Origin of the sequence: Chryseobacterium sp. BGARF1 (genome assembly GCF_001677955.1) — a bacterium.
Taxonomy (GTDB): domain Bacteria; phylum Bacteroidota; class Bacteroidia; order Flavobacteriales; family Weeksellaceae; genus Chryseobacterium.
In genome coordinates, this window is record NZ_LELA01000114.1 from 1 (window position 1) to 44,045 (window position 44,045).

The 44,045-nt window shown below is 33.8% G+C and carries 28 protein-coding genes; 16 read left to right on the forward strand and 12 right to left on the reverse strand.

Features of this window, described 5'->3' with window-relative positions; all coding sequences use genetic code 11:
* Positions 1 to 295: 295 nt before the first annotated feature.
* The 3 genes from AB671_RS19615 to AB671_RS19625 all read right to left on the reverse strand — a co-directional run bounded on the left by AB671_RS19615 (position 296) and on the right by AB671_RS19625 (position 4,069).
* A complete protein-coding gene (locus tag AB671_RS19615; protein WP_066679242.1) occupies positions 296 to 3,067 on the reverse strand; it encodes a TonB-dependent receptor in 2,772 nt (923 codons plus the stop codon).
* An 84-nt stretch (positions 3,068 to 3,151) separates the two neighbouring features.
* On the reverse strand, positions 3,152 to 3,571 hold the full coding sequence (locus AB671_RS19620) for an SH3 domain-containing protein (protein WP_066679244.1): 420 nt from the start codon (positions 3,569 to 3,571) through the stop codon (positions 3,152 to 3,154).
* A gap of 6 nt (positions 3,572 to 3,577) precedes the next feature.
* A complete protein-coding gene (locus AB671_RS19625; protein ID WP_066679245.1) occupies positions 3,578 to 4,069 on the reverse strand; it encodes a BON domain-containing protein in 492 nt (163 codons plus the stop codon).
* A gap of 210 nt (positions 4,070 to 4,279) precedes the next feature.
* Between AB671_RS19625 and AB671_RS19630 the strand changes: the two genes are divergently transcribed.
* The 3 genes from AB671_RS19630 to AB671_RS19640 all read left to right on the forward strand — a co-directional run bounded on the left by AB671_RS19630 (position 4,280) and on the right by AB671_RS19640 (position 7,133).
* Positions 4,280 to 5,530, forward strand: a complete 1,251-nt coding sequence (locus AB671_RS19630) for a dicarboxylate/amino acid:cation symporter (RefSeq protein WP_066679246.1) — start codon at positions 4,280 to 4,282, stop codon at positions 5,528 to 5,530.
* Between the two features lie 403 nt (positions 5,531 to 5,933).
* A complete protein-coding gene (locus tag AB671_RS19635) occupies positions 5,934 to 6,653 on the forward strand; it encodes a phytanoyl-CoA dioxygenase family protein (RefSeq protein ID WP_066679286.1) in 720 nt (239 codons plus the stop codon).
* Positions 6,654 to 6,737: 84 nt separating this feature from the next.
* A complete protein-coding gene (locus AB671_RS19640) occupies positions 6,738 to 7,133 on the forward strand; it encodes a hypothetical protein (protein WP_157444267.1) in 396 nt (131 codons plus the stop codon).
* A gap of 54 nt (positions 7,134 to 7,187) precedes the next feature.
* Here AB671_RS19640 and AB671_RS19645 read toward each other — a convergent pair whose 3' ends face one another.
* Positions 7,188 to 9,989: a GH92 family glycosyl hydrolase gene (locus AB671_RS19645; RefSeq protein WP_066679250.1), complete on the reverse strand. Its 2,802-nt coding sequence runs from the start codon at positions 9,987 to 9,989 to the stop codon at positions 7,188 to 7,190.
* Between the two features lie 126 nt (positions 9,990 to 10,115).
* Here AB671_RS19645 and AB671_RS19650 point away from each other — a divergent pair, with 126 nt between their 5' ends.
* The 3 genes from AB671_RS19650 (at position 10,116) to AB671_RS19660 (ending at position 12,922) form a co-directional block, all read left to right on the forward strand.
* Positions 10,116 to 11,219: an Mrp/NBP35 family ATP-binding protein gene (locus tag AB671_RS19650; protein WP_066679252.1), complete on the forward strand. Its 1,104-nt coding sequence runs from the start codon at positions 10,116 to 10,118 to the stop codon at positions 11,217 to 11,219.
* A 41-nt stretch (positions 11,220 to 11,260) separates the two neighbouring features.
* Positions 11,261 to 11,509 carry a NifU family protein gene (locus AB671_RS19655; protein ID WP_066679253.1) on the forward strand — a complete coding sequence of 83 codons (249 nt, stop codon included), beginning with the start codon at positions 11,261 to 11,263 and terminating at the stop codon, positions 11,507 to 11,509.
* A 126-nt stretch (positions 11,510 to 11,635) separates the two neighbouring features.
* The gene (locus AB671_RS19660) at positions 11,636 to 12,922 is read left to right on the forward strand and encodes a hypothetical protein (protein WP_066679254.1); all 1,287 of its coding nucleotides are present in this window, start codon (positions 11,636 to 11,638) and stop codon (positions 12,920 to 12,922) included.
* A 135-nt stretch (positions 12,923 to 13,057) separates the two neighbouring features.
* On the opposite strand, the gene AB671_RS19665 is transcribed toward AB671_RS19660, so the two are convergent.
* The 4 genes from AB671_RS19665 to ppk1 form a co-directional block, all read right to left on the reverse strand.
* Complete coding sequence (locus AB671_RS19665) at positions 13,058 to 16,114, reverse strand: choice-of-anchor I family protein (RefSeq protein WP_066679255.1); 3,057 nt, start codon at positions 16,112 to 16,114, stop codon at positions 13,058 to 13,060.
* 179 nt (positions 16,115 to 16,293) lie between these two features.
* Positions 16,294 to 17,265 carry a hypothetical protein gene (locus tag AB671_RS19670; protein WP_066679256.1) on the reverse strand — a complete coding sequence of 324 codons (972 nt, stop codon included), beginning with the start codon at positions 17,263 to 17,265 and terminating at the stop codon, positions 16,294 to 16,296.
* A gap of 64 nt (positions 17,266 to 17,329) precedes the next feature.
* Entirely contained in the window at positions 17,330 to 18,229 is a 900-nt protein-coding gene (locus AB671_RS19675) for an exopolyphosphatase (protein ID WP_066679258.1), read from the reverse strand.
* A 109-nt stretch (positions 18,230 to 18,338) separates the two neighbouring features.
* On the reverse strand, positions 18,339 to 20,411 hold the full coding sequence (gene ppk1 / locus AB671_RS19680; protein WP_066679260.1) for a polyphosphate kinase 1: 2,073 nt from the start codon (positions 20,409 to 20,411) through the stop codon (positions 18,339 to 18,341).
* A 349-nt stretch (positions 20,412 to 20,760) separates the two neighbouring features.
* Here ppk1 and AB671_RS23090 point away from each other — a divergent pair, with 349 nt between their 5' ends.
* The 5 genes from AB671_RS23090 (at position 20,761) to AB671_RS19700 (ending at position 25,811) form a co-directional block, all read left to right on the forward strand.
* Positions 20,761 to 20,874 carry a T9SS type A sorting domain-containing protein gene (locus AB671_RS23090; protein ID WP_157444269.1) on the forward strand — a complete coding sequence of 38 codons (114 nt, stop codon included), beginning with the start codon at positions 20,761 to 20,763 and terminating at the stop codon, positions 20,872 to 20,874.
* A 153-nt stretch (positions 20,875 to 21,027) separates the two neighbouring features.
* Positions 21,028 to 22,917, forward strand: coding sequence for a molecular chaperone DnaK (gene dnaK / locus AB671_RS19685; protein WP_066679267.1), 1,890 nt, complete (start codon positions 21,028 to 21,030; stop codon positions 22,915 to 22,917).
* Positions 22,918 to 23,154: 237 nt separating this feature from the next.
* Positions 23,155 to 23,724, forward strand: coding sequence for a helix-turn-helix domain-containing protein (locus AB671_RS19690; protein ID WP_066679269.1), 570 nt, complete (start codon positions 23,155 to 23,157; stop codon positions 23,722 to 23,724).
* Positions 23,721 to 24,962, forward strand: a complete 1,242-nt coding sequence (locus tag AB671_RS19695) for a site-specific integrase (RefSeq protein WP_066679270.1) — start codon at positions 23,721 to 23,723, stop codon at positions 24,960 to 24,962. Before AB671_RS19690 ends, AB671_RS19695 begins: the two co-directional genes overlap by 4 nt.
* Before the next feature lie 501 nt (positions 24,963 to 25,463).
* Positions 25,464 to 25,811, forward strand: a complete 348-nt coding sequence (locus tag AB671_RS19700) for a helix-turn-helix domain-containing protein (RefSeq protein ID WP_066679272.1) — start codon at positions 25,464 to 25,466, stop codon at positions 25,809 to 25,811.
* A gap of 555 nt (positions 25,812 to 26,366) precedes the next feature.
* On the opposite strand, the gene AB671_RS19705 is transcribed toward AB671_RS19700, so the two are convergent.
* Together AB671_RS19705 and AB671_RS19710 are read right to left on the reverse strand one after the other, a co-directional pair.
* Positions 26,367 to 27,929: a T9SS type A sorting domain-containing protein gene (locus AB671_RS19705; protein WP_066679274.1), complete on the reverse strand. Its 1,563-nt coding sequence runs from the start codon at positions 27,927 to 27,929 to the stop codon at positions 26,367 to 26,369.
* Positions 27,930 to 27,951: 22 nt separating this feature from the next.
* Complete coding sequence (locus AB671_RS19710; RefSeq protein ID WP_066679275.1) at positions 27,952 to 30,594, reverse strand: T9SS type B sorting domain-containing protein; 2,643 nt, start codon at positions 30,592 to 30,594, stop codon at positions 27,952 to 27,954.
* 263 nt (positions 30,595 to 30,857) lie between these two features.
* Between AB671_RS19710 and AB671_RS19715 the strand changes: the two genes are divergently transcribed.
* Entirely contained in the window at positions 30,858 to 32,504 is a 1,647-nt protein-coding gene (locus AB671_RS19715) for a helix-turn-helix domain-containing protein (RefSeq protein ID WP_066679276.1), read from the forward strand.
* Positions 32,501 to 33,628 carry a hypothetical protein gene (locus tag AB671_RS19720; protein WP_066679278.1) on the forward strand — a complete coding sequence of 376 codons (1,128 nt, stop codon included), beginning with the start codon at positions 32,501 to 32,503 and terminating at the stop codon, positions 33,626 to 33,628. The genes AB671_RS19715 and AB671_RS19720 overlap by 4 nt, the downstream gene beginning before the upstream one ends.
* A gap of 363 nt (positions 33,629 to 33,991) precedes the next feature.
* Here AB671_RS19720 and AB671_RS19725 read toward each other — a convergent pair whose 3' ends face one another.
* Positions 33,992 to 34,735 (reverse strand): response regulator transcription factor, encoded by a 744-nt coding sequence (locus AB671_RS19725; protein WP_066679279.1) that lies wholly within the window; start codon positions 34,733 to 34,735, stop codon positions 33,992 to 33,994.
* 279 nt (positions 34,736 to 35,014) lie between these two features.
* Between AB671_RS19725 and AB671_RS19730 the strand changes: the two genes are divergently transcribed.
* Both AB671_RS19730 and AB671_RS19735 read left to right on the forward strand, forming a co-directional pair.
* On the forward strand, positions 35,015 to 39,931 hold the full coding sequence (locus tag AB671_RS19730; protein ID WP_066679280.1) for a PKD domain-containing protein: 4,917 nt from the start codon (positions 35,015 to 35,017) through the stop codon (positions 39,929 to 39,931).
* An 89-nt stretch (positions 39,932 to 40,020) separates the two neighbouring features.
* Positions 40,021 to 41,895, forward strand: a complete 1,875-nt coding sequence (locus tag AB671_RS19735; protein WP_082987364.1) for a T9SS type A sorting domain-containing protein — start codon at positions 40,021 to 40,023, stop codon at positions 41,893 to 41,895.
* Positions 41,896 to 42,278: 383 nt separating this feature from the next.
* Here AB671_RS19735 and AB671_RS22380 read toward each other — a convergent pair whose 3' ends face one another.
* Positions 42,279 to 42,614 carry a hypothetical protein gene (locus AB671_RS22380; RefSeq protein WP_157444268.1) on the reverse strand — a complete coding sequence of 112 codons (336 nt, stop codon included), beginning with the start codon at positions 42,612 to 42,614 and terminating at the stop codon, positions 42,279 to 42,281.
* A gap of 683 nt (positions 42,615 to 43,297) precedes the next feature.
* Here AB671_RS22380 and AB671_RS19745 point away from each other — a divergent pair.
* Positions 43,298 to 43,489, forward strand: a complete 192-nt coding sequence (locus AB671_RS19745) for a cold-shock protein (RefSeq protein WP_066679284.1) — start codon at positions 43,298 to 43,300, stop codon at positions 43,487 to 43,489.
* Positions 43,490 to 44,045 lie beyond the last annotated feature (556 nt).

A 44,045-nucleotide genomic window follows, 5' to 3' on the forward strand; every position in this document is an offset into this window, starting at 1 on the left:
GTTACGAAAAAACACTCGAATTGACGATGGAGATGTACCATCAAAATTGATTTATTTTCGTCACTTCGAGTAGATTTTTGAAAAAAATTGTATCGAGAAGTTTTTGATGGAAACAGGTTTTGTGCTTCCGTTCACTGATTCTCGATACATCCCGATCTCATCGGGACATTCGAATTGAAGAATCTATAACCAAAATTTGTCAAAACGTACCATAATGATTGAGTACAATATCAATTTTAAAACAAAAAAATAACCGGAAAATATTTTCCGGTTATTTTTTTATAATGATTGTGTTTTATTTTACGTCAGCTTTCTTTCCAGCGAATTTGTTGAGTTTCATGGTTAAAGAAAACATGACATAACGTTTTAGAATTAAATCTTCTCTGTCTTCAAAGTATGTGTTGGTAATGGTACGTCTTACACTTTGGTTTTGATTAAGAACATCATAGACTTTCACTTTTGCGGTCAACTGTTTGTTGAAAAATGAATATCCCAAACTTGTATTCCAGAAGTAGAAATCTCTTTTGAAGCCGGGAGCAATGTTTGAAGTGGTATTGTATTCAAAATCATTTCCAAAGACAAGTTTAGTTTTAAAAATATAATTGGTCAATTCCATTTTAAGGATCTGATTGCTTGTTTTCACATTTCCAACACTATAATTGCTGTATTCTGAGAAATTATAGCCTAATGAATAAGATGGTTTGATGGTGAATTTTTCTTTCAATTCATACGTCAGATTAAAACCAGGGTTGATGCTGTATGTTTCACTGGTAAACTGCTGTGTGTTGATAAAACCTCTGTTGTAGCCATAATTCATATTAAATCTAGGATTTAAAATAAGTTTATTCTGCTTCCATTTGAATGTTTTAGAAAAGCCACCACCAAGGTTTACATATTTGTTTCCACTTATATTGACGTAGGTAGAAAACTGTTTCCCGGAGTCGTCATAGTAAGAATAGTTGCTCACATCATTATTATAGTAGTTGAAACTTAGGCTCATATAATAGTTCATGTTTTTCAAGATATTATAATTGCTGTAGTAAATATAAGATGAGTTTTGCCACCTGTTTTTCAAATCGGGATTTCCTTTGTAAGTGATCAAAGGATTCATATTATCAGTAAACGGAGTGAGCTGTTCTGCAGTAGGGATTGAAAAATCTGCGCTATTGTAAATACTCAGACTTTTATTGTCTGAAAACTGATATTGAAGATTTAAACTATAGCCAGGTAAAGTAAAGTTGTTTTGAAAATCGTATCGCTGACTGTTGAAAAACGAATTCACATTCATATCTGTAATATCCAAGTTTGCCGATGCCCAAAAATTGATTTTCTTTTTATTGAGTTCATAAGATATTTCAGGCCTGAATTGGTTATTTTTTTGGTTCATCGTATTCGATAAAGCAGTATTATAGTCAGAATATTGCCCGTTACTCAAATCAAAATCATTGACGTCTCTTAAATTTCTGGTTAATTTATTTTCGTAAGTTAGGCTCACAGCTATATTTGATGAATCAGATAAGGGCTCAGAATAGGCTGTTGTAAAACGGTATCTGTTGGTTTGATTTTTTGTCTTGGAAACTTGATTTCTTATATCATTTGGATCTGCGGTTTGGTAGAAAATAGTTTGGGAATTATTGGTGTTTTCCCTTTTAGATTCTGAGATTGTAGTGTTGATATTGGCTGACCAAACACGGCCTTTCTTTTTAAATTTCCTTGAGAAATAAAGGTTAGGCGAGAAATTATTGTTCTCCGTTTTAGAACTTGTAAAAGATTCACTTTCATTCAGAAGTAAATCATTTTTTAGAGTAGATGATTTTGAATTGCTGAAATTAAAACCTTCTGTTCGTGAAAAGTTGGGTGAAAAATAAATGTTGGTAAGAGAGTCTATTTTTATTCTTGCTGAAGCAGCAAAACTATACTGTTGGCTATCATTTTCTCCGTTGCTTTCTGTGTTGGTTTTTAAAGTAAATTCCGGCAATAAAGTGGTTCTGGAAACTCTTGATCTTGTTTCGAGATCATTATCAATGTGCATCAGACTTAAAGATTCCAGGTCTGTTTTTTTGTCGAATTTATCACTGTAATTAAATCCTACGGTCGTACTGCGTTGAATTCCTTTGGTATTGTTCCCACCTTGTGTGTAATAGGTATTTCCGCCGTCACTAATTACAGATCCGCCCTGCATAAGCCATGAATTTCTTCCGTGTCCCATGCTGTCGAAGACCTCATCATTAGAAAAACCCTGAGAATTGATATTATTAGAAGATGCCAAAAGACTGATCTTTGAATCTTTTTTAAAATAACTTAAAAGTAAGCTGCCTTCATAGCGCTCATCAGAACCGTAACCAGCGGTTAAACGCGATAGTAAACCTTTGTTTTTCTTTTCGTCTATAGTAAAATTAATGGTGGTATTCTTCGATTTCGGAGCCTTACCACTCAATTCCTCTTCTTTGGTTTTTGTAGTGGTAAACTGAATATTTTTAATGATATCTGCCGGAAGATTTTGTAATGCTATTTTCCCGTCTTTGTCAAAAAACGGTTTTCCGTTAATCATGATCTGGTCGACTTCTTTCCCGTTAACGGTAATTTTTCCATCGTTGCTTACTTCAACACCTGGAATCTGTTTTAAAAGTTCTTCAATTTTACTGTCAGGTCTTACTTTTATCGCAGAAGCATTAAACTCAATTGTATCTTTTTTAATTTTAACAGGCGAAGCTGAAATGGTTACTTCTTCAATATTTTGAACAGAGTTTTTCTCCAGTTCAATTTCTCCAAGCGAAACCGATTGTTTAATAACATCAAAACTTTTTGAGTACGTTATATATTTTTCAGCATCAATTTTTAGAATAGTTGATTCTGAGAGCTCATTGGTTTTTAGAGAGAATTTTCCTTCACTGTTGGTTGGTGTATAGTTAACAATGGAGGAATCTTTTTGTTTCAATAAATAAACGGTGACATTTTCAATTGGTTTTTTTTCAAAGTTTAAAACTTTTCCTTCTATGCTTAATTTTTGTGCATTTAATAATAAACTGCTGACTGCAAAGAGCAGTAACCAAAATTTTTTCTCCATGTATTGATATTTCAGCCGCAAAAATAAATAAAAAAACATCCCAAATTTGGGATGTTTATAGTTAAAGTGAGTTAATTCTTAAAATTAAGCTTTCAAATATCTTGAATAAGCATAACCTTCCTGTCCATCGGCAGTTTTTACTTTCCACCAATCGTCTGAAGTTTGCTCCACTAAAGTTACAGAAGCTCCTTTAGCCGCTTTTCCTACAACAGCTGCTTCAGTAGAAGGCTCTTGTCTGATGTTCAGATTAGATTCTTCAGTAGCAACCGTAAGATTTGCACCTGCAGCAAGACCTGCAACCTGCACGTCGATATTAATATCTGAAGCAGAGTACGTAGAGTCAATTGCTCCTAAAGCATTCCAAACTGCATCTTTTGCAGCGGTGTTTGATGCATTTCCGGAAACATAAAGAATTCCGTCTTGCTCCTGAACTTGTAAATTTGAAACTCCTGCAGACTGAGCCGCAGAAACTACACTTGAATATTTATCTTGTAATGTGCTCATCTCTAATTATTTTACCACTAAGTTATTGTTATATTTTCCAACTTTTAAAGCATCTACAGATTCTTTAATTTTTCTAGCCTGAGCTGAAGATACATTTCCTGTAAGCGTTAATTCGTTGTTTAAAACTTCTACTTTTACAGAAGGGAAATCTTTCACCGCATCTTTTACTTTTTGCTGAACCATTGGGTCTACTGCTGAAGCAGTTTCTACAGGCGGTGGTGGAGGTGGCGCAACTTCTACAGTTGCCATATCATGCACATCTTTTACACCTTTTATTTCTTTTAGAGATTTTATAGCAGCGTCTTTTTCAGCCTGAGTGGCAAAGGTTCCGCCAAGATGGGCAACTCCTTCTTTTACTTCAATAGTTGCAGTGGGACTTGCCGCTACAACAGTTGTTGCCTGAGTCTGAAGCTCAGCGTCAGAAACTTTCTTTTTACACGAAATAGCTCCAAATGATACTGCCAAAGCTAAGGCAGACATAGTGATTGTTTTTTTCATAATTAAGATAATTTAATGTTTTCGTTAGACTCAAATGTAATAATAAAATCTATACCAATTATCTAAAAAAATTATAATTATCAAAAATATTTTGTTTTAAGTTTTTCATAATCTGATGTTTAATTTTAAGAATAATGAAATTAATAAGCTTATAAACAAACTTTTATCCTAAAATATAAAACTATTATATTTGTGCAATTGATAATAGATATGAAAGGACAAAACAAACTTTTTTTTGCCATCATTATTGCACTTGTTTTGGGTGTAGCAATTGGAGGCTTAGTTCATTTACAGTATCCTGAAAGCGCAGAACCGTTTTCGAAAAATATAAAACTCCTCGGAACAATTTTCATCAGACTGGTTCAGATGATCATCGCGCCTTTGGTTTTCACAACTTTGGTGGTAGGAATTGCCAAGATGAGTGACATTAAAATGATTGGCAGAGTAGGGTCAAAAGCGATGCTTTGGTTTATTTCAGCATCTCTTGTGTCTCTTTTTATAGGTTTAATTTTGGTGAACTGGCTTGAACCGGGACACGTAACTAAACTTCCTATACAAGATGTGGCTTCTGCAGATGAACTTTTAAAATCGAGCAAAGGTTTTTCTATGGAAGATTTTGTGAAGCACGTTGTTCCTAAAAGTATTTTTGAAGCTTTTGCAACCAATGAAGTGCTTCAAATTGTGGTTTTCTCAATCATGTTTGGGGTGGCTTTGGCTAATTTGGGAGACGAATATGCGCAGCCTGTCATCAAATTGTTTGATGTGGTAGCTCATGCCATTCTTAAAATGGTAGGATATATTATGTGGTTTGCTCCGCTTGGTGTATTGGGAGCAATTGCAGCGGTTGTAGCAACGAATGGTTTTGAAATCTTTAAAGTGTACGCCATCTATTTGCGAGACTTTTTCTTTGCTATTGCAGTGCTATGGCTTGTTTTATTGATCGTAGGATATTTGATCTTAGGAAACCGTTTATTTGAATTGTTAAGGAGAATTAAAGCACCTTTACTGATTGCTTTTTCTACGACAAGTTCAGAGGCTGTTTTCCCTAAATTGGTAGAAGAGCTGGAACGATTTGGCTGTAACAATAGAGTAGTATCGTTTATTTTACCATTAGGATATTCATTTAATTTGGATGGAAGTATGATGTACATGACTTTTGCATCTATTTTCATTGCTCAGATCTACGGAATAGAAATGACTATCGGGCAACAAGTTACCATGCTTTTGGTATTGATGTTAACTTCAAAAGGAATTGCGGGTGTTCCGAGAGCATCTTTGGTAATTATCGTGGCAACCTGCTCGATGTTTGGAATTCCACCGGAAGGAATTGCTTTAATTCTTCCTATTGATCACTTCTGCGATATGGCTAGAAGTACAACCAATGTTTTGGGGAACGCTTTAGCAACTTCTGCCGTTTCGAAATGGGAAGGGCAGCTCGAAAATCATGGTGGAGATATGTAGGATGTTAATTTAGATAAAATAAAAAAATGGTCAATAGTGAATTTTAATCTTCATTATTGACCATTTTTTTATTTGAAGCTTTTTCCCTCTTTCCATTATATCTTTTTGGTTACGGGTTCCGCTTCGCTCCACCCGCAACCAAAAAGGATGTCATTCCAATCGGGGCTAGGGTTGCAGTTATTATTTTCAGTATAGAAATAACCACAAAGTTTGTCATTCTGAAAGAATCCAGGTACGAATCTTTTTATTTTTTCTAATACGATGATTAAGATTTCTCCGAAATAATAAATATTGTATTCCTTTGCTGAGTGGAACGCCTTTGCGAACGAAAAATAATTTCAAACATTTTAAAAAAATCTTTGCGAACTTTGCGTTTAAAATAGATTCAAAAAAAACAGATCAAATGAATTTACAAAATCATAAAAATCTTATTCAGGAAAACGGATTCACAATAATCAATAACATTTTTTCAGAGGAAGAAATTGAAAAGATAAGCGACGTCATTCAAAATATTGATACTTCAAAAGAAACATTCAGAAAATCGGAAGACCTTTTTGCAATCAGACAATTTTTAAAAGAAATTCCTGATGTAAAAGAGTTTATTTTTAATGATAATATAAAAGAAATCATCAAAGAAATTTTCGGGGACAAGTATTTTGCTGTAAAAAGCATTTACTTCGATAAGCCTGAAAAATCAAACTGGTATGTTGCCTATCATCAGGATTTAACCATTTCTGTTGATAAAAAGGTTCAACTGGAAAATTTCGGACCATGGACGACAAAGCAAAATCAGTTTGCGGTACAGCCACCATTAGATATTCTAGAAAATATTTTTACCATCAGAATTCATCTTGATGATACCGATGAAAATAACGGCGCTTTAAAAGTAGTTCCTAAATCTCATTCAAAAGGAATTTACAGACCCGAAACCATTGATTGGAATGTAGAAACCGAAAATATCTGCAGCGTAGAAAAAGGAGGAATCATGATTATGAAACCGTTGCTTCTTCATGGTTCCAACAGAACAACAAACGGAAAGAAAAGAAGAGTCATTCATATAGAATTTTCAGATAAAGAATTGCCGAAAGTGTTGAACTGGTCGGAGAAAATTTTGTTAAAGTAAATTCTTACTGTCTGTTTTTAAGAAATTACTTTTTCAATAATTGTATTAAAATATCATAATGACTTATCATAAATTAGCAAATCATTGAGTACAACTTTAAATGAAAATATAATGAGTATAATAACAGATTATCAAATCACTTTTGGAGTAAGGGAAATTCATAATACAAATTTTAAATTTATCTCTTCGAAAAGCTCATCTTTAAATGCTATTCTTTTTGAATTTAGAAGTATAACCAGTTGCGATGATTTATTAAGAGCAATTGATTTTAAACTTTATAATTCTCTACCATCAGAAGATTTTTTCATTCCTACACAAGGATTACAAATGATAAAAATTGGTTATTTTGAGACTAAATTTTATCATGATGAAAATAAATATGATGCAAATCCAAATATTCCGCCAAGTGATACAATACCTACCACAGATTTTATGGAAATTGTAAAGCTTTGGAGAAATTTTGTAAATGATAAAAGCTAAAATAAAAACGACTGCCATTTTCGACAGTCGTTTTAGTAAATCTAAAAGATTAATTTATTTCACAGAAATTTCATCCACAAAAATATAAGCATCACCACCTGCACCTTGATGCCATTCAGGAAGCTTGCCGAAGTGATACGCTTTTACTTTTACATATCTTGCTTCAGTTGGAAGAACCGTTGTTCTGAAATCTTTTACCTGAACATTGGTATCTTTAGGGTCGATATTATTTTCTAAAGTCTTCAGAAGAATGAATGTTTTTCCGTCCATTGAAGCGTAATATTCTACTTTTTTAGGCATTAAAATCCATGCTCTGCTGTCTTGTAAATACGTTGAAGAGATTTCATTGATCTGCTGTGGAGATTTAAAATCAATAATTGCTTCCACAGTTTGCCCTTGGTAACCTTGCCATTCACCTTTTCTCCAGTTGACATCTCCGTTGATTCCGTCAATAATTGCCAATTTTCCACCGGCTGTATATTGTGGATTTACGGTTGCATTAATCGCTACATCCCAATGATTAGGTCTTCTGTTGAAGTTGGCTGTGGTAATTCCGCTTTTCTCACCATTTCTTTCAGCATACGTGGAAACCTGTGTTGTTTTGTTGATGGTGAACGGTTCTTTATACACTTTAAAAGTTTTTCTTACATTTTTATCATCATCATCCAAAGTTATGTAATACACTTTATCTTTCTCATTCAACGGAGTGATTTTTACCTGAGTGGTAAACTCAAAAAGACGGTCTGCACTGATAACAGGCGAAGCAGTCTGCTCTGCATATTTTAGGTCTTTAATAGGCTTTACGTTTTCAAAACCTAGTTTTTTAAGCTCACTTTTCGGAGTGTTTTTAGTGATAATTCTTGTCGTTCCGTCTTCTAAATGTAATTTTACCTCATCAAAATAAGGCGTTACCGTTTCCCATTCAGCTTTCCCTGGAGTTACTGAATAAATTCCCATTGAGCTTAAAATAAACCATGCGCTCATTTGTCCGCAATCTTCATTTCCAATCAATCCATCTGGAGTATTTTTGTAGAAATTATCAAGAATAAATTTGATTTTTTCTTCTGTTTTCTGAGGCTTATCAACGAAATTATAAAGATAAGCGATGTGATGACTCGGCTCGTTTCCTTGTGCATACTGCCCAATCAATCCGGTAATATCTACCTGTTCTCTACCTGTTGTTTTATCGGAAGCTGAGAAAATAGCGTCGATAAACTGTTCAAATTTTTCTTTTCCGCCATGAGCCTGAATCAATCCCGGAATATCCTGCGGAACGAAGTAGGAATAATGCCAAGAATTTCCTTCCGTGTAATTATTGTTGACTTCACTTGGGTCAAAAGGCTCATACCAGTTCCCGTTTTTTCTTGCCTGCATAAAACCGTTCTTTGGATTATAAAGATTTTTCCAGTTCTGAGAACGTTTCATGAAGTATTCGTAATCTTCTTTTTTGTTTAAAATTTTCGCCATTTGAGCGATACACCAATCGTCATAAGCATATTCCAAAGTTTTAGAAACACTTTCATGCTCATCATCAATGCTGATGTAATTTTTCTGTTTGTAAGCATTCAAGCCAAAAATATCCTGCATCGCCGAATTTTTTGAAGCCTCAAAAGCTTTTTCATAATCAAAACCAGTGATTCCTTTTGCCATTGCATCAGCAATTACAGAAACTCCGTGATATCCAATCATACATTCTGTTTCGTTGGAAGCCAGTTCCCAAACCGGAATTCTTCCTCCCTGTTCACGCTGTTTGATGAAAGTATTCACAAAATCTGCGGTTCTTTTTCTGTCGATCAAGGTCATCAAAGGATGCGCTCCTCTGAAAGTATCCCAAAGTGAGAAAACAGAATAATATCCGAAATCATTTGCTGTGTAAAACTTGTTATCTCTTCCACGGTATTTTCCGTCAACATCCATATTGATATTCGGTTGCGTGAAAACGTGATACATTGCAGTGTAGAAAATTGCGAGTTTGTTTTTATCGCTAGATTTAACTTCAATTTTAGAGAGTTCTTTATTCCAGTCTGCAACTGCCTGGTTTTGAATTTCACTAAAATCATTAGACTTACCTTCAGCTAACATGTTTTTTCCAGCACCTTCATAACCAGTTGGAGAAATCGCCACTTTGATACTAATTTTCTCCCCTTTTTTTACTGCTGAGGTAAATGCTAAAGCTAATTTAGTTCCCGAAAAAGTATTGTTTTCGTTTTTACCGTTAAAGCTTTTGCTTGAAACTTTCATCGGTTTTGAAAACTCAATTCTCGCATAAATATATTGATTGGTTGCCCAAGCTTCACTTCTTCTGAAAACCTCAATCGTTTTGCTGTCGATAATTCTTACTTCACCTTCCAGCAGTTTATCTCTGTGGTTTAAGTCTAAAATAATATTGGCGTTTCCTGCTTTATTGAATTTATATTCGTGATAACCGACTCTTGCGGTAGTAGTCAAACGAACATCGATGTTATTTTTATCTAATTTAACAGAATAAAATCCAGCTGTTGCTTTTTCGTTTTTATGAGAGAATTTTGAGGAATATTCTTTTGGAGTTAAACCCGGTTTTCCCATTGTTGGCATCAACATAATGTCTCCGTAATCTGAAACTCCGGTTCCGTTCAAATGGGTATGAGAAAATCCGTAGATGACAGAATCTGAATAATGATAACCGCTGCAGCCATCCCAACTTCCGTCAATTCTTGTGTCCGGAGAAAGTTGTACCATTCCAAAAGGCACAATTGCACCGGGAAAAGTATGTCCGTGACCGCCCGTTCCAATAAAAGGATTTACATATTGCGAATAATTTTGTGAAAACGAATTATGAGCAATTAATCCTAAAAGAACGAATAATATTTTTTTCATGGTTTAAAATTAAAATCGCCCCTAAAATACATAAAAATTAGGTTTGCAAAAGAATTTATCTATCATACTCTTTGTTGATTCTAAATAGCTAAAATTTCCGTAAATTTGTGCTCAATTTATATTTTTATGTTGACTAAAGAAAAGATTCAGGATTTCCTTAAAGAAATTGAAGTTGATGACTTGGTGTCTAATTTTCAAGTAATGGGGAATGACGTTTATATAGATATGACAGCGCATTCGCCGGCAATGCACGAAAAGAAAAAGCTTGAGGCAGCAATGAAACAGGCGTTTGCAAGTGAATTTGGTGAAGAAATTAATTTAAAACTTAAAATAGTTTCTCCTGAACCAAGTGAGGTTCAGCTAAGCCAGATCAAAGGAAAACAAATTCCTGGAATTCAAAATATTATTGCCATCGCATCTGGAAAAGGAGGTGTTGGTAAGTCTACCGTTGCTGCAAATGTTGCGGTAACGTTAGCAAAAATGGGCTTTAAAGTAGGTTTATTAGATGCCGATATTTACGGACCATCTGTTCCTACCATGTTTGATACAGAAGGTCAAAAACCAGTTTCTGTAGACGTAAATGGGAAAAGTTTAATGAAACCGATTGAAAATTACGGTGTGAAAATGCTTTCCATCGGATATTTTTCAGGAGCAAATCAGGCGGTAGTTTGGAGAGGTCCAATGGCTTCAAAAGCTTTGAACCAAATGATCAGAGATGCAGCTTGGGGAGAATTAGATTTCTTATTAATCGACCTTCCTCCAGGGACGGGTGATATTCACTTGTCGATTATTCAGGAAGTTCCGGTAACAGGAGCGGTAATTGTAAGTACACCTCAACATGTTGCTTTAGCGGATGTTAGAAAAGGAATTGCGATGTTTAATATGGAAAGTATTAACATTCCTGTTCTTGGGTTAATAGAAAATATGGCCTATTTTACTCCGGAAGAGTTACCTGACAATAAATATTATATCTTTGGAAACCAAGGAGCACAATATTTAGCGGAAGATTTAAATATTCCTGTTTTAGGAGAAATTCCTTTAATTCAGAGCATCAGAGAAGCAGGTGATGTAGGAAGACCGGCTGCTTTGCAGGAAGGTTCTAAAATTGCTGAAATTTATACTGAGACTGCCAAAAAAATGGTAGAAAGTTTATTAGAAAGAAACAAGTTTCTTCCTCCGACTGAAGCAGTGAAAATTTCTACAATGGCAGGTTGCTCACCCAAAAAATAATTAAAATAATTTCAAATACATTTTTGAAACCAAACCCGAATATGGAGATAAATACAACACACGAAGACACTGTAACCCGAGTAATGGAAGCTCTGGAAAGCATTCGTCCGTTTTTGAATAAAGACGGCGGTGATATTGAGCTTTTGGACGTAAAAGACAATACTGTTTTTGTAAAGCTTTTAGGAAACTGTTCATCTTGCTCTCTTAATTTCTCAACATTGAAATTAGGCGTAGAAAACAGCATCAAACAACATGCTCCTGAAATTGAAAAGGTAGTAAATGTAGAGTAAAAAATACGACAATATATTTTTTGAAGGCAGATCTTGAAGGTCTGCCTTTTTTTGTGGGTTTTTTCTTTGTGTTAAACGAAAATTGATTTAATATTAGAGAATTATTATTCAAATCTTAAAAAATAAATGGAAATTCCCGATAAACCATCAAACAATATTATTGATCTCATTGAGATGTCATACAACAATGATTTTGGAATAGATTTAAAGAAAATTCATCGTTCGAAGAAACCTCAATATGCGAACGAAAAAAGACTTCTTAAGGAGATAAATGAAAATAATAGAATTATATTCCAAGATGGAATTAGTAAAGAATTTAAATTAATAAATTATAATGGGTTAAATTATTTAGTCGGCGATAAAACAGCGTATCCTTGTTCAGATATTATCAGAATTGGGAATGGAATGAATTGGGTTATTTGTTTTGCATTACCAAATAAGCAAAAGATTTATGGAGAAACAGATATAAGAAAATCAGGAATTATTCTTCATTACTTTTCCGAAATTATCACAAAATTTAAAACTGAGGAAGAATTTAAAAAATTTATGCAGGCAGTTGAATTTTCATTTTCAGAAAATGAATGGTTTAATAAAAATAACTTCATTTTAAATCATTATCGTAATGTGAAATTTTGGAGTAAAAAAGAAAAGATAGATAATATTTTAGCTGAAGGTCTTGTTTCACCAAGAAAATATTTGACATATGTTCTTTTTAAAAAAGAGAATTTAAAAACCGAAAAGATTATTCACTCACTTTTACGAAGCTTGTCATTTGGTACGAAAGCAGTGATTAGTAATGACGAATTTCTAACATTTTTGAATCAACTAAACTTAGACGAAATTGAAGAGTTTTTTTGTTTAGATTATTTGCGTAGTCATGCAAGAGTTGATAAAATCTCTTACACTTTGTTAGGCGATATGTTAGTCATTAATTCCGGTTTTACTAGACAATATATAGATTGGGACAAGAAAATATATAGTTCTGATGAGGTTAAAAAGATTTTTTATTCTCGACTGAAGAATAATTATAGGAGTTTAGAAAATCATATTCGGCAAGAAAAAGGATTTAAAGAAGTTGGGAGTTATGTTATGGAAAAACATTTGCTTCAACTAGTCAGGAAAGAGTTTCCAAATTATACCATCATTAATCAATATTCTCCTAAATGGCTGGAAGGACAAAGGTTTGATATTTTTATTAAAGAATTAAATGTAGCAATTGAATATAATGGTATTCAACATTTTAAGTCAATAGATTTTTTTGGTGGGGATGAAGGTTTGGCTAAAACACAATTTTTGGATAATCACAAGCGAGAAAAATCATTAAAAAATGGAGTGAAAATATTTAATATCGATTACAATCAAGATTTTAATGATAGTTTTTCAAAATTAATTAATTTACTTAAAGGATTTTAAAATAAAACCTTGTCAAGGTTAATCAGTAGGCGGATGATAACCTTGACAAGGTTGGTTTAAGTCAAAGATTTTTTCCAACAAAAAGCCCCGGAAAAAATCCGGAGCTTCAAAAGTAAATTATTAAGTAAAAAAAAATTATTTCACGATGAATCTCTTCACTTCACCTTCTGAAGTTTTAATTAAATAAACTCCGGTGTTTAGGTTTGAAGTGTCGATGGTAAGTGCAGATTTTTCTTTTCCAAGAAGTTTTCCGCTCATATCGTACAGCTCATAACCTTGAGCTCTGTTGAAATACAATGTATTTCCTTTGTTCACAGGATTCGGGAAGATGTTGAAACTTGCTTTTTCAGTTTTCACTTCACCAGTAGCTAACGTTGCAGATGGTGTCACTTCATACATTGATAAAGTGCCGCTGATTTCGTTGGCAACGATAACATAACCTTTTCCGTTATTCATATTTGCGGGTGGAATGTAGGTAATTCCTTCAGGGCCGTTGTCTCCGCCAAATGCAGAGGTTGATCTCGAATGTTTGTAATCTACAAATGTTACGTTATTCGGATCTGTCACGTTGTAGACCATTACACCTCCTGTTCTTTCTAGAGTGATGAATGCAAAAGTTTGAGTTCCTATAGTTCCTAAAGTTACCCCTTCAGGCTCAGGACCTTTTGCTCGGCTTCGGGTTTTTGCTCCGTTGGCTTCGTTATCAGCATTGAAGATCAAAGGGTGATTGGCTGCAATAAATCTTTCAAACTGATCTCCACTGTCGTAAACAATTTGTTTGGTATCTGCATTGAAAATAGAGAATGATCTCGCTCCCAAAGCATGAATTTCTTCAAAATCTGCGTCTCCGTCTGTATTTCCGTTTACATTCGTCACTCTGAATCTTCCTAAATTATGTGAAGCTTTTAAAACAGAAGCATTCGGGAAAATGGTTGGGTCTAAACTATAACCGTTGGCTCCAACGGTTGTTCTCTCACTGAATCCACCCAAATCTTTTTCGTCACCTTCGTTGGCTGTTACTAAATAATTGGTGTTTCCAACTTTGAAAGATGCCATAGCATCAGGATTGTAATACGTTTTTACAGGCCAGTTGGCAATAAGAATTTCGCCGTTGTTGTCTGAAGCATCAAAACCATTTCCAGGAAGGCTCATGTCTTTTTTACCTAATCCCCAAATATTTCCTAACGTATTGTTGCTGAGATTAACTTCGATAATTCCGTTGTTTTCCTGACAAGAAACCCATGCTTTCTGGCTATCTGGACTGATGGCTATGTATTCAGGTTCAAGATCCTGCGCCAAAGTGCTTGTCGATTTTACTTTTCTTCCACCTGAACTGATAAATGCAGCTTCCTGGCTGTTGTAACCTGTTAAACTAAGTGTGGTAACATTCGATTGAGTTAAATTATTAATTCCACCTGAAATATCAATAATACTGATTGAACCTTCAGGATCTACCGTATAAGCATCGTTTGGCTCACCTTCATTTGCGGTCATTACTTTTGTTCCGTCTGGAGTAAATGTGATCATATCCGGTAAAACTCCTACGGTAACTTGTTTTAAGAAATTTCCATTGATGTCGAAGAAAACTACCGATCCGTTTTGTTGTGCGTTTGTTCCGTTTGGAGAAGCTACAGCAACAAGTCCGTTTTTTACGGCGATGCTTGTAATTCCGCCATAAGGAGCCATATTTACAGTATTAATTACTGACGGAGCTAATGGATTAGCGAAATTAATAATATCAAAAACATCCGTTAAAGAACTGATGGTAAATAATTTCTGAGTTGCAGGATCATGAACTACAATTTCTGTTGAACTGTTATTGTTTCCTGAAGGATCAAAACTTCCTATATAATTTAATGAAATTTGGTTAGTAGGAACGGGAGCCGCCTTATCATTATCGATAATATAAACGGTAGAAGTAGTGTCTCCGGTAATTGTTGTTCCTACAGGATTTTCTAAACCTAAAACAAAATATTCTGCCTGTTGCTCTGCTAAAGTATCATCGATGATTGGGATATTTACCGTAACACTTGTTGTAGATGGTGTGATGTTGATGGTCTGGCTGGTAAAAGTAAAATCACTGCTGTTTGCGGTATTGAAAGAAGCCGGCTTTGCAGCCAAATTTACGGTTGCATTGGAAGGATTGGTGACATTTATTTTAAATGCTAAAGTTCCAGCATTTTCGTTGATCTTAATTAAAGTTTTATCTAAAGAAATGCTTGTTCCTGCCGTTGTGAAAATACTTGATGTTGCCATTGTCACCGCATTATCACTTGTATCTTCTACCATATTTGGTTTTAAAGCTAAATAATAAGCCTGATTCGGAACTAAACCTCCTGTAGGAATTACAGTAATTACATTATTGGCGAAAGTTGTTGTAAACGGAACAACATTTCCTGTCGCATTTCCTAAACGTAATTCAACTAAATTTTGTGCATTGGCAGCAGTAATTGTAGAATTATCGATTAATCTTACGTTTTCATTAAATGTAATCGTAGGATTTACTGTTGTAGAAGCATTATTGACATTGTTTGCAGGTAAATAAGCAACCGTTGGTGGAGTAGTATCTGTTCCGCCAACTGATATAGCATCAACAGTGAAATTATCAAACCTGTTGTTTCCAACTGCGCCTCCTGTTCCCTGAGTAAATACAACTTTAAGTTTAAAATTTGGGTTGTTTGAAACTCCTGTCACATTCGAAAAATCAAAAGTAATCAACTGCGGGTTTGCATCTTGCGGAGACACAGTTTGATATGTTGTATAAGTGGTGCCGTCTAAAGAATAAGACCAAGTCTGAGTTCCTGCTCCGGAACCCGATCTTCTTGTTGTGAACTTTACAATAACATTATTATATCCTGTAGTAGGCAAATTGAATTGCACATTTCCGTTGATAGGATAATTGTATCTCAAATGCGTTCCGGAAGCATCTCCATTTCGTGCATTAAAATTATCAATATTGAAGTTTTGTGATGTTCCACCAGCAAAATCAATGAACGTATCATTGCTTCCGGTTCCTGTAGAAGTTGCGGTAATCGAACCGTTCAGGAGTGTAGAAGTTGGGGTGGTAATGGCGGCAACAGATGCGTTGTTATTAAAGTTCCAGTAGTGGATCAATGTGCTTTGTCCGGAAACTGCACCATGAAATAAAGCGGCAATAGGAAGTAAGCCTCTCAAAAGGTATTTGTTTTTCATTTTTACTAATTTTAGATTATTGCAAAAATGAAGATTGTACGTTGTGAGGGTTTTAAGCGAATTTTAAGATTTGATTAATAATTTGTTATTATTGCGGGTGTTCTTTAATAAATTGTTAATTATTTATGTTTGATTAAAATAAGTAATATGATTTTATTTTGGGATTTTTTTTTGCGTAATTATTCTATGTCAGGTAGAAGCCCTGTTGTATGGCCACTTCTTTTCCCTGACTCTTCAATAGATTTCATTTTCTTTTTTTCTATGAATTTTCCTGTCCATGGATTGAAAACATAAACATCAAATTTATATACTATAGCCTTTCTGTCTCCAGATTTTTCATAGTGGATTTTATCAACTAGATTTGTAATATAATATCTAAAATATCCATTAGTTTTCTGATTTTCCCAAATTAAATACTCTTGAACTTTACTATTGTTGTTATTTTTTAGTCCCTTTGTATTTGCAATTGCGATTGCATTTTCTTTTGAAATTCTGAATATTCTATTTTTTTCTTCAATTTTTTCAAAACCAGCGTAATTATAATAATGTTCTTGCGGAACAAGCCTTCCATTTTTATCAATTTCGATACGTAAATAGATTGGCTTATCAGTTTTTTTTAATCTTACACTGTAATCAAAAATATATGAATTAGGCTTCGCAGCGAGAGGCTCATCCCAAGAACCAACATATTTACCATCTTGATATGCATAGCAATAAAACTCAAAAACTACATGATTATTCATGAACTTTTCACCATAACTTTCAAGAATCAATTGATCAGCTTTTTTTTTCGTATGGACTAATAAATTATGATATGGATAAAGATTTGAATTAATAATACACGTATTATTATCATAATCTCTTGTATACATCAAATCACCATTTTCATTATATTCTTGCCAAAGTCCTAACCGTTGATGTTGTTTTGTAGTCCAGCCTTCACTGTTTAATTTTAGTGTATCATTTATGAATGTAACTCTGCTCCAAATAGAATCTTTATACTTATATATTTCATTGAAAACTTTATATTTTGAATTCTTGACTATTTCAATGTAGCTACTATCAGTTTCTATTCTTTTCCTTTCAAATTGAGAATAAATAAAAATATTAATAAGTATAAAATAAATTATTGAAATTTTCTTGAAATACATAATTCGTTATATAAAATCATCCAAAAAGTCTTAGTTTTTGAAATTAATAGATTTAAAAAAAAGCTTAAAGTTGATTACTCTGTTTCTCTCCCGAAACCCTCTCATAAATATTATGGATCAAACCATCCGCTACGGAAATTTTCGGTACAAAGATTCTGCTGATCTCAGACCAAGTCATTATATTGTTGTAAATTCTTAAAGCATGACCCAAAACATCTGCACGATCTTGTCTTAAATTATATTTGCTCATCCTTTCATCTACAGTAAGTGCATTGATCTCTTTGTAGACTTTTTTCAGATAACTTGCAGACATGGGCTTTCCGTCTTTGGTTTTGCTCATCGAAAAGACTTTGTTGATGTTTCCTCCCGAACCAATTGCAACAATAGGTTTCTTGCTGTTGATATTTTTTCGAATCTCTTCCTTCATTTCCTTCCAGTTGTCTTCGCTTACCAGATCATTAAGTAATCTGATGGTTCCAATGTTGAAAGATCTTTCGTAGATCATTTTCCCGTTTTCATAAAATGTAAGTTCGGTAGAACCACCACCAACATCCACATAAAGATAGGCGAAATCTTTGTCGAGACCTTCTGCAACGTGATTTTCATAGACCAAAGTTGCTTCTTCGTCCCCGGAAATAATTTCGATGGTAATATCGGAGTGATTTTTTACTTTTTCAATAATTTCTTTACCATTTTCAGCATCACGCATGGCGCTCGTAGCACAAGCTCTGTAGTGTTCTACTTTGTAAATTTTCATCAAATCACTGAAAATCTTCATAGAATCTAAGACCATTTTTTCTCTTTCGGCACCAATCTTTCTAAGAGTAAAAACATCCATTCCTAATCGCAAAGGTATTCGGAGAAGGTTTAGTTTAATAAACTCAGGCCTTCCGTTTTGAATTTTTACCTCATTGATTAAAAGTCGGGCTGCATTACTTCCTATGTCTATCGCTGCAATGATCATTTTGATTGTATTTTATTGATTTACAGTTGTTTGATTTGTGGTTTGGTGCTTTTAAAAGCCAAATTTACGGAAATATTATTTTTATAATGATAAAATTCTTTTGTTGAGGCTACTTTACAGAAGTTTTTGCTTTCAGATATTTATAGGTTTCAATCTGCGAACGACATTCTTTTTCACCATTGCTGATGTATTCGTTGCTCAGTTTTTTATCTAAAATTCTCGCTTTTACATTATCTTTAAGCTGAATATCAAGAATATCTTTAAGCTCTTTTTTAAGATTTTTATCAGAAATTTTTGCTGCTGCTTCTATTCTGTAATCTAAGTTTCTATTCATCCAGTCGGCGGAAGAAATGTAGATGTCTTCGGAACCTTTATTGTAAAAATACATTACTCTTGCATGTTCCAGATATTCATCAACAATACTTATGGCTTTAATTTTCTGTTTAAATTCTTTCTGGTTAATCGCACAATAAATTCCTCTTACAATCATTTTGATTACCACTCCGGCTTCTGCAGCTTCGTACATCTTGATAATTAAAGCGCGGTCGCTTACAGAATTTGCTTTGATGATCATTTCTGCCTTTCTTCCGGCTTTGGCTTCTTCAATTTCTTTATCGATGTGATGTACTATTTTTTCACGCATAAACTGTGGACAAACCATCAGCTTTTTACAAGTCTTTAAAACCGATAAATAATCTTCTTTCGGTTTTTTCAGTACGGTAAAAACTTTATTGATATCTGCCATAATGCCTCTGTCAGAAGTCATTATCAAATGATCGCCATAGATCTTGGCAGTTTTTTCATTAAAATTTCCAGTACTTACAAAGCCATATTGAAGTGTTTTGTTGTGAACCCGTTTTTTGATAATACACAGTTTAGCATGCACTTTTTTGTCCGGAATGCCTATTAAAACAGTGATTCCTTCAGGTTCAAACATTTCTTTCCACATTAAGTTTGATTCTTCATCAAATCTTGCCTGAAGTTCGAGCATTACGGTGACTTCTTTACCATTTCTGGCAGCATAAATCAGCGCATTGCTTATTTTTGAATTGCTCGCCAAACGATAAGCGGTAATTTGAATAGACTTCACATCAGGATCCATTGCTGCTTCACGCAACAAATCAATTACTGGTGTGTAAGTATGATAGGGGAAACTCAGTAAAACATCTTGTTTCAAAATTACATCAGTCACTCTTTCACCATGTTCAAAAGCCTGATGCGTAAATGAAGTTCGCTCGACGGGTTTTTTATAATATTCAAAAACGTCCGGGAAGTCCATGAAATGTTTGAAATTATGAATTTTTCCACCTGGAATAATGCTGTCTTTTTTGCTTAAATTTAATTTTCGAATGAGCAATTCGAGCATTGCTTTATCCATATCTTTATCAAAAACAAAACGGGTAGGTTTCCCTTTCCTACGGTTTTTAAGACCTTTTTCTATTTTTTCTGCAAAGTTGGTTTTGATATCATTATCGATATCCATCTCTGCATCTTTTGTTACTTTAAAAGCATGAGCCGAAAATTCATCGTATCCGAAATAAGAAAATATATGCGGCAGATTGAAGGTAATAACATCCTCAAGCAGCATGACATTTTTTTCTTCAGGATCTTCAGTAGGTAACAAAACAAATCGACCTACAAAACGTGAAGGGATTTCTATAATTGCGTAATTGCTATGGTAATTCCAGTCTTTTTTTCGCATGGCAACACCGAGATACAAACTTTTGTCTCTCATGTATGGCATTGGTGTATTTTCATGAAGAAGAATCGGGATAACATTCGATTCTACTACTTCATCAAAATATTGTCGTACAAATTCTTTCTGTTTGGCATTAAGATTTTTTGAAGTTTTAATGAAAACTTTCTGCTCTGCCATCTCAAGCTGAATTTTTTTCCAGGTTTTGTCGAAATCTGCCTGTTGAGTCATAACAATCTCATTAATTCTCTGAAGAATTTTCGATGGTGGTTGATAAAATGATTCGGCAATTACTTTTTCTTTAAAATCCATCGCACGTTTCAGACCGGCAACACGCACTCTGAAAAACTCATCAAGATTATTTGAAAAAATCCCAAGAAAACGAATTCTAAGATGAAGCGGCACGTTTTCGTCCATTGCTTCTTGTAAAACTCTTTCGTTAAATGCTAACCAGGTAACATCTCTGGGATTAAAATGTAATGACATATTTGTGTGTAAAATTTATCAAAAATACTAATAAAACTGTTCTTTTACAGGATTCTAAAGTTAATTCTTAATTAAATTTTTAGTTGAAGAAAAGATAGGTTAAATATAGCATCATTGATCAAAATTAAATTTAAAAACGATCATGAGTGTTGATATCATCCAATTTAAATTAATTTTTTGTCCTTCCGAAGGAATTTGGATAATGAATTTTTAGAAGATAATACAGCTCCTTTTGTGCAGTACAATTCTCAAAAAAAATAATTTTAATAAAAGTTTAGATCTTTTATTAGAATTATTCATTGCCTTTTTAATGTCTGGCATCATATCAAAGTTATTTTAAAAGACTTTCATAAAAAATGAAACAGACAAAATTGATGTGAAAGATTTTGCTGCCGGAGTTTATTATGTAAGAACTTATAATGATGAAAATTTCATCAAGTCTATGAAATTTATCAAAAAATAAGTGAAAAAATTTCCATATTTTATTAAAATAAAACTTCGATATAATCGGAGTTTTTGTTTTTTGTGTCAATTTGTCACAAAAATTCTAATGGTACAGATATTGAGAAATTGAGAGTGTAAATTAAATTTAAAAATTAGAAAAAATATAAATATTATGAGTAAAATAATCGGAATTGACTTAGGTACAACCAACTCTTGCGTTGCTGTAATGGAAGGTAAAGATGCTGTAGTTATCCCTAATGCAGAAGGTAAAAGAACAACTCCTTCTATCGTAGCGTTTACAGAAGATGGTGAAAGAAAAGTAGGTGACCCTGCAAAAAGACAGGCTGTAACTAACCCTACAAAAACGGTATATTCTATTAAAAGATTTATCGGTACACACTTTAAAGAAGATGCTAAAGAAATTTCTAGAGTACCTTATAAAGTAGTTGCTGGACCAAACGATACTGTAAAAGTAAAAATCGACGACAGAGAATATACACCACAGGAAATTTCTGCAATGACTCTTCAGAAAATGAAGAAGACTGCTGAAGATTACCTTGGACAAGAAGTAACAAGAGCGGTAATCACTGTTCCTGCTTATTTCAACGATGCTCAAAGACAAGCGACGAAAGAAGCTGGAGAAATTGCAGGTCTTAAAGTAGAAAGAATCATCAATGAGCCTACAGCAGCAGCTTTGGCTTATGGAATGGACAAAACTAACAAAGACCAAAAAATTGCAGTTTACGATTTAGGAGGTGGTACTTTTGACGTTTCTATCCTAGATTTAGGAGACGGAGTTTTCGAAGTATTGTCTACAAATGGTGATACACACTTAGGAGGTGATGACTTTGATGACGTAATCATCAACTGGATGGCAGACGAATTCAAAGCTGAAGAAGGTGTTGACTTGAAAGCTGATCCAATCGCTTTACAAAGATTGAAAGAAGCGGCTGAAAAAGCAAAAATTGAGTTGTCTTCTTCTGCTCAAACTGAAATCAACCTTCCATATATTACAGCTACAGCGACAGGTCCTAAACACTTAGTGAAGACTTTAACTAAAGCTAAATTTGAGCAGTTAGCTGCAGATTTGGTAAGAAGATCTATGGAGCCTTGTAAAAAAGCGCTTTCTGATGCAGGTCTTTCTATCAGCGATATCGACGAAGTAATTTTGGTAGGTGGTTCTACAAGAATCCCAATCATCCAGGAAGAAGTTGAGAAATTCTTCGGTAAAAAACCTTCAAAAGGTGTTAATCCGGATGAGGTTGTAGCAATTGGTGCAGCAATCCAAGGTGGAGTTTTAACTGGAGATGTAACTGACGTTCTTTTGTTAGACGTTACGCCACTTTCTTTAGGTATCGAAACAATGGGTTCTGTTTTCACTAAATTAATTGAAGCGAACACAACTATCCCAACTAAAAAATCTGAGGTATTCTCTACAGCTTCTGACAACCAGCCAGCTGTAAGCATCAGAGTAGGACAGGGGGAAAGACCAATGTTCAACGATAACAAAGAAATCGGTAGATTCGACCTTACAGATATTCCACCAGCACAAAGAGGAGTTCCTCAGATCGAAGTAACTTTCGATATCGATGCAAACGGAATCTTGAGCGTTTCTGCTAAAGATAAAGGAACTGGTAAAGAGCAGTCTATCAAAATTCAGGCTTCTTCAGGTCTTTCTGAGGAAGAAATCGAAAGAATGAAAAAAGAAGCTCAGGAAAACTCTGCAGCTGATAACAAGAGAAAAGAGGAAGTTGAAGTTTTCAACAAAGCTGACGGATTGATTTTCCAAACTGAAAAGCAATTGAAAGAATTTGGTGAGAAATTATCAGCTGACAAAAAAGCAGCTATCGAAACTGCTCATGCAGAATTGAAAACCGCTTTTGAAGCTCAAAATGTTGATGATGTAAAAGCTAAAACTGAAGCTTTAGATGCAGCTTGGATGGCAGCTTCAGAAGAAATGTATGCACAAGGACAAGGTGCTGATGCTGGAGCTCAACAAACTCAAGGTCAGGCAAACGGAGCTGAAGATGTTCAGGATGCAGACTTCGAAGAAGTCAAATAAATAGCAATCATCATCGATTAATATCGATTGAAATAAATTAGCAAATCGCTGTAAATGTAATGTTTACAGCGATTTTTTTGTTTTTGTATTTTTTCTTAATAGTTGATTTTAATCAATTTTTATTGTATTTTTGTATCTCAACTGTACCGCGCGCTATTTGGATGTAATGTGCGTCTTATGCGCCTTATTTTATTTTAGGAGCCAAAAAACAGAGAATGTTCAGGATGTTATTTCAGGATGGGATTTAGTAAATTAAAAATACCAAGGGTATGTGAGCAGTGTTCAAAACCCTTTGAAGCAAAGACAGTTATGAGTCGTTTTTGCTCTACTTCTTGTAACAATAAATCATTAAAAGCAAGGAAGAAACTTGAAAAAGATAAAGTAGAAAAATATACTCTTTTAGAAAAATATAAGAACAAGATTGCCGAAGTTCAGAATAGAGAATTTATCTCAGTTGCTGAAGCTACTGTTATGTTTGGACTTTCAAAAGATACAGTGCACAGATATATAAAAAGAGGAATTATTACTGGAACTAATTTAGGCTCAAGATTGACTCGTGTGAAGCGATCAGATCTGGAAAATTTATTTTCAGCAGTTGAAATGCCGGAAGAAAAGGAATTAATAATTGAGAAACCCAATTTTGAAGTTGGTAATTGTTATACAATTTCCGAAATTAGTTCAAAATTCCATGCTGATCCAGGAACTGTAACAAACCTAATAAAAAGAAATAAAATTCCGACAAAGAAAGTTGGAAGTTTCGTGTATGTTCCTAAAATTTTAATTGATAAAATTTTTGAAGGAAAATGAAAGAGTTACTAAAAACTAAGGTTACCGTACGCTTACGAAAAGCCGAGTTCCGAAATGAATGGTTTATTTATTTGGAAAGTTATCCTGTGAAGATGTCTGGTAGAGATAAAGTTCAAAGAGTTCGGGAGTATCTGAACAGAAGCGTTACAACGGTAGATTTTGACAAAAAACGACCTGCGAGAACAACACAAGATTCCGTGTCATTTAAACCTAAAAGAGATGATAATGGTATTATTGTTTGCAAAAGCAATAACGACCGCGAGACAATGCTTTATGCAGATTCTTTACGCAAATTGCGGCAGAGAGAGTATGATAACTTTGAACTTTACAGTGATCTTGACGCAGTACTTGCAGAACAAAAAGAAAAATCTCAGGAAAATTTTGTGAGATATTTTGATCTGCTGGTTACTAAAAGGCATAAAAACAATTCCGAATCCATTCAAGTAAATTGGTATCGCTCAATAGAGTTTCTAAAAGATTTTGGAGGCGAAACCATTACTTTCTCTCAAATAGATACAAGGTTCTGTGAAACGTTTAAAGCATATCTATTGACTGCTAAAAGTGGTAGTAATAAAGAAAATAGTATTTCTCAAAATACAGCTTCAACATATTTTTCTGTTTTCAGAGCTGCATTGAAAGAAGCTTTTATCGATGGCTATTTTACCAGTGATATTTCTGCTAAAATAAAATCGATTCCGCACAAAGAATCAAGACGAGAATATCTTACACTTGATGAACTTAATACTTTAGTTGAAACGCCATGTGAACTTGACGTACTAAAACGGGCGGCACTCTTTTCAGCTTTAACAGGTTTACGGCATTCCGATATTCAGAAACTTACGTGGAACGAAATAAGCCTTGAAAATGATCAGGCGAAAATAAATTTTACTCAAAAAAAAACCAAAGGCGTAGAATATATGCCGATGTCTAAACAGGCATTACAACTTTGTGGTTCAGTTGGTCTTCCTACTGATTTAATTTTTAAAAATTTGACTGACCCGGCTTGGATTTCCCGACCACTAAAGAAGTGGATTGAAAGTGCAGGAATTAACAAAAAAATAACTTTCCATAATTTCAGACACACTTTTGCAACGCTTCAACTTTCGAGTGGAACTGATATTTACACAGTTAGTAAAATGCTTGGTCATACAAACGTAAAAACTACGCAGGTTTATGCAAAAATTGTTGATGAGAAGAAAAATAAAGCTTCGACTGCTATTCATCTGAAAAATTTGTAAATGTATTTGCAACACATGTTTTGAGAATAATAACTTAATATTTCCTCCTGTAAATCTTTAAAATTGGCGTAGATACTAGGCTATCATGTAATATACATTACTGGACTGGGTTAATAATATCGAACATTACATCACCGTCTGTCTACTGATGCATCTTTCATTTTCGGTAAGCTAAAAGTTGAATGGCATCTTTAAAGAAGCGGATTAGTACTATTAATTAGCCAATTTAGGACAAAGGCATACTTTATTAAGTCAAAAACATAATAATCTATATTTCGATTGGTAGATTTACTTAAGGTAGGAGTAATAAGCAACTTATGATAGAGTAGAATAGTTAAGGTTGCGGTAGCAAAGTATAGTAAAACACTACGTTACGGTGATTTATATATTTTCCAAAATAACCGAAATGATAATGTCATCATTATATATGAAAGGGACGCAGGTGTAGAATCTCTCTTACCAAAATTATTTATTTTTTGTGAAATCTATAAATTAAATACAATGAATGATCATGACATATCTTTCGAGAATTTACCAAATGCAGTTGCGTTTCTCATTAACGAAGTTGGTGATCTTAAGCTATTACTAATTAAAGAAAATGCGACAGTAACGATTCCTTCCAAAAAAAAACCGATAGGTATTGATGAAGTATCAAAACTTATCGGAAAAGCAAAATCAACTATTTATACATTGGTGCGAAAAAGAAATATTCCTTGCTACAAAAATGGCAAGAAACTTTATTTTTTTGAAGATGAACTTTTAGATTGGATCTCTAATGGTAAACGCAAGACCATGGAAGAATTGACATTTGAAAGTGAACAGTACAAAAAAAAGAATTCTGGAAAATAATCACATTCGGTGAAAAAAAATGCTTAAGCTGTCTTATCTATAACTGAAAAATTTCATCGTAAATCGTATAATATTTATCGAAATTCCTTCAGATTTAAAAATAGTATAATCTCTTACGGAAGCTCTAGGAACATATATTAAAATGTTTAGACTATTCGAAATGTAAAATTATAAACGATTTACAAATTCTTTTACTAAGCATAAATATCAAATTAGCTCTCAAAAATTATAAAAAACTTTTTCGGAAAATCTACTCTTAATTTACTGTAGATTTAACTTATTTAAGATAGCTTTACAACGTGTATCTCGAAAATTCCGGTACAAAAAAAGCAATCTTAGAAAATTTTTTTCTAAGATTGCTTTTTTTGTAATACACTTCACTTGTTTTCACAAGATAGTTTTCGAAAAAAAAAATATTTCCAAAATTTCTCAGATAACATGATTATCTTCTACCAGAAATATCCTTAGGATGCCCATATTACTTCTACATGTAATATTTTATCTTAGGCTTTAATAGTATTATGATACTTACATTTGTTATAGAACTTTAGCTTCTTATTTTTTAATTATCTTGAAACTTTGCTTCTTTCCATCATTATATTTTACAGCTAAAATATAAACTCCCAGATTGAGATCAGAAAGGTCTATTTCCTTTGAAATCTTGTTGATTTCTTTTACTATTTGCCCAGAAGGTGTAGCAATAACGATAGATTTTATATTATAAGTTTCTGTTAAATTCAAAACATTTATAAAAGGATTTGGATATACTTTGAAAATCGGGTTGCCAGCAACTTCATTTGTAGAAAGTGCAGAGGCTGTTTCCCAAAAAATATCGTCTAAAAAATGCGAAGCGGTAGTAGTTCCGTTATTTCTTATTGCCAATCTCGCAGTTGAAGGAACTGAGGAAGGCACAAGTACTGTATAATCTGTATAATTGGTGTTTGGGGTAATGGTCTGAAGATTTACAAAAGAAGAAGCATCAGTAATATTTGTAACATATCCAATATTTAATGATCCTGTTCCTGTTGTTACTTTGGCTTTCATTCTTAATTGATTCGTTCCTGCAGCTACATTATTAAATTCAGGCAATATGGCAATTGAAAAATTAGCAGCACCGGAAGAGGTCATCGAAATGCTTCTTGCTCCGGAAGCCGCGTTGGAATTGCTGATGGTTTGAGCTCCTGCCTGTGCTCCCATAATACGGCTCCAGCATTTTGGAACAATATTTCCGGTGGCGTAGCTGTCAAAATTTTCAAATATTCCTGCTATTGGTGCGCATTCTGTTGTAAAATTACTTAAAGCTGACCAAGGACTTTTATCTGTAGAGCTACATACTGAACGAACCCAAACATTATATGTAGAGCTAGGCTGTAATAATGACAAATCAGCAGATGTGGTGGTAGATGTTCCCAAAGAAGTTGCAGTGCTTGACGGGGGCGTACTGTATAATGAATAATAATATTCGTATCCGTTGGCTGGTGTTGCAGATGGAGCTATCCAATTAATGGTTGCGGTATTGGTGGTAACTGCAGCGGCTGTAATATTACTCGGCATATAACATGTTGCAGCCTGAGTAAGAGTAATATCGTCGACTATTAAATACCAGTCGGCAGTTCCTGAGGGAGGTGTTGTTTTAGTTCCGGTAATTCTGAAACGGAAATCAGAATCTAAAGGAACAGCCCCTGCCGGTATTGCTGCAGTAAATGCAGTACAATTGGTCTCTGATGTGAAATTTATCTGGCTTCCTATCGTATTCCAGGTATTGCCTGCGTTTACAGAATATTCAACAAGCATATTTCCATACGTAACATATACACTGTTTGATTTTTTTGCAGAATAATTAAAGCTTACAGCAATGTCGTTACCATTAGAGCTGGTATTAGAATACATCAAATAAGAAGTCATCGTGGAAGCAAGAGTTCCGTTCAGTTTTTTCCACACTGCCGCAGTTCCGGTACAGGGATATCCTGCCGTAGTAGTTCTGGAAAACGGACTGACAACAGGATAAGACCATCCTGCAGAAGGAAATGTAGTAGATTCAAAACCCTCAGAAACTAAAACCTGTGCGTTTGCAGCGATGGTAAATAGACTGAAACACGAAAGTAAAGTTTTTTTCATTTTATTTATTTTTAATTTATAATTATTTGTTTTTTACCAGAACCCAGCCCGAATATTGAACTTCAGTTCTTTTTAATTTAGATTCTGTCCAGCTTAAATGATACCAGTATGTTCCGGTACTTATCTTTCTTCCATTATAGCTACCATCCCATTTATAACCTATGTTTTTAGAAGCATCAAAAACTTTTAATCCATATCTGTCGTAAACAGAGAACCTGAGGCCTTCTTTATGAGCTAAAGCACTATAATCTAAAACATCATTGATTCCATCGTTATTAGGAGTAATTGCGTTGATGAGATTAGGAATTGTAATTTCTACAGAAACAGGATTACAGTCATATGCATCTTTCACATATACAATTCTGCTTCCTCTGGGTACATTTGTAAAAACATTCGAATCTTGCCAATTGATGTTATCAATAGAATATTTATATGGCGCGTTTCCTCCCGTTACATGTACAGTCACTGTATTGGTCTCAATCTCAATATTTGAGATTACCGGCTGTTCTGAAGAATAAACTTTTACAGTTTGCTTTGTCCAGCATTGTCCGGTTTTTAATCTCACCCAGTAAGTACCCACAGCTACATCAGATATTATTGATGTGGTTGCTCCTGTACTCCATTCATAGCCGTCAAAACCTGATCCTGCGTCTAATGTTGTTTTATCTTCAATACAAATTATCTTATCAATTAATATGGTTGATGTAGTGGGAGGTAAAACTATAAGAGTAATCTTAGCTACTTTATAACATCCGTTTGCATTAGTTACTTTTACATATGCTACACCGTTTGGTGCAATATAATTATCAGGATTTAAAATTTCATTGGTTCCATTTACAGCGTCAGTAGGTGAAGGATAGTATTTTCTTGTTATCCCTGGCTGCGTAGATACTATTGCTGACGTAAGATTAAATAAACCTGTTGCAATATTATTTTCAAGAAAACAGATTCTCAAAGTGGCATCATTTACAACAGGGCTTTCTAGCATATTTAGCGTTAGAGTTACTTGCTCACAATCTGGAAATATGGGATTATTTCCACAAAATCTGTATACAATCGTATCTATTCCTACATATCCAGGGGTTGATGTATAATGGATAACTCCTGTTATCGGATCAATCGTTGCTGTCCCATGTTGAGGCGGAGTTGTAATTATAACAGAATTTGGAACATATGTTTGGGTAGAATAGGTAAATTCAGGAATAATAATCTGGGCGTTATCGCATACATCGATTGTTTTGGTAGATTCGTATTGGCACGAAGCATCTTCTGCATAATAACCACTATATCCCAAGAATATACTTCCTCCTATAACTTCTGCACTTACGGGCTTATCGGAATTTATTTTTACGTTTCCTGATATTCCCATTAATGAGTAAGTAACCCAATACGGGTTTCCGGTAACCGGGTAAGGTCCTTCAGCGGGAGTCGGCGTTATCCCATTTACTGTTAAATTGGCTCCGGTCTGGGTCAAAACATTTAATTTCAGGTTTAGTAATGGTAAAGGAAAAGAGCTACTTACTCGTGGAAGATCATCTACTTTAGGAATTTCATCAATTTTTTTTGACTGAATACATCCAATGGGAGGAACAAAGTTGAAACTGCCAGTCGCATTACTGGTTGCAATTCCGGCAACGAGATGGTATACATACACGTTTTTACTCGTTTTAATATACATATTATGATGGTCACTCCCCTGATCTACATAACTGGATGCAGTAACTCTGTAGAATTGACCTTCATTTAAAGTAGCGACCGCAACAGGATTATTATTAATAAAAACTTGGGTATTATCATCAGTTGCTACGATCATAGCTCCTTCTGTTTCTTTTGCAATATTCCCCATTCCTTTTACAAGAATGTATTCTCTCCCCAAACGTTCTACAGGAACAGACTGGTCTATCATAATATCGGGTCCGTCGAAAACCGTACTATTAGGTAAAGAATATTGTCCGGCAAAGTTGCCGTTATTTAAAGATATAGGCTTGTCAGCAATTATTTTAGCTCCTATAAAGCCTGCTCTGTTTCCGGTAATATTAGAACGTCCTTCTATTATATACGATTCTCCTTTGTTGAGAAGGAACGTAAGCGTAGGATTCGTTACTCCTGTCATTCCGTTTGAAAACTGTACAGAAGCCTCGTAGTCTGAAACTTTTACCAAAGTATTATCTTCTGTAGCTATTATACCACATGTGAAATTATGGTTTGTCGTAGTGCTTGTACTGGTATTTGTGATAGGAGGATAAACGGCATAAAACTTTTTGCCTATCCCCGATTTTCCTTTAGAAGTGAGAATTTCACCATGTCCCACATCAGAAACCCGTAAATCTGCCATAAAAGGAATATTTGCACTCGCATAAAGCCCTCTCGCTGTTACTTTGAATACTTCAGATTGCTTGTAGGCAATTATTAAATCTACAGGAATTGTAAAAACTCCCGGATTTCCGTTACTGATCGTAACGGTGCCAATAACTGCATTGTTATTATAAATAGTCACAGGAAAAGGTATTGTAGAATCTGTAGAAAAATACAAAGCCTGTCGGTTATTGTTCGACGACAAAGAATTCCGGCTCATCATAGGAGCAAACCAATGTTCTGTATCTTTTTGTGCAAAAACATGATTAGCCGTTAAAAAAAGTAAAAATAAAAGTAGAAGTCTTATCATAATATATTGTTGAAAAATATTCGATGGGTAAGATTTTGAAAAAACAATTATTTCTAAAATTGTATTCTCTTTTTTACAAATTATTTCTTAATAATCTGAATTATTTTCATGTCTATTGTGTTGAACAATATTAGTATTATATTAGCTGCAGTTTTAATAATAGGCTTGCATTTTTACATAAATTAGTGTGAATTTACAAGACATTACAATTACAAAACTCTAAAAAACAACAACTTAAAATTTAAGATATATTAATTAAAAGAATGGAATCAATCAGGTTTACTATTAATTTTTATCTTACTATTTATTTAAGAATTATTAAAAAAACTAATCTTTTCTTATTTTCACTTTTTATTTGTCCTATTTTTTTCTTGGCGCAAACCAATAAGGATTTCGAAATATTAAGAGATAAAGCTTTTCAAAAACTATATGAGAATCCTGAAGAATGTATTCGCTATACACAAAGTTTGCTCTTAAGTGAAAAGGAAAAAGACAATCGCATTATTCTTCAAAAAATCATTTCGCAAGCATACACTTTAGAAGGAAATTATGTACAGGCAATCTCTATATACAATCAAAAAGAAGATGAAAATAAAACTGAATCTCAAGATGTAATTTATTTCGTTCGGTTATTTGATAACTACAACTTAGCTGATATTTACCAGAATTTGCAGTTATACAGCCAATCACAAAAAATTATTGATCAGGTTTTAAATGATCAGAAGCTTCTAAAAACTACTGATCCTAAAAAGAGATCAGTGATTGCAAAACTTTTTCAGCTTCAAGCCATTAATGCCGCTATCAGTAAAAACTATAAACAGGCAATTAAAAGCCTGAAACAAAGCGATCAATATCTTGACATTAACACTAAAGAAGCAAGATTCCTCAAACACGAAAATGTGCTTTTCCTGAGTAACTTTTTAATGCGTTTAAATAGACAGGATGAAGCTCAGCAACTTTTAGAAAAGATCATACCGGAAATTGAGACACAGGATAAAAGCCCTTTTCTTTTGGCTTATGCATATCAGAATTTATCAAAATATTATTTTCAGAAAAAAGACTACATCACCGCAACAGAGAAATTAAAAATTGGATTCGAAAAAATTGAGAACCTTCCTTATAACGGAATGAAACTAATTTTCTACGATTTATTTTCAAAAAACTATCTGGCTCTAAAAAATGATGAAAAATATCTTTACTACAATAATTTATACAGCAGCACCAAAAAAACTTTAGAAACCAATAGAAAAGAAGGAATACAATACAGCATAAAATTATTAGAAAACCAGCACAGAGAAAATTACACATACAAAGACCAGCTCCATAAAGGTTCTCTTAAGTCTTTGGTTCAAATTTTTATTTTGCTCATTTTGGGGCTGCTCATTTTTTGGTTTTATCAATTCAAAACAAATAAAAATCTAAAAAAACAGATTTTGTTCTTTCAAAAACTGGAACTGCAGGATTCAGTTTCCATTAGAGAAAGAAAAACTAATGAAAATAAAAATGTAAAGGAACAAAATCAGGAGAAAGAGATTGCCAACAATTCGAAAGAAAGAGATCTTAAAATCTTAAAAAACATAGAAGAATGGGAAAAAACACTAGGTTTTTTAAACAAAAACATGTCTTTAACAGTCTTTTCGCAGCAAATTGGTATCAATAAACAATACTTATCTGAATTTATAAATAGTAATAAAGAAAAAAATTTCAATGCATATATTAATGAATTAAGGATCAATCATATTGCTAATTTACTAAAAAACGATCCCTCATATCTTAATTACAAAGTGAGCTATCTTGCTGAATATGCCGGCTTTTCGTCACACGGTGCGTTCTCTAATGTTTTTAAATCAATAACGGGAATGTCACCAAACACTTATATTCAACAAATCATTAAATCTAAATCTCAATGAAAAGACACGCGTTTATTATCTTTTTGATGATGATGATTAATTTTTCTTGTTTTGCTCAGCAGATCAATGACGACTCCCTTTTTAAAAGAGCCAATCAGGAGTATTACAATAACCCAAACGAATCGATTCAGATTGTAAAAGAACTTCTCAAGAGAGAGAGAAATCCAGATAAAATAATAAAGCTATATCTTGTAATCTCATCAGCCGAGCTCACAAAAGGAAACTTTAATGCCTCATTACAATATTTGTTTAAAGCCCGTGAATTGGCACTAAAATCTAATGATCCCAAAGTACAGACAACTTTTTTTATTACCATCGCTTTACAGTATGAGCAAATGGAATTAGATTCAAAAACGTTGGAATCTTTAGACGAAGCTGAACAGTATCTAGCAAAAATTCCTGATGGTACATACCATAAATATTTTGAAATCGGTAGAATAAACTTGGTGCGAGGAATGATCAGTAAAAAACAGAATAATCCGGAGATTGCACTTCAAAGATTTCAAACAGCTGTAAAATCTTTTGAAAAAATAAAAGAAGCTTCAAAAACCTACTATAACCAAAGTATTTTATTTTTTTACATTGGTAATTGTTATTTAGATTTAGGTTCTGAAGAAAAAGCAGAAAAAGCTTTCACAAGAGCTTACGATTTAGCGATTATAACCGACTCAAACAGTTTAGAATCCTATGCTTTAAAAGGATTATCTCAAATACAAAAAATAAAGCACCAAAATAATCGCGCATTACAATATTTAAAAGATGCTGAAGAGCGGGGTAAAAAAACCGATGATTCTAAACTTTTAGAAGAAATTTATAAAGAAATGGCAGACAATTATTTAGCCATGGGCAATCAAAATTACTATCAGCTATATAGCAAGAAGCTGCAAGAATTACAATTTAAAAGAGAACAATTGGAACTAAGCTCTATCAACGAAAGCATTAATAGTCAAAATAAAAATGCTTCAATAAAAATACAAGAACTCGAATCTAGACATGAGAATTTAATCATTGTAATCATTCTTCTTGGCAGCACTATTTGCCTTTCCATTACATTTGTTGTGTACAAGCTAATGAAACATAATAGAAAAAATAGTAAACAAATCCACAAAATATTAAATGATTAAATTTTGTAATGTATTATTGAGTATTCCTGACGAAGTGCAAACAGGAAAAGGACTCTTTATCAATGTTTTAAATAGAAATAGGTAGGATAAAAAATAACAGAATGGTTAATGTTTAGTATATATATCCACAAATTACACTAGTAAATCAGTATCTTATTTGTACCTTGAAATTGTAACTAATTGATTTAAAATATTGGTTATTTTTGAAGAAGTGAAGTAATTATAATTAGTGTTAAATCACTAAAACATATAAAACCGCTATAAATATATTTTTATAGCGGTTTTTTTGTGAATTTTAATTGGTAATAATCTTTGATTTGTATGCCCCATTGATGTGTGTTGTAATATCTCAAAATTACTAACCTAAATTAAATCGTTAGTAACTGCATATGCTAATGCTTCTGTGATATTGCTTACATCAAGCTTTTCAAAAAGTTTTCTTCGATGCCACTTTACAGTATCAGAAGATAAATAGGTCTTTTTAGCGATTTCTGATATAGTTAACCCCTGAAGATAATATCTGAATACATCAAACTCTTTATATGTTAACTTTTTTTTGTTGGTTTTGACCCATTTTTCATCTTTAAGATCATATAGCCATAATAGGTCTGATACATCTGAAGATATCTGAATATTTCCTGATGACTTCTTTAGCGATAGTGATAAATTACAAATTGCCTTCTTAATGTTACCTTTATGATCAAGCTCAAAAGGTATCACTTTATAATTGAGTAATATTTTCCTTTTTTCAACACTTTTGATGTGAGAATCAAAGTTTATGATATATTTGGTCCTGTCGTTAATGGGAAGTTTATTGAAAAATGGGATGACCGTTTTTTTTAGTATATCAAGGATATGATGATCTTCTGATGCTGTTATTTTTCGAAGAAAACTTAAACCTGCTGTTTTTATATCTTGTATAGAGCCTTCTGAGATGTAAAATGGAAGATATGGAATGTAATCAATTTTTTTCTCAAGCAAATTGATGATGAAAATATTACCATGTATACTTTTTGTCACTGCTTCAAATACTTTCGTCGTTTGGCTAATTAAAACCTCATCTGTTGCTTGGTAGCTATCCTCTGGAAATAAGTAATTTTTTTTCATTAATATTTTTTTTTGGCACTATAAAACTACACTAAAGTGTAGAAATAATCTAATTATAATGATTTATTTTTATTAAAAATTAATACCATGTCCAAAATTATTCTTTTATCTGCTATTGTGCTAATCTATTACGACTATTTAAATATCTTATTTTGGTGATTTATTATGATAAGTTTTCATCATTTTTTTATCGGTACACATATCGGTAAAATTTGATGTACTTCACCAATATTTTCTGTTATTGCTTTTAAATTAAAACTAAACCATAATTTTTTAAACATGAAAAACCAAATTTATTTTGGTAGGATGCATCTTTTCAGATGTATTCTACTTATTTGGCTTGTCTGCCCTTGGGTTGTGCAAGCTCAAATTGGAACTCACATTACTTCTAATTCTCAGGTTGGCTGTAAAGATTACCGGGGAGATAAAGAAGAACAATATGATAATGGAGTGACATCTGAGCAGGTGATCTCTTCGCAATGTGTTAAAGTTTGTGCAGGTAGTACGGTTACTTACACCGCCAGTGGTCAAAATATTGCCAATGTACAATGGACGGCAGCAGGAGGTACAGTTGGTACGGTCTCAGGGCCTGGAAACAGCGATGCTCAGATAACTTGGAATAGTTCACTTGGTAGCGGCTCTGTACAGGCGATCATTACCTATTCAAATGGTACAACAGAAAACCAAACAATTTGCATTGAGAAAATTAATACGCCTACTGCTGAATTTCAAATGCTTAACCTTGATTATACCGTTTGCAAAGGTACTCAAATCTATTTTGATAACCTTTCTCAGGATAATGGAGGGGCAGAAATAGTGAGTTACTTTTGGGATTTTGGAGATTCAAATTCAACATCACCTACATCTACGGCTTTTGAGCCTTCTCATACTTACAATCAGGCAGGGAATTATACTGTTTCATTAACAGTAACAAATAAGTGTGGTTGTTCGGATACCTTTTATAAAAAGATCGAAGTGAGCCAATCAACACCTGTACAGATCAACTGTGCTTCTGTAGTATGTGAAGGAAGCTTAGAAAAATACAGCGTACAGGATGGATGTAAAGATGGGGAATGGAAAGTGATTGGGGGATCTATTGCTTCCAATAATGGTAATGAGATCGAGGTGAAGTGGGATCAAGTAGATCCTGCTGATGGATTTGGATATGTGATGTACAGATCTAAATGCGGATGTGAAGAATGGACGACCATAAAGATCCCGGTAATATTGTCGAACGGACAAATACAAGGTCCGACAGCAGTTTGTAAAGACAAACAATATATCTATAAGTTACCACAATGGCCTACTACTAATTTCCAATGGAATATGTCTGGCCCATCAGGTCAGCTTATTTACAATCAGCAAAGAAATGAAATTGTATTTCAGGGATCTCAGCCGGGAACTTACACTTTATGGTGTAGCTATAGAAATACTTTGTTACAGTGTGAAGGGTATGCTTCAATGACGATCACGGTTGAAGAACCTGTTGTTGTAAGTGGAGGTACAGATGAAATTTGTGCTGGTACAAGCCAGACCTTCACCGCAAGCCCTAATGTTCCTGTGATATGGACAGTAACAGCAGGAGGTTCTGTGGTTTATAACTCTGCGCCTACCACACAGCCATTCAGCTATTTATTTAATACAGCAGGATATTATTCGATAACAGCAACTAAGCAAGGCGGAGGCTGCGAAAGCAATGCCAGGTTTGTAAAAGTGATCCCACCACCAACATCGCCTACAGGAACAATATTGGGAGAACATCTAATTTGTTCAGGCAAGCCTTATGTCTATACTTTAAGTTCTGTAGATAGTGGAACAGTACCGGTATGGGGCATAACGGGAGGTGTTATTCAGGGTAGCAATACAGGAAATTCAATAACAGTAATATTTAATTCCGGAGCTCCTTCATATTCTATTTCTGTACGCAATAGAACCTTAAATGCTGCAGGATGTCTTTCAAACCGAATAACAAAAGCTATTGGGGCAATAAATCTAAATACCATCATGGTAAGCCCTCAGTCTGGAACTTACTGTCCAAGTAGTTCCCATACGTTTACCGCCAACCTAAATGGTATAGTACCAGATATGATGGAATGGTATTTTGATGACGCTAACTTCGGAAGTTTTGCCAGCGGTCAGGGAACAGGAATTGTCACAATAAACTTTAATGAGATCTCTAATTTTAACAATAATACTGTTTTACATTTGAAAGTGGTAAAATGTGGAGTGGAGAAAATTATCGATATTCCGGTGGCACTATATACATTACCTGTAGTTAGCTTTGCAAGTAATCCACCAATATGTCTTGGTTCAAATCTTGTTTTTAACATCAATGAGGGTGGAATACCAGCTGGAACGCAAATGCAGTTTAGCTTTGCTAACGGAAGCATTCATCCAACGACCTCTAATGGTTCGGGGCAGTATTCATTTGCAAATAACAACTACATTCAAAACAATACAGGAGCTAATGTTTCGCAGACTGTTACAGTAACTTATATCGGAGCAAATGGCTGTAATTATAGCCCAACTGCAACAGCAATATTTACAGTGTATCCGCAAACTTTTATAACGATCTCTCCGGTCTATAATATTGTGGTTTGCGATCCGTCAACCATTTCGCCTTATACGTTTACTGCAAATAGTTCTACAGGGCTTACCAATACTACTGGATGGCAGTGGTATTATAATGGTCAGCCGGTAGGTACAAATATCAACTCCTATACTATGTCCGGAGCAAATATTTTTGGAACTTATTATGTAGAAGCAACAGATCAAAATGGATGTATAGTTAGGTCACAGGAAGTGAAAGTGACTCAGGATTGTTCTACAAATGGTTGTACGGCCGATCCGCAAATTTCTTTTACTCCAACATGGACGGGTTGTAACACGATCAATGTAAGTAATGTAAGCTTCCTAGGTACTCCTGATGAGATCCAATGGGGAAGTGATAGTGTGTTGAGTTTATCATCTGGACAAGGAACTCTTTCACCGGTTTATACTACTACATTAGCTGGTGCACATATCGTTTTTCTTAAATTAAGATATGGTAGCTGTTGGTACAGTGCCGGATATGAGGTACAGAAAAAATATGAACCTAAATTTAACATCAGTACAGTTTGTAACGGAAGTGGTTACACGGTTATTTTGCACAACACGTCAACAATTTTCGCTATCAATAATTCGACGATCAATTATCAGTTTAGTGGAGGAGGGCAACCTGGTCAAAATGGCGAAACGGCTACATATAATTTAGCACCTGGTACTTACACATTCACAATGACGATGCAGTCTGGAAGTTTCCCGGCTTGTACGACAACGCAGACCATAACCCTAGAACCATTGCCATCTGTGAACTTTACCGCTCCAACTTCAGCTTGTCAGGGTGAGGTAATTACTTTGCAGGTACCTGGGGCCTATTCTCCGAATAATGTGTATACTTGGATTTTTGACAGCACATCTTTTGTTACTTCTGAACAGTATGTAAACATTACTTTCAATAGTTTTGGACAAAAATTTATACAATTAAAAATTAAAACGGCTAATGGATGCGAATTTGAATCATTACCAAAACCAATTACAATAAATGGAACAGACTTCGATGGGACAGTACAAGCCTCTGCTCTAATTAGTTGTATTGGAAATGCCCCAATTGTGACCTATAATCCTACTTTTGGAACTGTAATACCTACACAGTATATATGGATGAATGGCTCTCAACCTGTTCCAAATGTTTCTAATTCATCTTCATTCATACCTACTGAATCAGGAATGTATTGGCCTGTTTTAGTTTCAGCACAAGGATGTAAATCTTATAATATGAGTAGTCAAGCAGTTTCAATTACATTACTTAATGCACCTTATGTAAATATTTCAGCGAAGGCAAATATTTGTGCCAATCAATCTGCGACATTAACGGGGATCGTAACGAGTAGTAATCTGGAATATCGTTGGGGAGTAAATGCAGCGCCAACTGGGTTGTGGACATCTTTACCAACTCCTGCCCCAATTATTTACAATACAGCTACTTTAAGTGCCGGAACATACACCTATTATCTAGAGGTGCGCCCTGCTGGAACAACCAACGGTTGTGTAGGGTCTAAGAGCTTTACGATAACCGTAAGTAATCCTCCAGCAACACCTACAATAAATTATACGTTACAGAGTTGTCAGCCTTATAAAGTTTTGTTAACTGCTTCAGGTCCTTCTGTAGGGCAATACAACTGGAGTAACGGCATGTCTGGTCAGTCTATAGAAGTATATGAAGGAGGGGCTTATCAGGTGACTTACACAGCACCAAGCGGTTGTAAAGTTTCTAATCAGGTTCAAATTCCTCTAAGTATCGAAAGTCTGATGTGGGTATTCCCTACAGGATGTTACGATGAATGTAGAGGTGATCGTTATATTATTGGTCCAAGAGGGATTTTTAATGGGCATGAGTGGCAAATGTTTGGAAATAATATGCAAAGTGGAATTAATGATTTTATTTATCCATTTTCTATAAGTACTTCGGGTACATACCAGTTACAGATCGATCAGTTTGGGTGTCAGGTAACTTCTGGAACAATGAATTTCTATCCTGGAATAGAATGCGGTATAGAATCTGAATGTAAATTTGATGCTCATGTGGAGGGGATGAAATGGAATGGAGATCATTTTATGTTACTTGGAGTCATCAATAACTATTCTGGTCAGCCGATGACGATAACTTTGTCGAGTATATATGGATATGGCAGTTATATCCCTTCAGTAATTACAATTCCGGCAGGAGGGGTATATGATATGTTTACCAACCCTATCGCATTTTATCCTAATGCAACGTTCCCTGGTGGAGCAGACGAAATTCTTTTTTATGCCGGAAATGGATGCAAGTTTGTCACAAAGGTTGAGATTCCTGATTATGTCAGCAAATCGTCTAACCCGAAGTATGTATCTTCAACAGTTTCTGAGTCGTTAATAAAAATATTTCCTAATCCTGCGAAAGAAAAAGTAACTGTTTCTTTCAATACAGGTAATGAAAAGGAAAAAGCAAAACAGATCCAGGTCTTTGATGCTAGAGGAACAGTGAAATATACTAAAGAGCTAAGATCTTCTTCCGGTGAAATGGAAATTCAGATAGATGATTGGCTTCAGGGCGTTTACATTGTCATCATCCATACCGATGGAAAAGCATTACAAGGTAAGTTAATTAAGAAATAATCAATAAAAAATGCAGTGTTTTGAAAATAAACACTGCATTTTTACAATTATTTTATTAAGTTTAAAAAACAAATACAAAATATTATAATATGCAAAAATCTTTAAAGAGTTTGTGCACGGTCTTACTTATGTTGCCAGGATTATTTATTAGCCAAAGTTATCAATGGCAATGGGGAAAACAAGCGGGTGGCCAAACGGGCTCGGTAAGTTCGGGATTTGATTATGTAAATGATGAATCAATTAGAGACATTGCGGTCGATAGTGAAAATAATACTTATTATTTAGCCACTATTTGGGCACAAAACCAAAATTTAGACGGCGCAGCAGTGACGAGTTATCATCAGAGAGATCTATTTTTGTTTTCTACCGATTGTCAGGGAAATGTAAGATGGTCTAGAACTATAGGAGGCACCGGAACATCTGAACATGCCTGGAATATTGAGTTAGATAATAATGGTGGACTGTATATAATGGCAAATCTTTTTAATCAAGGGTACGCAAATCAACCTAACTCAGTAGCAATTCATTTTGATGATACTCAAACAATGCCCTTAATTACAACCACAGATAATAATACGATAGATGCAGGAGCGAAAACAGGATACCTTTTAAAATATAATACTAATAACGGAAACTTAAGTTGGGCTAAACCTTTGCAGGGAGATGTCACTCAAGCGCTACGACAATGTGACTCCCAAATGATGTTTATGGATTCTTCTAAAGATATTCATGCTATTTTAGGGTTTTGCGCAGGAAGCCATTTAGGAGGATTGATAAATGTTCCATCAACATATACATCATCTTATCAGTATTATGTAGTTAAATTTGATTATAATGGAGGAAATATGACACCAGAAACAGCTGTTTTACTTCCTATCACAGGATTTGTAAGTGCAGGGATGGTTAACGGTCATGTAAATATGCTTTACGATGAATCTATGAATCGGTATTACTTAACAGGTAAAAGGCGAGCAGGAGGTTTTGGCTCTTTAATAGATTTTTCTTTTAATAATGTACCGATCAATAAAGAAGCTTATTTAATTGCCTTTGATGTAAATGGAAATACGGTTTCGGAAGCTTGGAGAAAAGAATTAGATAATGGACAGGCAACGATGGATGATGAAATTCATTCCATCATTAAGGATACAAACTCATCAGATATTTACATATCGGGGCGCTATGCCTCTCTTTATTCAACAGCTACTTTTGGAAATTATACTTTTCCAACTGTGACGTATTTTGGGCATATTCCCTTTACAATGAAATTGAACGCAGATGGAGTTGTTCAGTGGGCAAAAATTCCTGATGTGGTTCCTGCTACTGTAAATACTGAAAGCTATCGTTTTATGAAAAGTAAGATTGTTCAGAATGGAAATGAAATAGGATTTGCACACGGAAGTTGGGGAAGTGCTTGGGGAAGTTATAATATGACGAGACCTAGTGGAGACCGAGCCGATCCAATATTGGTTCGTTTAAACAAAGATTCGGGAGCAGTTTTAGGACTGGCTGATATTCTTAGTAGCTACAATACAATAGACGAGTTTACAGCTGTAGCAGTAGACAACGATGGCAACTATGTTTTAGGAGGATTTTTTCAACAACAGTTGTTTACTGATACCAACGATAATGTGCCAACGATGGCAATAAATGTTACGGCAGGTAAATCTCAAAATTTCATTACAAAATATGCTAGATCAGCATGCAGTGGTTTGTCGGTTGAAGAAACCTCAATGGAAGCAGGTTTGCAGTTCTATCCTAATCCAGTTCAGGATGTACTTAATATAAAAAGTAAAAATAAACTTGAAAGTTTTGAGATATATTCCTCAACAGGGCAAAATATTAAAAGAGGAAATTTACAGAATACCAATGCGCAGATCAATATGAGTGGATTGACCGCTGGAGTGTATTATGTAAAAGTGAAGACAGAAAAAGCTGTGGTGACAGAAAAGGTGATAAAAAGATAGACCAACCAATCATTTTAAATAGATGATATTATTTTCTAAAAAAACACAAAAACGGAAGCACTTTTATTAATCTTATCGGAATATTTTTACAACAAATAATAGTAAAAAAATAATTGAAATCCGCTTTGAACGAACGTTTAAAGCGGATTTCAATTATTTAATTATGGTATGTTTCACAAATTGAAATATTTAGCACTAAAATCGTTTTAATAATACTTCTCATAGTTGTGTCGTTCTGTTAAAATTTTGAATAATGAAATAATATCTTAGTTGGTCTTTTTTATTTTCACATTATTAAACAGTTATAGTGCAATAAATTCGTCTCGCTGAATTTCCACTATTTATGAATACCTTTTGTTTTTGTCCATTTGCAGTATTTAAAATCATGCATGGTAGAAGATAAATTTTTTTACAATGAAGCTTATCTTCCAACAGTCATTTTCTGTGTTTTTTTCAAACCTTGTGCGACCTTTAGTAGCAAAACCTTTGTATCTTATATTTTCTGCATTAGCACTTCTGTCGAAACGATTCTTCCAGATTTTAAACAAACTGTCGTAGCTTCCATGAAGGTTCAGGATATTCCAACCCTCAAAACTGCGCTCAAATACAACTGTCAGAAAATCTTTTTCATTACTGGGGTTTACAAACTTATAATAATTCGAATCAGTTTTTTTTATTTTCCTAATATTGAATTTGGGTTGTTCGTATAAAAGAATCAATTGTTTTATGAAACTCTAATGAATCAAGCTTGATATGGTTAGTTAGAGTAATTGTTAGATTATCCTTCCTATATTTAATCTTAAGAACCTATCTCTGCTATTTTTAGCCCATAATCTGTATCAGATTTATTGAAAAAAAAGTTGTAAAAAACAATTCATTCCTGTAGTTGAAAATGCATTTTTGAAGAAAGTGGTGTAAAATGATGTTTAAAGCATTTCGAAACTTGGTTTATTTATATTTTTGAGGAAAAGGTTGTGCAGATTTTTGATTTAAATAGGATAAAGCTTAAAAATATGTCATTGATTTTAAAAACTGCTGATTCAAATAATCTCCTTTAGTAGGTACATTTTTTGCTAGTCGAGTTTATAGAGCCGATGTTAATAATGATGAATTATTGATAGTTTATGCTAAATAATTGCATATGTCATTTGATTATCTTATCTTTGCAGATAATAATACGAATAGTGATTTGATTTCTAGAAAAATTTCAAGTATTAAATCAAACGTTTATTTTTGTCATTAATTTTTAGGTGCTCTACCTTTTAAGAAGTTTGATTTTCACTCTTAAATTCTACACATCCATATTTTTTTTCAAAAATTTATTATAATTTTGATATAAATTAAAATATTTGTATTTTCCAGTCTTATTAACAGAATAAAATAATTTTTAATATATAATACAATGCAACAAGGAACAGTAAAATTCTTTAACGAAACTAAAGGATTTGGTTTTATTACTCCATCAACAGGAGGTCAGGACGTTTTTGTACACTCTTCAGGTTTAGTAGATCAAATTCGTGAAAATGATGTCGTAACTTACGAATTACAAAATGGTAACAAAGGGGTTAATGCGGTTAACGTTAAAAAAGCGTAACTTCAAATAACAACCATTATATGGTATATAGAGCGGGTAATTTATTTATCTGCTCTTTTTTAATTTAATCCGTGAGGTTAAAATCAATTTGAGGGCTATTTGCTAATTTAGCATTTCTAAAATTTAAGCATAAAACCTTAATTTTAAACAATCCACTTATTTAAAAGGAGCAATATTAATAATAGACTTTCTAGTATAATTATTATTGCGGAAATTCAGATGATAACCAAACTACAAATGATATTATAAGAGCTAAAGAACTTAGCAATCCGAATAGCAAACCCAATCCTATTTCTCGTGTTTTTGATTTTTTTTGGACAAATTAAAGCCATTAAAAATCCGGTTACTGCGCAACATGTAAATATCGATAATATTAAATCGTAACTATTATACAGGTTCTAAAACTTTCATTTACTACTTATTGTGCTAGCTTATTGCATCATGAAATTTATTGTTGCTTTTGTCGTAAAAAAAATAAGCTCTCATTTCTGAGAGCTTATTCTATTTAATAAATTGGTTATTCTTTAATGAATTTTCTCTGAGCTGTGCCCTGAAC

Coding starts and splice junctions, on each gene's coding strand:
- AB671_RS19625 (WP_066679245.1), bottom strand. CDS start 4,069: ATGAAAAAAACAATCACTATGTCTGCCTTAGCTTTGGCAGTATCATTT.
- AB671_RS19695 (WP_066679270.1), top strand. CDS start 23,721: ATGAAAGAGTTACTAAAAACTAAGGTTACCGTACGCTTACGAAAAGCC.
- AB671_RS19645 (WP_066679250.1), bottom strand. CDS start 9,989: ATGAAAAAAATATTATTCGTTCTTTTAGGATTAATTGCTCATAATTCG.
- AB671_RS19705 (WP_066679274.1), bottom strand. CDS start 27,929: ATGAAAAAAACTTTACTTTCGTGTTTCAGTCTATTTACCATCGCTGCA.
- AB671_RS19690 (WP_066679269.1), top strand. CDS start 23,155: ATGGGATTTAGTAAATTAAAAATACCAAGGGTATGTGAGCAGTGTTCA.
- AB671_RS19675 (WP_066679258.1), bottom strand. CDS start 18,229: ATGATCATTGCAGCGATAGACATAGGAAGTAATGCAGCCCGACTTTTA.
- AB671_RS19725 (WP_066679279.1), bottom strand. CDS start 34,735: ATGAAAAAAAATTACTTATTTCCAGAGGATAGCTACCAAGCAACAGAT.
- AB671_RS19630 (WP_066679246.1), top strand. CDS start 4,280: ATGAAAGGACAAAACAAACTTTTTTTTGCCATCATTATTGCACTTGTT.
- AB671_RS19715 (WP_066679276.1), top strand. CDS start 30,858: ATGGAATCAATCAGGTTTACTATTAATTTTTATCTTACTATTTATTTA.
- dnaK (WP_066679267.1), top strand. CDS start 21,028: ATGAGTAAAATAATCGGAATTGACTTAGGTACAACCAACTCTTGCGTT.
- AB671_RS19730 (WP_066679280.1), top strand. CDS start 35,015: ATGAAAAACCAAATTTATTTTGGTAGGATGCATCTTTTCAGATGTATT.
- AB671_RS19735 (WP_082987364.1), top strand. CDS start 40,021: ATGCAAAAATCTTTAAAGAGTTTGTGCACGGTCTTACTTATGTTGCCA.
- ppk1 (WP_066679260.1), bottom strand. CDS start 20,411: ATGTCATTACATTTTAATCCCAGAGATGTTACCTGGTTAGCATTTAAC.
- AB671_RS19650 (WP_066679252.1), top strand. CDS start 10,116: ATGTTGACTAAAGAAAAGATTCAGGATTTCCTTAAAGAAATTGAAGTT.
- AB671_RS19615 (WP_066679242.1), bottom strand. CDS start 3,067: ATGGAGAAAAAATTTTGGTTACTGCTCTTTGCAGTCAGCAGTTTATTA.
- AB671_RS19700 (WP_066679272.1), top strand. CDS start 25,464: ATGAATGATCATGACATATCTTTCGAGAATTTACCAAATGCAGTTGCG.
- AB671_RS19655 (WP_066679253.1), top strand. CDS start 11,261: ATGGAGATAAATACAACACACGAAGACACTGTAACCCGAGTAATGGAA.
- AB671_RS19620 (WP_066679244.1), bottom strand. CDS start 3,571: ATGAGCACATTACAAGATAAATATTCAAGTGTAGTTTCTGCGGCTCAG.
- AB671_RS19660 (WP_066679254.1), top strand. CDS start 11,636: ATGGAAATTCCCGATAAACCATCAAACAATATTATTGATCTCATTGAG.
- AB671_RS19665 (WP_066679255.1), bottom strand. CDS start 16,114: ATGAAAAACAAATACCTTTTGAGAGGCTTACTTCCTATTGCCGCTTTA.
- AB671_RS19635 (WP_066679286.1), top strand. CDS start 5,934: ATGAATTTACAAAATCATAAAAATCTTATTCAGGAAAACGGATTCACA.
- AB671_RS19720 (WP_066679278.1), top strand. CDS start 32,501: ATGAAAAGACACGCGTTTATTATCTTTTTGATGATGATGATTAATTTT.
- AB671_RS19710 (WP_066679275.1), bottom strand. CDS start 30,594: ATGATAAGACTTCTACTTTTATTTTTACTTTTTTTAACGGCTAATCAT.
- AB671_RS19745 (WP_066679284.1), top strand. CDS start 43,298: ATGCAACAAGGAACAGTAAAATTCTTTAACGAAACTAAAGGATTTGGT.
- AB671_RS19670 (WP_066679256.1), bottom strand. CDS start 17,265: ATGTATTTCAAGAAAATTTCAATAATTTATTTTATACTTATTAATATT.